This window comes from Comamonas sp. Y33R10-2, from assembly GCF_019355935.1.
In the GTDB taxonomy this organism is placed as follows: domain Bacteria; phylum Pseudomonadota; class Gammaproteobacteria; order Burkholderiales; family Burkholderiaceae_C; genus Comamonas.
This window is the reverse complement of record NZ_CP079925.1, coordinates 2,988,995-3,046,665: the sequence shown is the minus strand read 5'-3', so window position 1 is coordinate 3,046,665 and position 57,671 is coordinate 2,988,995. Positions and strand designations below refer to the sequence as shown.

At 55.5% G+C, this 57,671-nt stretch carries 40 protein-coding genes, 5 tRNA genes, 8 rRNA genes and 2 pseudogenes (2 of these 55 running past the window's edge); 10 read left to right on the top strand and 45 right to left on the bottom strand.

Translation table 11 applies throughout. The features are described from left to right. The 13 genes from KUF54_RS13625 to KUF54_RS13565 all read right to left on the bottom strand — a co-directional run. Positions 1-514, bottom strand: a 23S ribosomal RNA gene (locus KUF54_RS13625); it reaches 2,365 nt to the left of the window's first position. A 416-nt stretch (positions 515-930) separates the two neighbouring features. Further along, positions 931-1,006 (bottom strand) — tRNA-Ala (locus KUF54_RS13620). 40 nt (positions 1,007-1,046) lie between these two features. Then, positions 1,047-1,123 (bottom strand) — tRNA-Ile (locus KUF54_RS13615). A gap of 103 nt (positions 1,124-1,226) precedes the next feature. Then, positions 1,227-2,759, bottom strand: a 16S ribosomal RNA gene (locus KUF54_RS13610). A 352-nt stretch (positions 2,760-3,111) separates the two neighbouring features. Next, positions 3,112-3,224, bottom strand: a 5S ribosomal RNA gene (gene rrf / locus KUF54_RS13605). 182 nt (positions 3,225-3,406) lie between these two features. After that, positions 3,407-6,286 (bottom strand): 23S ribosomal RNA (locus KUF54_RS13600). Positions 6,287-6,817: 531 nt separating this feature from the next. Next, a tRNA-Ile gene (locus KUF54_RS13595) sits at positions 6,818-6,894 on the bottom strand. Between the two features lie 103 nt (positions 6,895-6,997). Then, positions 6,998-8,530 (bottom strand): 16S ribosomal RNA (locus KUF54_RS13590). 352 nt (positions 8,531-8,882) lie between these two features. Continuing rightward, a 5S ribosomal RNA gene (gene rrf / locus KUF54_RS13585) occupies positions 8,883-8,995 on the bottom strand. Between the two features lie 182 nt (positions 8,996-9,177). After that, a 23S ribosomal RNA gene (locus tag KUF54_RS13580) occupies positions 9,178-12,057 on the bottom strand. A gap of 416 nt (positions 12,058-12,473) precedes the next feature. Next, positions 12,474-12,549 (bottom strand) — tRNA-Ala (locus KUF54_RS13575). Positions 12,550-12,589: 40 nt separating this feature from the next. Further along, positions 12,590-12,666, bottom strand: a tRNA-Ile gene (locus tag KUF54_RS13570). A gap of 103 nt (positions 12,667-12,769) precedes the next feature. After that, positions 12,770-14,302: ribosomal RNA gene (locus KUF54_RS13565) — 16S ribosomal RNA — on the bottom strand. The 16S, 23S and 5S rRNA genes sit together here with 5 tRNA genes alongside, the layout of an rRNA operon. A gap of 470 nt (positions 14,303-14,772) precedes the next feature. Here KUF54_RS13565 and KUF54_RS13560 point away from each other — a divergent pair. Next, the gene (locus KUF54_RS13560; protein ID WP_219343321.1) at positions 14,773-16,668 is read left to right on the top strand and encodes an ATP-binding cassette domain-containing protein; all 1,896 of its coding nucleotides are present in this window, start codon (positions 14,773-14,775) and stop codon (positions 16,666-16,668) included. A 135-nt stretch (positions 16,669-16,803) separates the two neighbouring features. Here the strand turns inward: KUF54_RS13560 and KUF54_RS13555 are convergent, their stop codons facing one another. From KUF54_RS13555 to KUF54_RS13525, 7 genes are all read right to left on the bottom strand, one after another. Further along, complete coding sequence (locus KUF54_RS13555) at positions 16,804-17,913, bottom strand: chemotaxis response regulator protein-glutamate methylesterase (protein WP_219343320.1); 1,110 nt, start codon at positions 17,911-17,913, stop codon at positions 16,804-16,806. Between the two features lie 13 nt (positions 17,914-17,926). Then, a complete protein-coding gene (gene cheD / locus KUF54_RS13550; protein WP_219343319.1) occupies positions 17,927-18,661 on the bottom strand; it encodes a chemoreceptor glutamine deamidase CheD in 735 nt (244 codons plus the stop codon). Between the two features lie 24 nt (positions 18,662-18,685). Then, positions 18,686-19,552 (bottom strand): CheR family methyltransferase, encoded by an 867-nt coding sequence (locus tag KUF54_RS13545; RefSeq protein ID WP_219343318.1) that lies wholly within the window; start codon positions 19,550-19,552, stop codon positions 18,686-18,688. A 65-nt stretch (positions 19,553-19,617) separates the two neighbouring features. Further along, positions 19,618-20,106 (bottom strand): chemotaxis protein CheW, encoded by a 489-nt coding sequence (locus KUF54_RS13540; RefSeq protein ID WP_219343317.1) that lies wholly within the window; start codon positions 20,104-20,106, stop codon positions 19,618-19,620. A gap of 62 nt (positions 20,107-20,168) precedes the next feature. After that, entirely contained in the window at positions 20,169-22,343 is a 2,175-nt protein-coding gene (locus KUF54_RS13535) for a chemotaxis protein CheW (protein ID WP_219343316.1), read from the bottom strand. A gap of 32 nt (positions 22,344-22,375) precedes the next feature. Continuing rightward, a complete protein-coding gene (locus KUF54_RS13530) occupies positions 22,376-22,738 on the bottom strand; it encodes a response regulator (protein ID WP_219343315.1) in 363 nt (120 codons plus the stop codon). A 42-nt stretch (positions 22,739-22,780) separates the two neighbouring features. Continuing rightward, positions 22,781-23,230 (bottom strand): hypothetical protein, encoded by a 450-nt coding sequence (locus KUF54_RS13525; protein WP_219343314.1) that lies wholly within the window; start codon positions 23,228-23,230, stop codon positions 22,781-22,783. Between the two features lie 115 nt (positions 23,231-23,345). On the opposite strand from KUF54_RS13525, the gene KUF54_RS13520 reads away from it, so the two are divergent. The 3 genes from KUF54_RS13520 to KUF54_RS13510 all read left to right on the top strand — a co-directional run bounded on the left by KUF54_RS13520 (position 23,346) and on the right by KUF54_RS13510 (position 25,464). Then, positions 23,346-24,467, top strand: coding sequence for a histidine kinase (locus KUF54_RS13520; protein ID WP_370627610.1), 1,122 nt, complete (start codon positions 23,346-23,348; stop codon positions 24,465-24,467). A gap of 55 nt (positions 24,468-24,522) precedes the next feature. Further along, a complete protein-coding gene (locus KUF54_RS13515; protein WP_219343313.1) occupies positions 24,523-25,152 on the top strand; it encodes a response regulator transcription factor in 630 nt (209 codons plus the stop codon). Positions 25,153-25,293: 141 nt separating this feature from the next. Next, entirely contained in the window at positions 25,294-25,464 is a 171-nt protein-coding gene (locus KUF54_RS13510) for a hypothetical protein (RefSeq protein WP_219343312.1), read from the top strand. A gap of 385 nt (positions 25,465-25,849) precedes the next feature. Here the strand turns inward: KUF54_RS13510 and fliR are convergent, their stop codons facing one another. The 13 genes and pseudogenes from fliR to fliF all read right to left on the bottom strand — a co-directional run bounded on the left by fliR (position 25,850) and on the right by fliF (position 37,411). Continuing rightward, on the bottom strand, positions 25,850-26,614 hold the full coding sequence (fliR, locus tag KUF54_RS13505; protein ID WP_219343311.1) for a flagellar biosynthetic protein FliR: 765 nt from the start codon (positions 26,612-26,614) through the stop codon (positions 25,850-25,852). Then, positions 26,611-26,880, bottom strand: coding sequence for a flagellar biosynthesis protein FliQ (fliQ, locus tag KUF54_RS13500; protein WP_219343310.1), 270 nt, complete (start codon positions 26,878-26,880; stop codon positions 26,611-26,613). Before fliQ ends, fliR begins: the two co-directional genes overlap by 4 nt. Before the next feature lie 138 nt (positions 26,881-27,018). Further along, positions 27,019-27,780, bottom strand: a complete 762-nt coding sequence (gene fliP / locus KUF54_RS13495; protein WP_219343309.1) for a flagellar type III secretion system pore protein FliP — start codon at positions 27,778-27,780, stop codon at positions 27,019-27,021. After that, positions 27,773-28,159: a flagellar biosynthetic protein FliO gene (locus tag KUF54_RS13490; protein ID WP_219346407.1), complete on the bottom strand. Its 387-nt coding sequence runs from the start codon at positions 28,157-28,159 to the stop codon at positions 27,773-27,775. The genes fliP and KUF54_RS13490 overlap by 8 nt, the downstream gene beginning before the upstream one ends. Before the next feature lie 37 nt (positions 28,160-28,196). Next, a complete protein-coding gene (gene fliN, locus KUF54_RS13485; protein ID WP_219343308.1) occupies positions 28,197-28,634 on the bottom strand; it encodes a flagellar motor switch protein FliN in 438 nt (145 codons plus the stop codon). Further along, positions 28,624-29,627: pseudogene (gene fliM, locus KUF54_RS13480) on the bottom strand (flagellar motor switch protein FliM). Before fliM ends, fliN begins: the two are co-directional and overlap by 11 nt. A gap of 15 nt (positions 29,628-29,642) precedes the next feature. Then, entirely contained in the window at positions 29,643-30,194 is a 552-nt protein-coding gene (fliL, locus tag KUF54_RS13475) for a flagellar basal body-associated protein FliL (RefSeq protein WP_219343307.1), read from the bottom strand. 213 nt (positions 30,195-30,407) lie between these two features. Next, positions 30,408-31,802, bottom strand: a complete 1,395-nt coding sequence (locus KUF54_RS13470) for a flagellar hook-length control protein FliK (RefSeq protein ID WP_219343306.1) — start codon at positions 31,800-31,802, stop codon at positions 30,408-30,410. A gap of 2 nt (positions 31,803-31,804) precedes the next feature. Next, positions 31,805-32,269 carry a flagellar export protein FliJ gene (locus KUF54_RS13465; RefSeq protein ID WP_219343305.1) on the bottom strand — a complete coding sequence of 155 codons (465 nt, stop codon included), beginning with the start codon at positions 32,267-32,269 and terminating at the stop codon, positions 31,805-31,807. A 34-nt stretch (positions 32,270-32,303) separates the two neighbouring features. Further along, the gene (gene fliI, locus KUF54_RS13460; RefSeq protein WP_219346406.1) at positions 32,304-33,671 is read right to left on the bottom strand and encodes a flagellar protein export ATPase FliI; all 1,368 of its coding nucleotides are present in this window, start codon (positions 33,669-33,671) and stop codon (positions 32,304-32,306) included. Between the two features lie 68 nt (positions 33,672-33,739). After that, complete coding sequence (locus KUF54_RS13455; protein ID WP_219343304.1) at positions 33,740-34,585, bottom strand: FliH/SctL family protein; 846 nt, start codon at positions 34,583-34,585, stop codon at positions 33,740-33,742. Next, entirely contained in the window at positions 34,578-35,573 is a 996-nt protein-coding gene (gene fliG, locus KUF54_RS13450; RefSeq protein WP_219343303.1) for a flagellar motor switch protein FliG, read from the bottom strand. Before fliG ends, KUF54_RS13455 begins: the two co-directional genes overlap by 8 nt. Positions 35,574-35,710: 137 nt before the next feature. Next, positions 35,711-37,411, bottom strand: coding sequence for a flagellar basal-body MS-ring/collar protein FliF (fliF, locus tag KUF54_RS13445; RefSeq protein ID WP_219343302.1), 1,701 nt, complete (start codon positions 37,409-37,411; stop codon positions 35,711-35,713). 174 nt (positions 37,412-37,585) lie between these two features. Here fliF and fliE point away from each other — a divergent pair, with 174 nt between their 5' ends. Beyond that, entirely contained in the window at positions 37,586-37,894 is a 309-nt protein-coding gene (gene fliE / locus KUF54_RS13440) for a flagellar hook-basal body complex protein FliE (RefSeq protein WP_219343301.1), read from the top strand. Between the two features lie 211 nt (positions 37,895-38,105). Here the strand turns inward: fliE and KUF54_RS13435 are convergent, their stop codons facing one another. The 4 genes from KUF54_RS13435 to motA all read right to left on the bottom strand — a co-directional run bounded on the left by KUF54_RS13435 (position 38,106) and on the right by motA (position 41,218). Next, positions 38,106-38,729: a protein phosphatase CheZ gene (locus KUF54_RS13435; protein ID WP_219343300.1), complete on the bottom strand. Its 624-nt coding sequence runs from the start codon at positions 38,727-38,729 to the stop codon at positions 38,106-38,108. 3 nt (positions 38,730-38,732) lie between these two features. After that, complete coding sequence (gene cheY / locus KUF54_RS13430) at positions 38,733-39,119, bottom strand: chemotaxis response regulator CheY (RefSeq protein ID WP_219343299.1); 387 nt, start codon at positions 39,117-39,119, stop codon at positions 38,733-38,735. 89 nt (positions 39,120-39,208) lie between these two features. Then, positions 39,209-40,270, bottom strand: a complete 1,062-nt coding sequence (gene motB, locus KUF54_RS13425) for a flagellar motor protein MotB (protein ID WP_219343298.1) — start codon at positions 40,268-40,270, stop codon at positions 39,209-39,211. A gap of 87 nt (positions 40,271-40,357) precedes the next feature. Continuing rightward, positions 40,358-41,218 (bottom strand): flagellar motor stator protein MotA, encoded by an 861-nt coding sequence (gene motA, locus KUF54_RS13420; protein ID WP_219343297.1) that lies wholly within the window; start codon positions 41,216-41,218, stop codon positions 40,358-40,360. A 374-nt stretch (positions 41,219-41,592) separates the two neighbouring features. Between motA and KUF54_RS13415 the strand changes: the two genes are divergently transcribed. The 5 genes from KUF54_RS13415 (at position 41,593) to KUF54_RS13395 (ending at position 47,427) form a co-directional block, all read left to right on the top strand. Next, positions 41,593-43,092: a flagellin gene (locus KUF54_RS13415; RefSeq protein WP_219343296.1), complete on the top strand. Its 1,500-nt coding sequence runs from the start codon at positions 41,593-41,595 to the stop codon at positions 43,090-43,092. A gap of 302 nt (positions 43,093-43,394) precedes the next feature. Further along, positions 43,395-45,002 carry a flagellin gene (locus tag KUF54_RS13410; protein WP_219343295.1) on the top strand — a complete coding sequence of 536 codons (1,608 nt, stop codon included), beginning with the start codon at positions 43,395-43,397 and terminating at the stop codon, positions 45,000-45,002. 164 nt (positions 45,003-45,166) lie between these two features. After that, a complete protein-coding gene (fliD, locus tag KUF54_RS13405) occupies positions 45,167-46,615 on the top strand; it encodes a flagellar filament capping protein FliD (protein WP_219343294.1) in 1,449 nt (482 codons plus the stop codon). Between the two features lie 93 nt (positions 46,616-46,708). Beyond that, the gene (gene fliS / locus KUF54_RS13400; RefSeq protein ID WP_219343293.1) at positions 46,709-47,122 is read left to right on the top strand and encodes a flagellar export chaperone FliS; all 414 of its coding nucleotides are present in this window, start codon (positions 46,709-46,711) and stop codon (positions 47,120-47,122) included. 5 nt (positions 47,123-47,127) lie between these two features. Beyond that, positions 47,128-47,427, top strand: a complete 300-nt coding sequence (locus KUF54_RS13395) for a flagellar protein FliT (protein ID WP_219343292.1) — start codon at positions 47,128-47,130, stop codon at positions 47,425-47,427. Between the two features lie 209 nt (positions 47,428-47,636). Here the strand turns inward: KUF54_RS13395 and KUF54_RS13390 are convergent, their stop codons facing one another. From KUF54_RS13390 to flgK, 8 genes and pseudogenes are all read right to left on the bottom strand, one after another. Beyond that, entirely contained in the window at positions 47,637-48,353 is a 717-nt protein-coding gene (locus KUF54_RS13390) for an RNA polymerase sigma factor FliA (RefSeq protein ID WP_219343291.1), read from the bottom strand. Positions 48,354-48,358: 5 nt separating this feature from the next. Further along, positions 48,359-49,222 carry a hypothetical protein gene (locus KUF54_RS13385; RefSeq protein ID WP_219343290.1) on the bottom strand — a complete coding sequence of 288 codons (864 nt, stop codon included), beginning with the start codon at positions 49,220-49,222 and terminating at the stop codon, positions 48,359-48,361. Further along, the gene (gene flhF / locus KUF54_RS13380) at positions 49,215-50,897 is read right to left on the bottom strand and encodes a flagellar biosynthesis protein FlhF (RefSeq protein WP_219343289.1); all 1,683 of its coding nucleotides are present in this window, start codon (positions 50,895-50,897) and stop codon (positions 49,215-49,217) included. The genes KUF54_RS13385 and flhF overlap by 8 nt, the downstream gene beginning before the upstream one ends. Continuing rightward, positions 50,894-52,993: a flagellar biosynthesis protein FlhA gene (gene flhA / locus KUF54_RS13375; RefSeq protein WP_219343288.1), complete on the bottom strand. Its 2,100-nt coding sequence runs from the start codon at positions 52,991-52,993 to the stop codon at positions 50,894-50,896. The genes flhF and flhA overlap by 4 nt, the downstream gene beginning before the upstream one ends. A gap of 95 nt (positions 52,994-53,088) precedes the next feature. Then, positions 53,089-54,237, bottom strand: a pseudogene (locus KUF54_RS13370) (flagellar biosynthesis protein FlhB); the annotation flags it as partial. A 304-nt stretch (positions 54,238-54,541) separates the two neighbouring features. Beyond that, positions 54,542-55,831 (bottom strand): HDOD domain-containing protein, encoded by a 1,290-nt coding sequence (locus KUF54_RS13365; RefSeq protein ID WP_219343286.1) that lies wholly within the window; start codon positions 55,829-55,831, stop codon positions 54,542-54,544. A 55-nt stretch (positions 55,832-55,886) separates the two neighbouring features. Then, entirely contained in the window at positions 55,887-57,101 is a 1,215-nt protein-coding gene (flgL, locus tag KUF54_RS13360) for a flagellar hook-associated protein FlgL (RefSeq protein ID WP_219343285.1), read from the bottom strand. 23 nt (positions 57,102-57,124) lie between these two features. Further along, on the bottom strand, positions 57,125-57,671 hold the 3' end of the coding sequence (gene flgK / locus KUF54_RS13355) for a flagellar hook-associated protein FlgK (protein ID WP_219343284.1). 1,406 nt of this gene lie beyond the right edge of the window; only the last 547 of its 1,953 coding nucleotides appear in the window; its start codon lies off the right edge, out of view; it ends in the stop codon at positions 57,125-57,127.

The window sequence follows — 57,671 nt, the reverse complement described above, 5'->3', positions numbered from 1 at the left end:
GGTTTCAGGATCTATTTCACTCCCCTCCCGGGGTTCTTTTCGCCTTTCCCTCACGGTACTGGTTCACTATCGGTCGATGATGAGTATTTAGCCTTAGAGGATGGTCCCCCTATATTCAGACAGGGTTTCTCGTGCCCCGCCCTACTTGTCTGCAGCCTAGTACCACCGATCGGTTTTCACATACGGGACTATCACCCACTATGGTTGGCCTTTCCATGCCATTTTGTTAACCGGTCGACTATCACTGCAAGGCTCTTCCGAATTCGCTCGCCACTACTATCGGAATCTCGGTTGATGTCTTTTCCTCTGGGTACTTAGATGTTTCAGTTCTCCAGGTTCGCTTCGCATACCTATGAATTCAGTATGCGATACCTATTGCTAGGTGGGTTCCCCCATTCAGAAATCTCCGGATCAAAGCTTATTTGCCAGCTCCCCGAAGCTTATCGCAGGCTATCACGTCTTTCGTCGCCTATCATCGCCAAGGCATCCACCATATGCTCTTAGTCACTTGACCCTATAACTTTGACGTCTCTTGCGAAACACAAAGCTCTAGAACTTCAAAGACTGGTGAGGTCTTACACCTCACGCGTTATGCCGTAATGTGAATATCTTTGGCTGTATCTTTCGACACAGCTTTGAGAATATTCGTCATTACTAAATATCTTTGCTTTCGCAAAATATTTGTTTTGACGCAATCAAAAAGTTGCTGATGGCACGGTGCATTAACCTTGGTTAATGCTTTCCACCAGCAACGCTGATTTCGACTCTATGAATTTTTAAAGAACAGCCTATTGATCAAAGATCAATATAAAAGCAGTCTGCTTCAGACTGCTTTTATATTGAATTTCTGTTTTCGCCTTCTCAACCCATGCTTTGTAGCACTTGCTGAGCCCACGATTATAGCATCACTGGACGCTATCATTTTTAACCTGGTGGAGGATGACGGGATCGAACCGACGACCCCCTGCTTGCAAAGCAGGTGCTCTCCCAGCTGAGCTAATCCCCCGGGATTGTCAATCCAGATGTTGGATTCAGTACCGAAGTACTGGTGGGTCTAGTTGGGCTCGAACCAACGACCCCTGCGTTATCAACACAGTGCTCTAACCAGCTGAGCTACAGACCCATTCCAATTTCTTGCTCGCATCGATTTCTCAATACAAACCCGTTTTGGCTTGTTCCAACAACCGATAAGTGTGGACGTTCAACTTAAAGCAGCATTTTTCCAGAAAGGAGGTGATCCAGCCGCACCTTCCGATACGGCTACCTTGTTACGACTTCACCCCAGTCACGAACCCCGCCGTGGTAAGCGCCCTCCTTGCGGTTAGGCTACCTACTTCTGGCGAGACCCGCTCCCATGGTGTGACGGGCGGTGTGTACAAGACCCGGGAACGTATTCACCGTGACATTCTGATCCACGATTACTAGCGATTCCGACTTCACGCAGTCGAGTTGCAGACTGCGATCCGGACTACGACTGGCTTTATGAGATTAGCTCCCCCTCGCGGGTTGGCAACTCTTTGTACCAGCCATTGTATGACGTGTGTAGCCCCACCTATAAGGGCCATGAGGACTTGACGTCATCCCCACCTTCCTCCGGTTTGTCACCGGCAGTCCCATTAGAGTGCTCAACTAAATGTAGCAACTAATGGCAAGGGTTGCGCTCGTTGCGGGACTTAACCCAACATCTCACGACACGAGCTGACGACAGCCATGCAGCACCTGTGTTACGGTTCTCTTTCGAGCACGAAACCATCTCTGGTAACTTCCGTACATGTCAAAGGTGGGTAAGGTTTTTCGCGTTGCATCGAATTAAACCACATCATCCACCGCTTGTGCGGGTCCCCGTCAATTCCTTTGAGTTTCAACCTTGCGGCCGTACTCCCCAGGCGGTCAACTTCACGCGTTAGCTTCGTTACTGAGTCAGTTAAGACCCAACAACCAGTTGACATCGTTTAGGGCGTGGACTACCAGGGTATCTAATCCTGTTTGCTCCCCACGCTTTCGTGCATGAGCGTCAGTACAGGTCCAGGGGATTGCCTTCGCCATCGGTGTTCCTCCGCATATCTACGCATTTCACTGCTACACGCGGAATTCCATCCCCCTCTACCGTACTCTAGCTTTGCAGTCACAATGGCAGTTCCCAGGTTGAGCCCGGGGATTTCACCACTGTCTTACAAAACCGCCTGCGCACGCTTTACGCCCAGTAATTCCGATTAACGCTTGCACCCTACGTATTACCGCGGCTGCTGGCACGTAGTTAGCCGGTGCTTATTCTTACGGTACCGTCATGACTCCGGGGTATTAGCCCAGAGCTTTTCGTTCCGTACAAAAGCAGTTTACAACCCGAAGGCCTTCATCCTGCACGCGGCATTGCTGGATCAGGCTTTCGCCCATTGTCCAAAATTCCCCACTGCTGCCTCCCGTAGGAGTCTGGACCGTGTCTCAGTTCCAGTGTGGCTGGTCGTCCTCTCAGACCAGCTACAGATCGCAGGCTTGGTGAGCCTTTACCCCACCAACTACCTAATCTGCCATCAGCCGCTCTAGTAGCACAAGGCCCGAAGGTCCCCTGCTTTCATCCGTAGATCTCATGCGGTATTAGCTACTCTTTCGAGTAGTTATCCCCCACTACTAGGCACGTTCCGATGTATTACTCACCCGTTCGCCACTCGTCAGCATCCGAAGACCTGTTACCGTTCGACTTGCATGTGTAAAGCATGCCGCCAGCGTTCAATCTGAGCCAGGATCAAACTCTATAGTTCGATCTTGAATTTAAAGTCTTTCGACTGCTCACTCACTTGACGGAATTAAGAAGAATAAATTCTTCCATAATTACTGTTTTCGTGAGCGCTTGATACTCCGAAGAGTTTTGTTCCGAAGAACTGGCTGCTTGCCATCAAACGCCCACACTTATCGGCTGTATTTTTTTAAGGATCTGAGAACTCAAACAGCTTTAAAACCACTTGAATTTCGTTGCTTGCTGTGATCAGCGAAGCCTTAGATTGTAGCACTGTTTTCACAGTACTTTTAAAACGTTTTTGCGTTTTCTTCTCACCCCTCTTGCGAAGAGAGAGAAGAAAACGCCTGGCGTGAGCCAGGCGTTTTGGCGTAAGAGCCTGACGATGACCTACTTTCACACGGGAACCCGCACTATCATCGGCGCTAAGTCGTTTCACGGTCCTGTTCGGGATGGGAAGGAGTGGTACCAACTTGCTATGGTCATCAGGCATAAACTTTTTGTCAGATCGATCGCTTATTTTCTCGATTAACTTCTTAATCGATTGCTTTCAATCCAACGAATTCATAGAGTCTTAATCAGCTTATTCGATTGCGCCTATTTGGCATAACTTGAATGATCGTTTTCACAATTCATTCTGTCTTTTATTTTCTGAGCTAAACCCAAAGTTATAGGGTCAAGCCTCTCGGGCAATTAGTACTGGTTAGCTTAACGCATTACTGCGCTTCCACACCCAGCCTATCAACGTCGTGGTCTACAACGACCCTTCAGGGGGCTCAAGGCCCCGGCAGATCTCATCTTGAAACGAGTTTCCCGCTTAGATGCTTTCAGCGGTTATCTCTTCCACACTTAGCTACCCTGCGATGCCACTGGCGTGACAACAGGTACACCAGAGGTGTGTCCACTCCGGTCCTCTCGTACTAGGAGCAGGCTTCCTCAAATCTGCAGCGCCCACGGAAGATAGGGACCAAACTGTCTCACGACGTTTTAAACCCAGCTCACGTACCTCTTTAAATGGCGAACAGCCATACCCTTGGGACCGACTACAGCCCCAGGATGAGATGAGCCGACATCGAGGTGCCAAACACCGCCGTCGATATGAACTCTTGGGCGGTATCAGCCTGTTATCCCCAGAGTACCTTTTATCCGTTGAGCGATGGCCCTTCCATACAGAACCACCGGATCACTATGTCCTGCTTTCGCATCTGCTCGACTTGTCAGTCTCGCAGTTAAGCACGCTTATGCCATTGCACTATCGTCACGATGTCCGACCGTAACTAGCGTACCTTCGAACTCCTCCGTTACGCTTTGGGAGGAGACCGCCCCAGTCAAACTGCCTACCATGCACTGTCCCCGATCCAGATAATGGACCAAGGTTAGAACCTCAAACGCACCAGGGTGGTATTTCAACGTTGGCTCCATGTGATCTAGCGACCACACTTCAAAGCCTCCCACCTATCCTACACAGATCCGTTCAAAGTCCAATACAAAGCTACAGTAAAGGTTCATGGGGTCTTTCCGTCTTTCCGCGGGGAGATTGCATCATCACAAACATTTCAACTTCGCTGAGTCTCAGGAGGAGACAGTGTGGCCATCGTTACGCCATTCGTGCAGGTCGGAACTTACCCGACAAGGAATTTCGCTACCTTAGGACCGTTATAGTTACGGCCGCCGTTTACTGGGACTTCAATCAAGAGCTTGCACCCCATCATTTAATCTTCCAGCACCGGGCAGGCGTCACACCCTATACGTCCACTTTCGTGTTTGCAGAGTGCTGTGTTTTTATTAAACAGTCGCAGCCACCAATTTTTTGCAGCCCTTTTTAGCTCCGTTTGTTCAACTTCACTGACTTAGGGCACACCTTCTCCCGAAGTTACGGTGTTAATTTGCCGAGTTCCTTCTCCTGAGTTCTCTCAAGCGCCTTAGAATACTCATCTCGCGCACCAGTGTCGGTTTGCGGTACGGTCGTCAATAGCTGAAGCTTAGTGGCTTTTCCTGGAAGCAGGGTATCACTCACTTCGTGTGCAAGCACACTCGTTATCACGCCTCATCTTAGCTCTCCGGATTTGCCTAAAGAGCACGACTACACGCTTGAACCAACATATCCAACAGTTGGCTGAGCTAACCTTCTCCGTCCCCACATCGCACTATTGATCGGTACAGGAATATTGACCTGTTTCCCATCAGCTACGCATCTCTGCCTCGCCTTAGGGGCCGACTCACCCTACGCCGATGAACGTTGCGTAGGAAACCTTGCGCTTACGGCGAGGGGGCTTTTCACCCCCTTTAACGCTACTCATGTCAGCATTCGCACTTCTGATACCTCCAGCATCCGTCTCCAGACACCTTCACAGGCTTACAGAACGCTCTCCTACCACGTGCAATAAATTGCACATCCGCAGCTTCGGTAACTGGCTTAGCCCCGTTACATCTTCCGCGCAGGACGACTCGATCAGTGAGCTATTACGCTTTCTTTAAATGATGGCTGCTTCTAAGCCAACATCCTGACTGTTTTAGCCTTCCCACTTCGTTTCCCACTTAGCCAATTTTAGGGACCTTAGCTGGCGGTCTGGGTTGTTTCCCTCTTGAGTCCGGACGTTAGCACCCGGTGCTCTGTCTCCCAAGCTGTACTCGTCGGTATTCGGAGTTTGCATAGGTTTGGTAAGTCGCCATGACCCCCTAGCCTAAACAGTGCTCTACCCCCGACGGTAATACTTGAGGCACTACCTAAATAGTTTTCGGAGAGAACCAGCTATTTCCAAGTTTGTTTAGCCTTTCACCCCTATCCACAGCTCATCCCCTAATTTTGCAACATTAGTGGGTTCGGACCTCCAGTACCTGTTACGGCACCTTCATCCTGGCCATGGATAGATCACTTGGTTTCGGGTCTACACCCAGCGACTGTTCGCCCTATTCGGACTCGATTTCTCTGCGCCTCCCCTATTCGGTTAAGCTTGCCACTGAATGTAAGTCGCTGACCCATTATACAAAAGGTACGCAGTCACCCCTTACGAGGCTCCTACTTTTTGTAAGCATACGGTTTCAGGATCTATTTCACTCCCCTCCCGGGGTTCTTTTCGCCTTTCCCTCACGGTACTGGTTCACTATCGGTCGATGATGAGTATTTAGCCTTAGAGGATGGTCCCCCTATATTCAGACAGGGTTTCTCGTGCCCCGCCCTACTTGTCTGCAGCCTAGTACCACCGATCGGTTTTCACATACGGGACTATCACCCACTATGGTTGGCCTTTCCATGCCATTTTGTTAACCGGTCGACTATCACTGCAAGGCTCTTCCGAATTCGCTCGCCACTACTATCGGAATCTCGGTTGATGTCTTTTCCTCTGGGTACTTAGATGTTTCAGTTCTCCAGGTTCGCTTCGCATACCTATGAATTCAGTATGCGATACCTATTGCTAGGTGGGTTCCCCCATTCAGAAATCTCCGGATCAAAGCTTATTTGCCAGCTCCCCGAAGCTTATCGCAGGCTATCACGTCTTTCGTCGCCTATCATCGCCAAGGCATCCACCATATGCTCTTAGTCACTTGACCCTATAACTTTGACGTCTCTTGCGAAACACAAAGCTCTAGAACTTCAAAGACTGGTGAGGTCTTACACCTCACGCGTTATGCCGTAATGTGAATATCTTTGGCTGTATCTTTCGACACAGCTTTGAGAATATTCGTCATTACTAAATATCTTTGCTTTCGCAAAATATTTGTTTTGACGCAATCAAAAAGTTGCTGATGGCACGGTGCATTAACCTTGGTTAATGCTTTCCACCAGCAACGCTGATTTCGACTCTATGAATTTTTAAAGAACAGCCTATTGATCAAAGATCAATATAAAAGCAGTCTGCTTCAGACTGCTTTTATATTGAATTTCTGTTTTCGCCTTCTCAACCCATGCTTTGTAGCACTTGCTGAGCCCACGATTATAGCATCACTGGACGCTATCATTTTTAACCTGGTGGAGGATGACGGGATCGAACCGACGACCCCCTGCTTGCAAAGCAGGTGCTCTCCCAGCTGAGCTAATCCCCGGGATTGTCAATCCAGATGTTGGATTCAGTACCGAAGTACTGGTGGGTCTAGTTGGGCTCGAACCAACGACCCCTGCGTTATCAACACAGTGCTCTAACCAGCTGAGCTACAGACCCATTCCAATTTCTTGCTCGCATCGATTTCTCAATACAAACCCGTTTTGGCTTGTTCCAACAACCGATAAGTGTGGACGTTCAACTTAAAGCAGCATTTTTCCAGAAAGGAGGTGATCCAGCCGCACCTTCCGATACGGCTACCTTGTTACGACTTCACCCCAGTCACGAACCCCGCCGTGGTAAGCGCCCTCCTTGCGGTTAGGCTACCTACTTCTGGCGAGACCCGCTCCCATGGTGTGACGGGCGGTGTGTACAAGACCCGGGAACGTATTCACCGTGACATTCTGATCCACGATTACTAGCGATTCCGACTTCACGCAGTCGAGTTGCAGACTGCGATCCGGACTACGACTGGCTTTATGAGATTAGCTCCCCCTCGCGGGTTGGCAACTCTTTGTACCAGCCATTGTATGACGTGTGTAGCCCCACCTATAAGGGCCATGAGGACTTGACGTCATCCCCACCTTCCTCCGGTTTGTCACCGGCAGTCCCATTAGAGTGCTCAACTAAATGTAGCAACTAATGGCAAGGGTTGCGCTCGTTGCGGGACTTAACCCAACATCTCACGACACGAGCTGACGACAGCCATGCAGCACCTGTGTTACGGTTCTCTTTCGAGCACGAAACCATCTCTGGTAACTTCCGTACATGTCAAAGGTGGGTAAGGTTTTTCGCGTTGCATCGAATTAAACCACATCATCCACCGCTTGTGCGGGTCCCCGTCAATTCCTTTGAGTTTCAACCTTGCGGCCGTACTCCCCAGGCGGTCAACTTCACGCGTTAGCTTCGTTACTGAGTCAGTTAAGACCCAACAACCAGTTGACATCGTTTAGGGCGTGGACTACCAGGGTATCTAATCCTGTTTGCTCCCCACGCTTTCGTGCATGAGCGTCAGTACAGGTCCAGGGGATTGCCTTCGCCATCGGTGTTCCTCCGCATATCTACGCATTTCACTGCTACACGCGGAATTCCATCCCCCTCTACCGTACTCTAGCTTTGCAGTCACAATGGCAGTTCCCAGGTTGAGCCCGGGGATTTCACCACTGTCTTACAAAACCGCCTGCGCACGCTTTACGCCCAGTAATTCCGATTAACGCTTGCACCCTACGTATTACCGCGGCTGCTGGCACGTAGTTAGCCGGTGCTTATTCTTACGGTACCGTCATGACTCCGGGGTATTAGCCCAGAGCTTTTCGTTCCGTACAAAAGCAGTTTACAACCCGAAGGCCTTCATCCTGCACGCGGCATTGCTGGATCAGGCTTTCGCCCATTGTCCAAAATTCCCCACTGCTGCCTCCCGTAGGAGTCTGGACCGTGTCTCAGTTCCAGTGTGGCTGGTCGTCCTCTCAGACCAGCTACAGATCGCAGGCTTGGTGAGCCTTTACCCCACCAACTACCTAATCTGCCATCAGCCGCTCTAGTAGCACAAGGCCCGAAGGTCCCCTGCTTTCATCCGTAGATCTCATGCGGTATTAGCTACTCTTTCGAGTAGTTATCCCCCACTACTAGGCACGTTCCGATGTATTACTCACCCGTTCGCCACTCGTCAGCATCCGAAGACCTGTTACCGTTCGACTTGCATGTGTAAAGCATGCCGCCAGCGTTCAATCTGAGCCAGGATCAAACTCTATAGTTCGATCTTGAATTTAAAGTCTTTCGACTGCTCACTCACTTGACGGAATTAAGAAGAATAAATTCTTCCATAATTACTGTTTTCGTGAGCGCTTGATACTCCGAAGAGTTTTGTTCCGAAGAACTGGCTGCTTGCCATCAAACGCCCACACTTATCGGCTGTATTTTTTTAAGGATCTGAGAACTCAAACAGCTTTAAAACCACTTGAATTTCGTTGCTTACTGTGATCAGCGAAGCCTTAGATTGTAGCACTGTTTTCACAGTACTTTTAAAACGTTTTTGCGTTTTCTTCTCACCCCTCTTGCGAAGAGAGAGAAGAAAACGCCTGGCGTGAGCCAGGCGTTTTGGCGTAAGAGCCTGACGATGACCTACTTTCACACGGGAACCCGCACTATCATCGGCGCTAAGTCGTTTCACGGTCCTGTTCGGGATGGGAAGGAGTGGTACCAACTTGCTATGGTCATCAGGCATAAACTTTTTGTCAGATCGATCGCTTATTTTCTCGATTAACTTCTTAATCGATTGCTTTCAATCCAACGAATTCATAGAGTCTTAATCAGCTTATTCGATTGCGCCTATTTGGCATAACTTGAATGATCGTTTTCACAATTCATTCTGTCTTTTATTTTCTGAGCTAAACCCAAAGTTATAGGGTCAAGCCTCTCGGGCAATTAGTACTGGTTAGCTTAACGCATTACTGCGCTTCCACACCCAGCCTATCAACGTCGTGGTCTACAACGACCCTTCAGGGGGCTCAAGGCCCCGGCAGATCTCATCTTGAAACGAGTTTCCCGCTTAGATGCTTTCAGCGGTTATCTCTTCCACACTTAGCTACCCTGCGATGCCACTGGCGTGACAACAGGTACACCAGAGGTGTGTCCACTCCGGTCCTCTCGTACTAGGAGCAGGCTTCCTCAAATCTGCAGCGCCCACGGAAGATAGGGACCAAACTGTCTCACGACGTTTTAAACCCAGCTCACGTACCTCTTTAAATGGCGAACAGCCATACCCTTGGGACCGACTACAGCCCCAGGATGAGATGAGCCGACATCGAGGTGCCAAACACCGCCGTCGATATGAACTCTTGGGCGGTATCAGCCTGTTATCCCCAGAGTACCTTTTATCCGTTGAGCGATGGCCCTTCCATACAGAACCACCGGATCACTATGTCCTGCTTTCGCATCTGCTCGACTTGTCAGTCTCGCAGTTAAGCACGCTTATGCCATTGCACTATCGTCACGATGTCCGACCGTAACTAGCGTACCTTCGAACTCCTCCGTTACGCTTTGGGAGGAGACCGCCCCAGTCAAACTGCCTACCATGCACTGTCCCCGATCCAGATAATGGACCAAGGTTAGAACCTCAAACGCACCAGGGTGGTATTTCAACGTTGGCTCCATGTGATCTAGCGACCACACTTCAAAGCCTCCCACCTATCCTACACAGATCCGTTCAAAGTCCAATACAAAGCTACAGTAAAGGTTCATGGGGTCTTTCCGTCTTTCCGCGGGGAGATTGCATCATCACAAACATTTCAACTTCGCTGAGTCTCAGGAGGAGACAGTGTGGCCATCGTTACGCCATTCGTGCAGGTCGGAACTTACCCGACAAGGAATTTCGCTACCTTAGGACCGTTATAGTTACGGCCGCCGTTTACTGGGACTTCAATCAAGAGCTTGCACCCCATCATTTAATCTTCCAGCACCGGGCAGGCGTCACACCCTATACGTCCACTTTCGTGTTTGCAGAGTGCTGTGTTTTTATTAAACAGTCGCAGCCACCAATTTTTTGCAGCCCTTTTTAGCTCCGTTTGTTCAACTTCACTGACTTAGGGCACACCTTCTCCCGAAGTTACGGTGTTAATTTGCCGAGTTCCTTCTCCTGAGTTCTCTCAAGCGCCTTAGAATACTCATCTCGCGCACCAGTGTCGGTTTGCGGTACGGTCGTCAATAGCTGAAGCTTAGTGGCTTTTCCTGGAAGCAGGGTATCACTCACTTCGTGTGCAAGCACACTCGTTATCACGCCTCATCTTAGCTCTCCGGATTTGCCTAAAGAGCACGACTACACGCTTGAACCAACATATCCAACAGTTGGCTGAGCTAACCTTCTCCGTCCCCACATCGCACTATTGATCGGTACAGGAATATTGACCTGTTTCCCATCAGCTACGCATCTCTGCCTCGCCTTAGGGGCCGACTCACCCTACGCCGATGAACGTTGCGTAGGAAACCTTGCGCTTACGGCGAGGGGGCTTTTCACCCCCTTTAACGCTACTCATGTCAGCATTCGCACTTCTGATACCTCCAGCATCCGTCTCCAGACACCTTCACAGGCTTACAGAACGCTCTCCTACCACGTGCAATAAATTGCACATCCGCAGCTTCGGTAACTGGCTTAGCCCCGTTACATCTTCCGCGCAGGACGACTCGATCAGTGAGCTATTACGCTTTCTTTAAATGATGGCTGCTTCTAAGCCAACATCCTGACTGTTTTAGCCTTCCCACTTCGTTTCCCACTTAGCCAATTTTAGGGACCTTAGCTGGCGGTCTGGGTTGTTTCCCTCTTGAGTCCGGACGTTAGCACCCGGTGCTCTGTCTCCCAAGCTGTACTCGTCGGTATTCGGAGTTTGCATAGGTTTGGTAAGTCGCCATGACCCCCTAGCCTAAACAGTGCTCTACCCCCGACGGTAATACTTGAGGCACTACCTAAATAGTTTTCGGAGAGAACCAGCTATTTCCAAGTTTGTTTAGCCTTTCACCCCTATCCACAGCTCATCCCCTAATTTTGCAACATTAGTGGGTTCGGACCTCCAGTACCTGTTACGGCACCTTCATCCTGGCCATGGATAGATCACTTGGTTTCGGGTCTACACCCAGCGACTGTTCGCCCTATTCGGACTCGATTTCTCTGCGCCTCCCCTATTCGGTTAAGCTTGCCACTGAATGTAAGTCGCTGACCCATTATACAAAAGGTACGCAGTCACCCCTTACGAGGCTCCTACTTTTTGTAAGCATACGGTTTCAGGATCTATTTCACTCCCCTCCCGGGGTTCTTTTCGCCTTTCCCTCACGGTACTGGTTCACTATCGGTCGATGATGAGTATTTAGCCTTAGAGGATGGTCCCCCTATATTCAGACAGGGTTTCTCGTGCCCCGCCCTACTTGTCTGCAGCCTAGTACCACCGATCGGTTTTCACATACGGGACTATCACCCACTATGGTTGGCCTTTCCATGCCATTTTGTTAACCGGTCGACTATCACTGCAAGGCTCTTCCGAATTCGCTCGCCACTACTATCGGAATCTCGGTTGATGTCTTTTCCTCTGGGTACTTAGATGTTTCAGTTCTCCAGGTTCGCTTCGCATACCTATGAATTCAGTATGCGATACCTATTGCTAGGTGGGTTCCCCCATTCAGAAATCTCCGGATCAAAGCTTATTTGCCAGCTCCCCGAAGCTTATCGCAGGCTATCACGTCTTTCGTCGCCTATCATCGCCAAGGCATCCACCATATGCTCTTAGTCACTTGACCCTATAACTTTGACGTCTCTTGCGAAACACAAAGCTCTAGAACTTCAAAGACTGGTGAGGTCTTACACCTCACGCGTTATGCCGTAATGTGAATATCTTTGGCTGTATCTTTCGACACAGCTTTGAGAATATTCGTCATTACTAAATATCTTTGCTTTCGCAAAATATTTGTTTTGACGCAATCAAAAAGTTGCTGATGGCACGGTGCATTAACCTTGGTTAATGCTTTCCACCAGCAACGCTGATTTCGACTCTATGAATTTTTAAAGAACAGCCTATTGATCAAAGATCAATATAAAAGCAGTCTGCTTCAGACTGCTTTTATATTGAATTTCTGTTTTCGCCTTCTCAACCCATGCTTTGTAGCACTTGCTGAGCCCACGATTATAGCATCACTGGACGCTATCATTTTTAACCTGGTGGAGGATGACGGGATCGAACCGACGACCCCCTGCTTGCAAAGCAGGTGCTCTCCCAGCTGAGCTAATCCCCCGGGATTGTCAATCCAGATGTTGGATTCAGTACCGAAGTACTGGTGGGTCTAGTTGGGCTCGAACCAACGACCCCTGCGTTATCAACACAGTGCTCTAACCAGCTGAGCTACAGACCCATTCCAATTTCTTGCTCGCATCGATTTCTCAATACAAACCCGTTTTGGCTTGTTCCAACAACCGATAAGTGTGGACGTTCAACTTAAAGCAGCATTTTTCCAGAAAGGAGGTGATCCAGCCGCACCTTCCGATACGGCTACCTTGTTACGACTTCACCCCAGTCACGAACCCCGCCGTGGTAAGCGCCCTCCTTGCGGTTAGGCTACCTACTTCTGGCGAGACCCGCTCCCATGGTGTGACGGGCGGTGTGTACAAGACCCGGGAACGTATTCACCGTGACATTCTGATCCACGATTACTAGCGATTCCGACTTCACGCAGTCGAGTTGCAGACTGCGATCCGGACTACGACTGGCTTTATGAGATTAGCTCCCCCTCGCGGGTTGGCAACTCTTTGTACCAGCCATTGTATGACGTGTGTAGCCCCACCTATAAGGGCCATGAGGACTTGACGTCATCCCCACCTTCCTCCGGTTTGTCACCGGCAGTCCCATTAGAGTGCTCAACTAAATGTAGCAACTAATGGCAAGGGTTGCGCTCGTTGCGGGACTTAACCCAACATCTCACGACACGAGCTGACGACAGCCATGCAGCACCTGTGTTACGGTTCTCTTTCGAGCACGAAACCATCTCTGGTAACTTCCGTACATGTCAAAGGTGGGTAAGGTTTTTCGCGTTGCATCGAATTAAACCACATCATCCACCGCTTGTGCGGGTCCCCGTCAATTCCTTTGAGTTTCAACCTTGCGGCCGTACTCCCCAGGCGGTCAACTTCACGCGTTAGCTTCGTTACTGAGTCAGTTAAGACCCAACAACCAGTTGACATCGTTTAGGGCGTGGACTACCAGGGTATCTAATCCTGTTTGCTCCCCACGCTTTCGTGCATGAGCGTCAGTACAGGTCCAGGGGATTGCCTTCGCCATCGGTGTTCCTCCGCATATCTACGCATTTCACTGCTACACGCGGAATTCCATCCCCCTCTACCGTACTCTAGCTTTGCAGTCACAATGGCAGTTCCCAGGTTGAGCCCGGGGATTTCACCACTGTCTTACAAAACCGCCTGCGCACGCTTTACGCCCAGTAATTCCGATTAACGCTTGCACCCTACGTATTACCGCGGCTGCTGGCACGTAGTTAGCCGGTGCTTATTCTTACGGTACCGTCATGACTCCGGGGTATTAGCCCAGAGCTTTTCGTTCCGTACAAAAGCAGTTTACAACCCGAAGGCCTTCATCCTGCACGCGGCATTGCTGGATCAGGCTTTCGCCCATTGTCCAAAATTCCCCACTGCTGCCTCCCGTAGGAGTCTGGACCGTGTCTCAGTTCCAGTGTGGCTGGTCGTCCTCTCAGACCAGCTACAGATCGCAGGCTTGGTGAGCCTTTACCCCACCAACTACCTAATCTGCCATCAGCCGCTCTAGTAGCACAAGGCCCGAAGGTCCCCTGCTTTCATCCGTAGATCTCATGCGGTATTAGCTACTCTTTCGAGTAGTTATCCCCCACTACTAGGCACGTTCCGATGTATTACTCACCCGTTCGCCACTCGTCAGCATCCGAAGACCTGTTACCGTTCGACTTGCATGTGTAAAGCATGCCGCCAGCGTTCAATCTGAGCCAGGATCAAACTCTATAGTTCGATCTTGAATTTAAAGTCTTTCGACTGCTCACTCACTTGACGGAATTAAGAAGAATAAATTCTTCCATAATTACTGTTTTCGTGAGCGCTTGATACTCCGAAGAGTTTTGTTCCGAAGAACTGGCTGCTTGCCATCAAACGCCCACACTTATCGGCTGTATTTTTTTAAGGATCTGAGAACTCAAACAGCTTTAAAACCACTTGAATTTCGTTGCTTGCTGTGATCAGCGAAGCCTTATATTTTAGCACAGCTTTTTTGCTTACTTCGCAATGACTTTTTGAAGCTTGCGAGGCAGTTGTTTGCTGCGAATGACTGAACTATAGCATAGGTAAAACCCTAGATTCGCCAAGTTTGAGACAAAGCTTCATGACTTAAAAGGGTCTTCCTTGCTGATGGTGCCCTTATAGACGATAGAGACAGAGGCCTCGCGGCCTCTGTCTCTATGCAGTACATAGATAATGCGCGCACGATGGCACTGATTACTTTGTTGGACGCTCAATTAGCGTTCGGGCACGTGGCCCTTTTGGACCACGCCACTTTCTCCCTGGAAACCGGCGAACGCGTCGGTCTGATCGGCCGCAATGGCGCTGGCAAGTCTTCGCTGCTCAAAATTTTGGGCGGCCTAGCAAAAGCCGACGATGGTCAGGTCCAGGTCCAAAACGGGGTTCGCATTACTTATGTAGCCCAAGAGCCGGATTTGAATCCGGAGCACACAGTGTTTGAGTCCGCATCTGACGGCTTAGCGACTGTGATTGCGGTGCGTGAGCGCTATTTGGCCGGCGGCGAAGGCGAAGATTTGGATGTCTTGCAGACATTGATCGAGTCCTATGACGCTTGGAACTGGGAGCAGCGCGTAGAAGAAACGCTTCAGCGCCTGCACTTAGACCCCAATGCTTTGGTGGGCAGCCTGTCTGGCGGTACCCGCAAGCGCGTGGCTTTGGCTCAGGCACTGGTGGCCCGTCCTGACGTGCTGCTGCTGGACGAACCTACCAATCACTTGGACTTGGACTCTATTGAGTGGCTGGAAGATTTGTTGATTGCTTTTAAGGGAAGCGTCATCACCATCACCCACGACCGTAGCTTTTTGGACCGCATTGCCACGCGCATTGTGGAGCTGGACCGTGGCCACCTGCTGTCTTACCCCGGCAACTTCGCACAATACGTTGTGCAAAAAGAAGAGCAATTGGCTCAAGAGGCAGTTATCAACGCCAAGGCCGACAAGCTGTTGGCCCAAGAAGAAGTGTGGATTCGCAAGGGTGTGGAAGCCCGCCGCACGCGTAGCCAAAGCCGCATTACCCGCCTGCAAGAAATGCGCCTGAACCGCTCCGCTCGCCGGGATGTGCAGGGCACGGTAAATATGGATATTGCATCTGGCAAGGGCGACAGCTACCAGGGCAAGATCGTGGCCGAGCTGACGGATGTCAGCAAGACCTATGGCGAAAAGAAGATTGTTGAAAAGTTCAGTGGCACGATTTTGCGTGGCGACAAGGTAGGCTTGCTCGGCCCCAATGGCGCTGGCAAGACAACGCTGCTGAAGATGATTCTGGGCGAGCTGGCACCCGACAGCGGCGATGTGCGCCTGGGCGGCAATATGCAAGTGGCTTATTTTGACCAGATGCGCCACCAAGTGGATCTGGATGCGACGCTGGAAGACTTCATCAGTCCCGGTAGCGAGTGGATCGAGATTGGCAACCAAAAAAAGCACGTCAAGAGCTATCTGAGCGACTTCTTGTTCTCGCCAGCGCGTGCGCACTCCCCTGTGCGTTCTTTGTCGGGTGGCGAGCGCAACCGCTTGCTGCTGGCTCGTTTGTTTGCCCGCCCTGCCAATGTTTTGGTGCTGGACGAGCCCACCAACGACCTCGACATCGAGACCTTGGACATGCTGGAAGACTTGCTGCAAAGCTATGACGGCACTGTATTCTTGGTCAGCCATGACCGCACCTTCCTCGACAACGTAGTCACCAGCACCATCGCTTGGGAAGGCCCCGGTCACTGGCGTGAGTACGAAGGCGGTGTGACCGACTGGATGGAGCAATCGCGCCGCAGCAAGGCTATTGCTGCAGCGGCTGCTGCAAAACAACCGAACACGCCTCCTAAGGAAGAAGCCAAGCCTGCGGCTGCTACTGCCGAAAGCACAGCCAGCCCTAAAAAGAAGCTGAGCTACAAAGAGCAACGCGAGCTGGAAACTTTGCCCGCCCAGATTGCAGCGCTAGAAGACGAGCAAAAGCAGATTCAGGCAGCGCTGGCTGACGGTAATCTGTTCTCTAGCGACAACGCCAAGGCCGTCGCCATGCACCAACGTGATGCGGAAATTGATGAAGCCTTGATGGAAGCACTGGAGCGCTGGTCGGCGCTGTCTGCATAAGATCTGCACTCATCGTTGCATCGAATAGATGCAACAAATAAAAGAGCGCCTTGCGCTTGTCTAACAAGGACTTTGGCTACTTATGTATCAAAGACTATTGAATGACAAGGACAAGGCGCTCTCTTTTATTCAGCTTTAGATTCGGTGATGAACCTGATCGGAGCCACCACGCAGCTTATTTAAAAGGGCTTGGGCGATGTTTGGCAGAGGCAGCACCTCATCAGCGCCTCCTTGAGCAATGGCTTCACGCGGCATGCCAAAGACGATGCAAGTGGCTTCGTCTTGCACCAAGTTGTAGCTGCCGGCATCACGCATCTCGCGCATGGCGCTTGCACCATCGGCGCCCATTCCGGTCAGCATGATGCCGTAGGCGTTGCGCCCCGCATTGGCCGCTACGGACTTGAACAACACCTCGACTGAAGGCTTGTGGCGATTCACCGGCGGGGCATCGTCAACCACAGCCACATAGTTGGCACCACTGCGGCTGATGGAGAAGTGTTTACCTCCGGGGGCGATGTAGGCATGACCGGGCAACAGGCGCTCGCCATGTATTGCTTCTTTCACCGTCATCTGACACAGGCTATTGAGCCGCGCGGCAAAGCTGGTGGTAAAGCCCGGCGGCATGTGCTGGGTGATCACGATGGCCGGGCAATCTGCAGGCAAACGGGTCAGCACTTCACGAATGGCTTCGGTACCGCCTGTAGACGCCCCAATGGCAATGATTTTCTCTGTGGAGACACGCCCCAGCAGCGTAGGCGCAACAGGTGCACGAGGGGCGACAGGCTTAGATCCTGCCCCAGCCGCAACGCCATGAGGCACAACCGGCAAGCGATGTACTTGAGCCACCGCTGCCACCCGGATTTTTTCCACAATCTGCGTGGCAAGCTCCTGCAAGCCGTTGGCCACGCCAACACGGGGCTTGGCCACAAAATCAATGGCGCCCAACTCCAACGCGCGCATGGTGACATCCGCACCACGCTCAGTCAACGTGGAGATCATCACCACCGGCATAGGACGCAGGCGCATCAGGCGCCCCAAGAAATCAATGCCATCCATTCGTGGCATTTCCACATCCAGCGTGATGACGTCGGGGTTCAGGTCGCGGATCATTTCTCGTGCGATCAGGGGATCATTGGCAGAGCCAATGCATTCCATATCGTGCTGACGATTGATGATCTCAGCCAACAAACTGCGCACCAACGCAGAATCATCCACCACGACTACCCGGATTTTTGGCTTTAGCAAAGCTCAACCTTCCTCAAAACAGATCCACCGAACCACCGGACGTATTGCGCGCAACGACGGCTGCGCTGCCGCGGGTGACTTCCTGCTGCACTAGTGCCTCAGGATGGGCATGGGCCAGTCGCTTGACCATGGCCTTGCCAGTCGATGGGAAAAAGACCACTTTACGCGGGTAAATATCCAGCACGTCTTCAGAGACGATGGGGATGCGCTCCGTCTGCAGATATTCGGTCACAAAATCGGTATTTCGCTCGCCCACATTCATGGTCGTGAAGTTGGCCATAACCTGCGCACCGCCAAAAATCTTGGCCTGCATGGACTCACGCCGCGCCCCCATTTTTAACATCTCGTTAATGAGCAGCTCCATCGCGTACGAACCATAACGGCCCGAGACATCATTAGAGTCACCCTCGGGCAGCATAAAGTGATTCATGCCGCCAATGCCCATGGCGCGATCCCACAGGCAAGCTGCAATGCAAGACCCCAGCACAGTAACAATAGCCATCTCGTCGCGTGAGACGAAATACTCACCCGGCAGCACTTTGGCCGAGTTGAGTTGAAAGTGTGGGTCGTAGTAAAAAAACGAGGCCTCACCCGCCCGACGCGACTGGCGCTTGAGCTGCTCCAGCGATGACACCGGCGCAGCCGCTGGCGAGCCCATATAGGGCTGCCCCATATAAGCCGGAGCGCGCAAATGCCGGCCAACAGCGCCAGCAGCGGGTCTTCCCAGCGGAGAGCTCTGATTCATCATGACTTGCGACCCTGCCCTTCAGACTCATTGACGCTCATAAACGGTCTTACCCTTGAGAGCGAACAGATCACGCGCATCGCTGAAGTTCTCGGCATGCCCCACAAACAGCAGCCCGCCGGGCTTCAGCACCTGATGAATACGCTCCAGCACGCGCCGCTGGGTTGGCGCATCAAAATAAATCATCACATTGCGGCAGAAGACCACATCAAAGGTCTCCCGAAACGGCCAGTCACCGGCAATCAGGTTGACGTTGATGAAGTCCACCATCTTGCGCAGTTCAGGCTTGACGCGAACCATGCCCGAATTGCCTGAGCGCCCACGCAAAAAGAAGCGGTGCAAACGCTCGGTGCTCATGCCCTTGACGCTCTCGCCCTTGTAAACGCCATTCGATGCCGTCTCCAGCACGCGGGAATCAATATCACTGGCCGTGAGATGAAAGTTGCCCGACGCGCCCAGACTTTCCATCGCTGTCATCAAAATGGAATAAGGCTCTTCTCCCGTCGATGCCGCGCTGCACCACACCTTCCAGCCATTGCCACCCGGCTTTTTGGTGCGCAGGTACTGAGACAGGATTTCAAAGTGGTGCTGCTCACGAAAGAAGGCCGTCAAATTAGTGGTGAGCGCGTTGACGAACTCCTGACACTCTGGCCCATCTTTGATCGACTCCAACCAATCCAGATAGCTGGCAAAGCTCTCATGCCCCGTGTCACGCAGACGGCGAGACAGGCGGCTGTAGACCATGGCGTGCTTGCCATCATGCAAGCTGATGCCGGCATATTGGTAGATCAAGGCTTGGACGCGAGAAAAGTCACGGTTAGACCAGACAAACTCGCGGCCTTGCGCCAGCGGGCCAGACAAATGGTCTGTCGACGCATCGTCATCCTGCGCCATGTGGGCAGGAGCTTTGTGAGATGAAGCGGTACGCCCCAGATTTAGCACATAGGCCTTTGGGTGAATCAGGCTTCAGAGGCCACAAGGCCCATATCGACATTGCCCATGAGCTTTTCGATATCCAGCAAGATGAGCATGCGCTCGCCGACCGAACCCAAGCCCAGAATGCAGCCGCTGTCGATAGCGCTTTCGATATCGGGTGCGGGACGCACAGCGTCTGCAGCCAGCGCCATCACATCGCTTACCGAGTCGACCACAATGCCCACAACGCGGCGACCCAGGTTCAAGATGATGACCACAGTAAAGGCGTTGTACTCCACATTGGCGCAGTTAAAGCGCAGGCGCATATCCACGATAGGCACGATGGTGCCGCGCAGGTTGACCACACCCTTGATGAACTCAGGCGCATTGGCAATGCGGGTGGGCGGCTCGTAGCCACGGATTTCTTGCACCTTCAGAATGTCAATGCCGTACTCCTCCTCGCCCAAGCGGAAGGTCAGATATTCGCGGGAACCAGTGGCCAAGCCTTCGGCAGTCTTGTTGAGGATGTTCATGTCAGCTCTCTCGGAGTTATTCGGGTTTATTTAGTAGCAAGGCGGGTCGGCTCAAACTGGCCTCAGTGGCGGGTGCGGCGCACTAATGCACCGGTATCCAGAATCAACGCCACAGACCCATCACCCAAAATAGTGGCCCCCGATACGTTGGGCACCTTGCGGTAATTGCTCTCCAGGTTCTTCACCACCACCTGGTGCTGGCCCAGCAACTCATCAACCAACAGGGCTACGCGGCTGCCGTCAGCTTCGACCACCACCATGATGTTGCTGGTCTCGTTCTCATCCGAGCGCGGTATCTGGAAAGTGCGCTCCAGCGCAATCACCGGCATGTACTCATCACGCACCTTGACCAGCTGCGTGCCATTGGCCACGGTGTTGACCTCATCGCCCTTGACTTGGAAGGATTCCACCACAGAGGACAGCGGCAGGATATAAACCTCATCGCCTACGCCCACCGACATGCCATCCATGATGGCTAGCGTCAGCGGCAAGCGCACTGAAACCTTCATGCCCTGACCGGCAACGGAGTCAATCTCCACCGTGCCGCCCAGCGAGGTGATGTTTCGCTTGACCACATCCATGCCCACGCCGCGGCCTGAGACATCGGTCACCACATCGGCGGTCGAAAAACCAGGCGCAAAGATCAGCTGCCAGACTTCGCCGTCCGGCATGGCGTCAGAGACATCCATGCCGCGTTCGCGGGCTTTGCTCAAAATTCTCTCGCGATTCATGCCTCGGCCGTCATCGCGCACTTCAATAACGATGGAGCCGCCTTGATGCGAGGCCGCCAAGGTCAGCGTGCCGTTTTCGGACTTGCCGGCAGCCAAGCGGTCCGCAGGCAGCTCAATGCCATGGTCCACGCTGTTGCGCACCAAATGGGTCAGCGGGTCGGTGATCTTCTCGACCAGCCCCTTATCAAGCTCAGTGGCTTCGCCTAGCGTGACAAAGTCCACCTTCTTATTGAGCTTACCCGCCAAGTCACGCAACATGCGCGGGAAGCGGCTGAACACGGTGGACATGGGAATCATGCGAATCGACATCACAGACTCTTGCAAGTCTCTTGTGTTGCGATCCAGATCAGCCAGACCCGCCAGCAACTGCTGGCAAACCGCCGGGTCCAGCCCTTGGCTGTTTTGCGCCAGCATGGCTTGGGTAATCACAAGTTCACCCACCAAATTGATGAGCTGGTCAACCTTCTTCACATCCACACGGATGCTGGTGGATTCCATCAGCGCAGCAGCTGCTTTAGGAGCAGCCTTTTGCGCCGCCAGTCCAGATGAATCATGGACTGAGTGCTCTTGATTCGATAGCGAATCAGGACCACCCGGAGCGCCGACGAAAAAGCCATAAGCATCATCTGCAGATAGATGGGTAGAAGGCGTTACCGCCTCTTGCTCCACAGCCTCTGCGAGCAACTCATCCGTAACAATCGCAGACATGGCGGAGCTTTGCTGCGTCTGCTCAGTGATCGTCACCTGGACTTTAGAGACATGGAAGACAAACAAATCACACAACTCATCATCACTCGAGACGGTTTTGACCTCAAAGCGGCGGTAATCAGGCTTGCTGCTGTCCTGATCTTGAATCGTGCCCAGACCGGGAATATCGCGGAATAGCTCCTTGAGCGAATCGCCCAATGCCAGATTGCTCAATGGACCAATATCGATTTGCAGCACGCGCGCGCCTGCGGGCGGCTCGGTGCCAATCACCGCAGCTTGACCAGCAGGCTGAACGGGAGCCGTAGCCTTAGCAGCAGCCGCTTGAGCAGGCGCAGACACCGCTTCGGTGCGATGCACTTGCGGCATTTCCGTCAGGCCCTGCGCCAATGCTTCAATGCGCACCACCAGTTCGGCGGTAGAAATCGGCTCGCCCGTGTCACCGGATTGATGACGCGCTAACAAACTACGGCTAGCGTCGGCAGACTCCAGCAATACATCTACCATGGCAGGCACGGGCGTGATTTCATGGCGACGCAGGCGGTCCAGCAAGGACTCCATGCGGTGGGTCAGCTCGGTAACATCCGAAAAGCCAAAAGTGGCCGCGCCCCCCTTGATGGAGTGGGCGCAGCGAAAAATGCCATTGAGTTCTTCGTCATCTGCGGCCGATAAATCCAGGCTGAGCAGCATCTGCTCCATCTGGTCGAGGTTCTCGCTGGCTTCCTCGAAAAATATTTGATAGAACTGGCTAAGGTCAAAGTCCGCGCCCGAGCCTGCGCCATCCTGGTGTGTATCCGCCATGGTGTTTCCTGCTGTGATTCTGGGTTATCGGCTTAACGGAGCACTTTCTGAATGACTTCAATCAAACGATTGGGGTCAAAAGGCTTCACCAGCCAGCCCGTCGCACCTGCAGCGCGGCCAGCTTGCTTCATCAAATCACTCGATTCTGTGGTCAAAATCAAGATGGGCGTGCTCTTGAACTTGGGGTCTTCGCGCAGCTTGCGGGTCAGGCCAATGCCATCAAGACGCGGCATATTCTGGTCGGCCAGCACCAGATCTATGTTTTCGGCCTGAGCCTTGGCAAGCGCATCTACGCCATCAACGGCCTCAACCACCTTAAAGCCAGCACTACTCAATGTGAAAGCAACCATCTTTCGCATCGAGGGGGAATCATCAACAGCCAGAATCGATCGCATGTACAGCTCCAACAGACGGGCAACGTAAACAGGGTAGGAAAGTCAGAACAGCTCAACAGAGCCAGCGTCCATCTCACTTTGCGTGACGGGATTGGGTTTTTCAGGCAGAGGTGGCAGGCCAATCTCGATCTCAGACTCATCCTCGTCCACGCCCATCACAGCAGCCCCCAACCTGAAAGCACAGGCTTGCAAAGTATGTGCCATATGCGCAATCAATTGCGAGGACATATCGTGGAACTGCAACTCGGTCACCGCTAGCCGCAAAGACTCGCGCGCCGAACCCAGTGCCAGCGTATCAGGCAGGTCGGGGTGAGACAATTGGCCATTGGCCTGCTCAAAGCGTTCCAGCAAGTTATGCGTGGCATGGTCCAGCAGTCCCTCAAGGCGCTGCAAGTCACGCAAGGTGACTAGCAAGGCATCTTGCAGCTCCGCAGCCACCATGACCGGCATGGCAACCGCAGGCACACCCAAAGGGTTTTGCATTGTCTGCATCGTTACTCCAACTGCGAAAAGACTTCATGACGACCTTGCCGCCATGCACCACCACATGAACAACTCCACAGCGATTGCCGCCGCCAATCTATCTGATTCGACGACTACTGCCCCGTTGTTCCAAAATGTATCCAATGATAGCGTTCTTGGCGATATGCAATTACACGATCAAGTAGTGAAAATCCTTCATATTGAAGACTCTGCCGCAGATCAGGCGCTTGCACGGCTCAGTCTCAAGCGAGGGAAACTGCTGTGCAGCCTCACCACGGTAGACACTTTGCCCGCCGTTCAAGAGGCCTTGCAGACCCAAACCTTCGATCTCATTTTGGCGGACTACCACCTGCCGGGCTTTACTGCGCTTGATGTCTGGGACCTGGTTCGCACCCGTGCGGATGCTCCCCCGTTTGTGCTGCTGTCAGGCGCCATTGGCGAATCCGCTGCGGTAGACATCATGCGGCTGGGCATTAGCGACTACCTGCTCAAAGACCAGATAAACAGCCTGCCCCATGTGGTCAAGCGCGCCATCGAGGTGCATGAAGCCAGGCTAGCCCGCCGCCGCGCCATTGATGAGCTAGCCCAGTCTGAAAAGCGCTTGGCCGAGCTGACCGAGCACTTGCACACCAGCATTGAGCAAGAACGCGCCAATATCTCGCGTGAGATTCATGACGACATTGGCGGCTCGCTCACCGCCGTCAAGTTCAATCTGGCGTGGATGAGTCGCAACAGCCCCGAAGGCGCGCTGCGCGAACATACCCAATCGGCGCTTGAAATGCTGGAGCACGCCCTAGGCGCCAGCCAGCGCATCATGCAAAACCTGCGCCCCCCGGTGCTGGACCAAGGGCTAGTCGCTGCCGTGCAATGGCTGACGCAAGACTTTGAGCGCCGCACCGGGACCCCCACCCAGCTGCACACCAGCCGCGAGCACATGAACATTGCACCGGCACTGCAAGTCGTGGTGTACCGGGCGGCGCAAGAATCCTTGACCAATATCAGCAAATACGCCCAAGCCAGCCGCGTGAGCTTGGACTTGTCTGACCAAGAGGGTTTTTTGACACTGGAAGTAACAGATAACGGGGTAGGCTTGGACGAGCAAGCGCGCAACAAGCCTCAATCCTTCGGTCTCAGAGGACTCAGTGAGCGCGCACGCACCGTTCAAGGATGGCTGGATGTGAGCAGTCGCCTCGGCCAAGGAACCTCTATCATCCTCACTATTCCTTTAACTGATATCGAAACCTAAGCAACGCACTGATGCTACTGAAGCCTTTGCGCGCTTTTTCATTGGGAGATCGACCTTGATTCACGTCGTGCTATGCGATGACCATGCCGTTTTGCGACGAGGCATACGCGACACCTTGGCCGAGGCCACGGACATCATCGTCACCGCTGAAGCCAGCTGCTACTCCGAACTGCGCGAGCAACTGCGCACCGCCACTTGTGACGTGCTGCTGCTAGACATCAACATGCCCGGGCGCAGCGGCCTTGAGGTGCTGGCCAGCGTGCGCGAAACCCACCCGCACATTCGCGTCATCATGGTCTCCATGTACCCCGAAGATCAGTACGCCTTGCGCAGCATCAAGGCCGGCGCGGCAGGTTACGCCAACAAAGCAGGCGACCCGGTGCAACTGATCGAAGCCGTGCGCATCGTTCACACCGGCCGCAAGTACCTGACCGCCGAAGTGGCGCAGATGCTGGCCGAAAGCCTGGCCCAGCCCGCCGCCCCCGTGCCCCACGAAACCCTGTCCGAGCGCGAGATGCAGACTTTGCTGAAGATTGCCAGCGGGCAAAAGCAGACCGATATTGCGCAGGAGTTGATGCTCAGCCCCAAGACAGTGAGCGTTTATCGGACCCGGGTGCTGGAGAAGCTGGGGATGAGCAGCAACGCGGAGCTGACGGCTTACGCGATCCATAACAAGTTGATTTAGCTTCACAAGAATATTAGTCAAATCAGCCTCTACCCAAGGTAGTGATTTGATATTTCGCTATCAAATTAACGATAGCGACCCTACTGTCTGCGCCCCTTCGCTGCGCTACGGGTAAACCTGCGTCACGCCATTCAGGCTGCGGTGCCGCCCAACTCGCTGCGCGGCTTGCGCCGCTTCGCTCAGACAAACGGCGGCAAGTCAGATGACGAAGCAAAGCTGTCCTGCGGCAGCGCTGCCCGCAGCCTGAACCGCGTGCCGCAGGCGCTGACACAAGGGGTGGGAGCGGGAGCGGACGACCTGCCTGATTTGTGACGAAATAGGCTTCTACTCCGCAGCCCACCTTGGGTAGCAGCTATCAAAACGATAAAGAAGCTATCCCGTATCCGCTCCCCCGCCCTTTTGCCCGCGCCTGCGACGACGACCTCTTGTTGCGGGCGGCTGCACCGCAGAGTGCAGACGCATTCACCTCAAATTTGCGGCAACCTGTTTGAGCGGAGAGCGAAGCTCGAAGTGAGTTTTGCCGCACAGCAACAAGAGGTTGACGGCGCAGGTTTGCCCCGTAGCGCAGCGAAGGGGACGCGGGCAGCAGGGTCAGGCTCTTTGCTTACTTTCTGGCCACAGAAAGTGAGTTGCCCGCCGGGGCGAAACCCGGCTCTTGCACATGAATCAGGCATGTAGCCCAAAACAGCAACCAACATCAAACCCCAAACACCGCTAAACCCTTAAGCAGCAACTCCACCATAGGCTGCTCCATCAAGGGCAAAGTCGCCGTCAACCCAATCAAGCCCACCGTCAACGTGACCGGGAAACCCACCGCATAAATATTCATCTGCGGCGCAACGCGGGAGATGATGCCCAGCACCAAGTTGACGAACAGCAGCATGGCGACCATGGGCAGCGCAATCCAGAAGGCGCTGGCAAAAACGGCAGTGCCCATTTCGTGAATGCGCATCTGCGAGATGGCCTGCAGAAAATTCCCATCCACCGGGAAGGCCTCAAAACTCTTGAGCACGGCCATCAGCACCAGCAAGTGGCCGTTGATGACAATGAACAGCAGCGTCGCAATCTGCACCATGAAGCGCGCAACGGCGCTGAGTTGGGCGTTGCTCATCGGGTCAAAGAACGAGGCAAAGTTCAGCCCCATTTGCAAGCCCACCACTTCACCGGCCACCTCAATCGCAGCCATCACCAAGCGCACAGCAAAGCCGACGGACAAGCCAATCACCACTTGCTGCACCAAGGTGCCCAAGGCTTGGGGCGAGGCGATGCTGACCACCGTCTGCTCCCCCAGCATGGGCTGGGCGCACAGCGCGATCAAAAAGGCCAGCCCGACCTTGAGCCGCATAGGAATGGCTTTTTGCGAGAACACCGGCGCCGTGGTGAACAGCGCCAGCACGCGCACAAATGGCCAGATCAGGGGCGACAGCCAAGCCGCAATCTGGGCTTCGCTAAAAGTGATCACCCAATTGCTCCGGGAATGCCTTCGATCGTGCGGCGAATAAAGTCCACCAGCGTGGACAGCATCCACGGGCCGGCGACGGCAAACACCGCCACGGCGGCCAGCAGCTTGGGCACAAAGGCCAGCGTGGCTTCATGCACCTGCGTGACGGCCTGAAAGATGCTGACAAGCAAGCCTACGCCCATGACCACGCCCAGCACGGGCATGGAAATCATGAGCAGCAAAGTCAATGCCTCGCGGCCAAAGGTCAAAACAAATTGAGATGTCATGGCTTCCTCTTCAATGGGCAAGAAGCGCTTGCGATTGAATCTGGCGCGACGTATCAAAGAGGCAGCCAGCAAGGGCCGCCCCGCAGCAAAGGCAGCCGTCCCCCTTGGGGGAAGACGCGCAGCGGCTCAGGGGGTATCTCATGTGGCGAAGCTCGCGGCCAGCGAACCAATGATGAGATTCCAGCCATCGGCCAACACAAACAGCATGAGCTTGAAGGGAAGCGCGACCAGCACGGGCGACAGCATCATCATGCCCAGCGACATGAGGATGGAGGAGACCACCATGTCGATGACCAGAAACGGAATAAAGATCATGAAGCCGATCTGAAAGGCCGTCTTCAGCTCACTAATCACGAAGGCAGGCACCAGCACGCGCAGCGGCGCGGTTTCGGCGGTGACGCTGGCATCCAGCTTGGCCAGGCGCTTGAACAGCGAAAAATCGGACTGGCGCGTTTGCTTGAGCATGAAGCTGCGCATGGGCGCTTCGGCCTTGTCAATCGCTTGCTCAAAGCTGATGCTGTTTTGCGTATAGGGCAGGTAGGCGTCTTGGTAGACCTTGTCCAGCGTTGGGCCCATCACAAACATGGTGAGAAACAGCGACAGGCCAATCACTACCTGATTGGGCGGCGCGGACTGCGTGCCCAGCGCTTGACGAAGCAAACTGAGGACGATGACGATGCGGGTAAAACCCGTCATCAGCAGCAAAATGGCTGGCAAAAACGACAGCGCCGTAAAAAACAGCAGCGTCTGAATGGGAACTGAGTAACTGGCGCCACCAGCGCCCTGCCCCACCAACAAGGGCAGGCTGGCCGTTGCACCCTGTGTAGCACCCTGTGCGGCGGCCATTAGTGGCAGCGACAGCAGAGCAGCAGCGCCAGCGCGAGAGATGAACTTAGACATTTCCAGAATCCCGACCAGAGCCCGCCGCCTGTGCACGCACCAGAGAGTCGGTGAATGAAGGCATTTTTGCTACATATTCACTAGCAGCTTGTGCTTTTACTGTCTGGACTTGAAGCACATGCAGGCATTGAATCTGCTGCGCAGTCACGCCCAGCACCAAGCGCACGGCCTCATCGCCCTCGCCCACCTGAACGGTCACCACCCGCTGCTGCGGGCCGATGGACAGTGTGCCCAGCACCTGCTGCTGCAGCGGGGCAGCGCCGCGCGCCATGCCCATGCCACGCGGAAGCAAGTTTTTTTGCTGCAAGCGGCGCACCAACCAAGGCAAGGCCAACATGGCCGCCACAAACAAGGCGACCAAAATCAGCGTCGGCCACATGGATGGGGCTGCGGTGACAGCAGCGCTGGCTGCGTTATCAACCACGGCTAACCCGGCGCAGACGCTCAGACGGGGTCACCACGTCCGTGAGGCGAATACCAAACTTATCGTTGACCACCACCACTTCGCCTTGGGCAATGAGGTAGCCGTTGACCAGCACATCCATAGGCTCACCGGCCAGTGCATCAAGCTCGACCACCGAGCCCTGCGCCAGCTGCAAGATGTATTTGATTGGTACCTTGGTGCGGCCCAACTCCACGGACAGCTGAACCGGAATGTCCAGCACCATGTTGATGTCGTGCACCGGCACATCGCCAAAGCTGGCGCGCGCTGCATCACCGCTGAGCGGGCCGCCCTGCTCGGACACCGTGGCGCCACCGCTAGGCTCGTCGTGCTGGCGCTGCTCTTGCAGCGCTTCAGCCCAGCCAGAAAATGGATCATCGCCCTCGGGCTTGTTGTTGTCTTCAATTGCCATGCTTATCTCCCATCCAACCGGCATCGCCGCCGCGCAGGCTGCGTTCTACGCGGATTGCATATTTGTCGTTGTGTGTGCCGTATTGGCACTCGAAAACTGGCACCTCACCAATGGAGGCGCGAATCAGTGGCTCGCGGTCTAGCTCGATAAAGTCACCGGGGCGCATAGCCAGCAACTGCTCCACCGTCGCGTCAGCTCGGGCCAACTCAGCGACCAAGGTCACCTCGGCGGACTGAATTTCACGGGTCAATACCTTGACCCAGCGGCGATCGACCTCAATCGCATCGCCCTGTGTGGACGAATACAGCACATCCCGAATCGGCTCCAACGCGGCATAAGGCATGCAAACATGGATGGAACCGGTGATGTCGCCAATCTCCAGCTGAAAAGCGGTAGAGACTACGATTTCACTGGGCGTGGCGATATTGGCAAACTGGGGCTGCATTTCCGAGCGCTGATAGGCCAGATCGAGCGGATAAATGCCATGCCAGGCTTTTTTGTATTCCTCGCAGATCACGTTGACCAAGCGGTTAATCACGCGCTGCTCAGTCGTCGAGAAGTCTCGCCCTTCAATACGGGTTTGCAAACGGCCTGTGCCGCCGTACAAGGTGTCAATCACCCCAAAAATCAGCGAAGGCTCGCAAACAATCAAACCATTTCCGCGCAGCGGACGAATGGCCATGATATTGAAATTGGTGGGCACTGACAGCTCGCGCAAAAAGGCGCTGTAGCGCTGCACCGTCACCGTGCCCACGGAGACTTCGGGCTGCGGCGAATGAAGTTGAACAGGCCAATGCGGAAATTGCGGGCAAAGCGCTCGTTGACAATTTCCATGGTGGGCATACGCCCACGCACGATACGTTCCTGACTGGAGATGTCGTAGTTGCGGATCTGGCCGAGATCGACCTCCTCCACTTCGGAACGCTGGCTCTCGCCGGTAACGCCTTCAAGAAGGGCGTCAACTTCTTCTTGGGAGAGAAAAGAATCGCTCATGCATGTCCTCCCGGCTTACTGAATGATGAAGCTGGAAAACAGCACGCGGCGCACAGGGCTCTTGCGGCTGGCTCTTGGGCTGTCTTCGTCGGCATCTTCATCACGCGAGCGCTTTTTGGCATTGCTGCCATAGCCCAGCGGTGCTGAGACCTCGTCCAAAATATCGGCGGCCAGCTTTTCCTTGCCTTCACGCGCCAGCAGCTCATCGGCCGTGCGCTGAGATACCAGCAGCAAAATACCGTTGCGAATGCTGGGCAGGTATTGTTTGACGGTGGAAGCGGTCTTCTCGTCGTTCAGCTCAAGCGTAATGCCAAGCTGCACAAAACGGTCACCGCCCGGGTCCGCCAGGTTGGCAACCATATTGTCCAAAGGCAAGAAAGTGGGCACCGTTGTTTGGGTGCTGACTTCTTCATCGCCATCGCCTGCGCGGTGCGAGTTTTTCATCATCAGCACATAAGCGGCAGCAGCCACAATGGCCAACAAGGCAACGATGGCCACGATGACGATCAGCTTCTTGCTTTTCGCAGGAGCAGGTACAACAGAGGCGGCATTGGGGTTGGCTGACACGGCGGGAATTCCTCAAAAGTGAGGGACTGCATCCACCCCGCAGCCATTGCTGCGACACGGAAGGTCCACGCCTGAATTATTCGCCGCCCGCTGTATGCGCTATTGCCTGAATAAAACTGCGAAACCCGGTTTGATCCGGGCTTCGCTATCGCCTGAGCACCGCACGCGGGCTGTAGACATGGGGAGTCATTAGGGTTTTAGTTTGTCTGTTTCTCAAACAAACAAGTCCACGCCAGAAGGCCCTGCACGCATGGCTTGACGCGTATTGAGCGCATCAACCGGCAGCTCGGCGGCATTTGCCGCATTCACCGCAACCCTCGCGCTTTTAGGCTGTGCGCGTTGAGCATCGTCAGAGCGCCCGCCAGCGCCTTGCTGATGCGCGCCACCGGCATCCACGCTCACGCCACTGAGGCTCAAGCCCTGCGCCTCTAGCAACTCACGCAGCTGAGACTGGCCATCAGCCAGCAACTGGCGCGCCTGCTCATCATTGGCGGCAAAGCGCACATGCGCCTCTTGACCATTGAGCTGCACCTGAACTTGAATGGGCTTGCCCTCATGCTGAATCGACAACGAGGCATTCTGTGATTTCTGGTGTACCCAAAAGGCCACTTGCTCAGACACTTCTTGCTCACGCTCGGCGGGCTGCTGACCACTGGAGTTCTGCCCCAAATCAGACGAGGTCTGATTGCCGCCCTGCATACCTGCGCCAGCCCCGCCCACCATTGCGCCCATTGCCCCGCCGATGGCTGCGCCCAGCAAATCCTGCGCTCCATTGCCAGAGCCTGACTTGCTTGCTGCCTTGCCTGCGCCATTACTTTCATCAAGCGCCGATGAGCGCGCGCCGCGCAGCAAATCTTTGAGGCCTTCTAGCGTCTGCGGCTGCACTGCCGTCATACCTTGCAAGCTAATGCTCTGATGCCCTGCCGCATGCAGCTTAGCCGCAGCCAACTCGCCACGCGCAGACATAGGCGCAATAGGCTCATCAACGACATCGGAGGCTGCCGTGAGCAGTGCACTGTGACTTTGCTCTCCTTGATCAGGCTTCAAGTCCAAGGCTTCACCATCAAAATTAGTAGCTGCAAGCGCTTGATTTGATTGGACTTGCAGCTGATTTGACTGAGTTTTATGGTCTAAAAAGGCGGTATGTGCCCCGGCACCATTCGCGCCAGCCACACCATTAAAGCCACTAGTTTGCAAGCCTTGGCGGTGCGCCAGCTGGGTCAGGTTACCGCGGCCTGAGAGGAAGTCAGTGGCAGCACCTTGGCGCAAGTCCACATCGCCCTGCGTATCAAGACGCGTGGTCTGCCCCACCAAACTCATCCACGGGGCGTGGCCCTGTGCCTGTAGCAGGGCATCTTGCTGCGCCAGCGCAGACAAATGAGGCAATGCAGGCAAGTCACCCGCATCTTGCGGCGTCTGGCCTGACTGCAAGCTCAGCGGTGGCTGTGCTGGGTCCGCAAACTGCTCCAACGCAGCCAGCAGCGATGAAAAAGCAGGCGCTTCATCATCCACAGGCAAGGTGCTTTTCACCGAACTCATCGCTTGACCAGTGACTTTGCTCGCACGCGGCTCTGGGCTACGTGGGGTATCAATCTTGTTTTCCGCCATCGTCAAGCCTCCTGAAGCTGCAAGCCGAAGCTGCGCCGAAAAAATGCCATGGCGGCACGCTCGTCGGTGTCTTTTTGCTCGCGCCTCGTTTGCATCAGCGCCATATCACGCTTACGCACCTGTACCACTTTTTGCAAACTGGTCACGCGCAGCTCGGTCGTCAGCAAGGCTTGGCGTGCGGTTTCCAGTCGAATATCTTGGTCGGCGACCATGCGGGCCTGCAAACCAATAGCGTGCTGCAGCCGCTCCATGAACTGATATTGGTGGTGCATGACTTCAGGTTGCACGGCCAGACCTTCTTGCGCGCCCCAGCGGGCTTGCATCTCCTGCACATAGCCTTGCAGCTGGTCCATCTGGGCCTGCGCCGCCTGCTGGGCACGTTGGCGCTCTTGCATCACGGTGCGGGCAGCGTCACGTTTGCGCTGCGCAGCTTCAATGGCGACGTTCAATGCATTCAAGGACGACATTTAGGGCAACTCCTTTGACTCAATGACTTCAGGCTCAGCCCTGCTGCAAGGCCTGCGCCATACCGCTGAGGCTTTGCTCCATGCTGGAGCTTTCAAACATGCTTTGCTGCAAAAAACCAGCCATAGACTGCTGCAGTGCAATCGCTTCATCCAACTGCGGATCAGAGCCGGGCACATAAGCGCCCACCTGAATCAGATCGCGCCCCTTTTGGTAGCGCGAATACACGGCGCGAAAGCGGCGGGCCATCTCAAAGTGCTCACGCGAGACCACGTTGTGCATCACGCGAGAAGCTGACTGCTCAATGTCGATAGCAGGGTAATGTCCAGTCTCAGCCAGCGCCCGTGAGAGCACAACGTGCCCATCCAAAATAGCGCGCGCGGCATCAGCAATCGGGTCCTGCTGGTCGTCACCCTCAGACAGCACGGTGTAGAAGGCGGTGATCGAGCCCACGCCATGCAAGCCATTGCCGCTGCGCTCCACCAGTGCGGGCAGTTTGGCAAAGCACGATGGCGGGTAGCCCTTGGTGGCCGGTGGCTCGCCAATGGCCAGCGCAATTTCACGCTGGGCCATGGCGTAGCGGGTGAGCGAATCCATGAGCAGCAGCACATGCTTACCCTTGTCGCGGAAATGCTCGGCAATTGCCGTGGCGTAGCTCGCACCCTGCATGCGCAGCAGCGGCGGTGCATCGGCAGGGGCAGCCACCACCACGGCGCGGCTGCGGTCTTGCGCGCCCAAAATGTCTTCGACGAACTCTTTGACCTCTCGACCGCGCTCGCCAATCAGGCCCACCACAATCACATCGGCCTGCGTGTAGCGCGCCATCATGCCCAGCAGCACGGACTTTCCCACGCCCGAGCCTGCAAACAAACCCAGACGCTGGCCGCGCCCCACGGTGAGCAGCGAGTTCAGCGCCTTGACGCCGGTGTCGAGCGTCTCGCGCACTGGGTCGCGGTCCATGGCGTTGATGGGGTTGCGGTCTAGCACCTCGGGCACCACGCCCTCCAGCGCTGGACCGCGATCCAAAGGAATGCCTTGTGAATCCACCACACGGCCCAACAAGCCATCGCCCATGGGCAGGCGCAGCACGCCCACGGTTTGGCTCACGACTTCAGCCTCGGCCACTCCCAGTTGAGGCACAGGAATAAAAGGCGCAGCCGGCACGACCATGGCCCCGCTGGAGAGGCCTTGAATATCGCCCGCAGGCATCAAGAAAGCTTTCTCGCCCGCAAAACCCACCACTTCGGCCAGCACAGGGGCTTGCCCTTGCTGGTGAATATGGCACTGCGCGCCCACAGGCACGCGCAGGCCAGAAGCCTCAAGCACCATGCCTGTCAATCGCGTCAGGCGACCATGGCACTCCAGCGGCACAGGCTGCGCATAACGCGCCCGTGCCTGGCTCATGAATTGCGACCAGGAGTTATCAGAGGCGTCGCTGGTATCGTTGATATGGGTCGCATCGGGCACATCACTCATGCCTTATCTCCGTCATACCAGGTCGATACCAAGCCCAGCGCAGCGACAGCACGGCGCCAGCGTTTGTCCAAGCTGCCATCAATCTCGGAGCCACCAGACTCCACCTTCACATCGCCGGCAGCGATAGAGGCATCGCCCACCCACTGAATACGGCTGTGCGCGCCATGCTCAGCGCGCAAAGGCGCATCAAGCACTTCTAAATCCGCAGGGTTTAAGCGCAAGGTGACGGGGCGGCTTTCATCGACCAGCATGTCCAGTGCTTCACGAATCACGGGCAGCAAAGCCTGCGGCTGGCTGCGCAGCTCTTGGCGCACCACTTGGCGGGCAATGTCGCAGGCCAAATTCAATAGCTCTTGCGCCGTGGCCGCTTGCATCTGCTTGAAGTTGCCCTCCAAGCTTTGCAAGACGCTGTTGAGGCGGCGCATGTTCTCACGGCCTTCGCCGCTGATATGGTCATCCATGCGCTGCTGCCACTGCTGCTGGGTCTGGCTGCGGCCTTCGGCAAGGCCTTGTTCATGACCTTGCGCATGGCCTTCGGCGCGGACTTGCTCCAGCATTTGCTGCAGCTGCACTTCATCAAAAGCGGGCTCTGCAGGCTCTATGTCCAGCACTTGCGCGTCAGGCAAGGCCTGATTTTTCGCTTGCGGTTGATGCCCTATCGAGGGTGAAAAGCCATTGAAATGGTCTGCGCCCGCCGGAATAAAAGCCGCTTGCTGCATGGGCTTGAATGCACCGACAGGCGAATCTACCGCGCCAAATTGCCACTGCACCACGGTGCTGTCGTCAATCTCTTCTTGCGGAATAAAGCGCGAATTCGAACGTGTAGAGGCTGCGTTAGACATAACTGTCCTCCGGGCCTGAGCCTATGGTGACTTGACCTTCTTCGACCAGGCGGCGCACAACCTTGAGGATTTCCTTTTGCTGCGCTTCCACCTCGGACAGGCGCATGGGGCCACGACCTTCCAAGTCTTCGCGCAGCGACTCGGCGGCACGCATGGACATATTGGCCAAAATCTTGTCGCGCACTTCCATCGAACCACCTTTGAGCGCCACGATCAGCGTCTCGGACACCACTTCGCGCAGCACCATCTGCACCGAGCGGTCGTCCAGCTTGATCAGATCGTCAAAGACAAACATCTTGTCCATGATCTTCTGCGCCAGCTCAGGGTCGTAGTTGCGAATCGTGTCCAGCACGGCCACATCAGCATTGCCCGCCATCTGGTTGAGCATTTCAGCGGCAGTCTTGACGCCGCCCAGTGAGGTCTTGCGAATCTTGTCGCCACCCGCCAGCACCTTGAACAGCACCTCGTTGAGATCCTTGAGCGCTGTGGGCTGAATGCCTTCCAGCGTGGCCACGCGCAGCATGACTTCGCTGCGAAAACGCTCATGAAACTGCATCAGCACCGCAGCGGCTTGCTCATACTCCAGATGCACCAAAATCGCCGCCACAATCTGCGGGTGCTCAGCACGCATCAACTCAGCCACCGACAGCGGGTCCATCCACTTGAGGCTTTCAATGCCCGAGATATCACCGCCTTGCATGATGCGATCAATCAGCAACGCGGCTTTGTCATCACCCAGTGCGCGCTTTAAAACCGAGCGCACATAGTCGCTGGCGTCGTCCACTAACAAGCTTTGCGAAGCGGCATCGCTGGTGAAGCGTTCGATCACAAAATCAACCTTCTCCCGCGTCACGCCGCGCATACGGGCAATCGTCTCGCCCAGCTTCTGCACTTCCTTGGGCGAGAGATGCTTGAACACCTCAGCCGCCTCTTCCTCACCGAGGGAGACCAGCAAGATGGCAGCGTCGTTCAAACCTCTTTCGTCCATATTCAAAACTCTCTCTTTAATTTCTTAACTGCGGCACACGAAGGATGCCAAGCAAGCGCCCCTTAAGCCATGGCATCGCCCCCGCTTAAGGGGGAAGGCGCTTTGCGACTCAGACTCAGGCTCAGGGGCTGACTGCGTCACCCCTCACCGTTAATCCACGTCTTCACAATATTCGCCACTGCAATCGGGTTTTGCTTGGCCAAGCCGCGCGCCTGGTTCATGCGCTCTTGCTCCTTGGTCGGCGACAAGTCCGTCACAGGCGCGGCCAAAGCGGGTCGCTCCAGCGCCTCGCCTTCAATGGCATTGAGCTGCGTGCCCGGCACGGCCTTGCTCGCCTTAATCAAAGGACGCACCAAGCCCAACAACACAAGCGCACCAAACAGCGCCAGCGCAATGGGCACGCCAAGGCTCTTGGCCATGGCTTGAATTTCTGGGTCTTTCCATACCGGCAGATCAGCCGGTGCTGCGCCGCCATCCATAAACGGCGCGCTAACCAGGTTGACCGAGTCACCGCGATCAGCGCTGTAACCCACGGTCTCGCGCACCAGCATCAGCAATTGCTCTTGCTGCTGGGCCGAGAGCGCGCGCAGCCCCGAGCTGACTGCAGCAGCCGTCGCCGCATCTCCAGCAGCAGCAGGAACAGTCAGCGGTGCATTCACCACCACAGCGGCCGTCAAACGCTTGATATTGCCGGAGCTGCCACGCGTGACCTTGACTGTCTTGTCCACTTCGTAATTGGTAATCGACTCGCGTTTGCCGCTGGCCTGTGCACCACCTTGCCCCGCACCGGCCGCACCCGCGGCTTGAGGCGCGGGGTTAGCACCGTTGATAGGCGCTGTGGCGTTGCTTGGCGGCTGGTTGCTGGTAGCACCGGGCACACCGGTAGGCAGCGCAGACTTGGCTTCTCCGCCCGTCTCCATCACCTGCTGGCTGCGCACCGCGCCGCTGTCACCTGTTTGGTTGGGGCGGTGCTGCTCTGAGGTCGATTCGGTCTGACTAAAGTCCAGCTCGGCCGAGACCTGCGCCTTCACATTGTTCTTACCAACCACGGGCTCCAAAATATCCAGAATGCGGCGCACATATTGCTGCTCAATTTGCTGGGTGTAGAGGAACTGCTGCATGTCCACGCCACCGGCATTGCCGTCTGGCGACTGCGACAGCAGCTTGCCCGTATCGTCGAGCACACTCACGGAGCCAGGCTCCATCTCTGGCACGCTCGATGCCACCAGATGCACGATGCCAGCGATCTGCGCACGGTCCAGCACACGGCCCGGGTGTACGCTCAGCAGCACCGAGGCTGAAGGCTTTTGCTGCTCGCGGAAAAAACCATTTTGGTTGGGCAGTGCCAGATGCACACGCCCGCTTTGCACGGCGTTCAAGGCGAGGATGGAGCGGGTCAGCTCCCCTTCCAGCCCGCGCTGAAAATTCAGGCGCTCCTGAAACTGGGTGATGCCGAACTTGCTGTTCTCCATCAGCTCAAAACCCGTCACCGAGCCTTTGGGCAAGCCCTGAGTGGCCAGCTTCAGACGTACGTCGTGCACACGGTCCGCAGGAATCAGGATAGAGCCGCCGCCCTCGCTGTACTTATAAGGCACGTTCAGCTGGGTCAGCTGCGCCACGATGGCGCCGCCATCTTTGTCGCTGACGTTAGCAAACAGCATCTTGTAATCAGGCTGGCGATAGAACACTGCTGCGGCCACGAGCCCGACTGCGACCAGGGCTGCCAATGCACCCCAGCGAAGACGTTGACCACGGTCGAGCGCATTCCAGCGCTGCGTCATCGCAGGGCGGGAAAGTGGCACAGCATTGGGGACAGGTACTTCAGCTACAGCAGACATCTTGGTTCCATGGTGTCCAGACCCCACACGAGGTCTAGCGTCCAGTGGATTATTCGGACTCTGCGCTGCCCCGTTCCCCTGAAAAGAGCTCCGATTCACCCATTTATTACCCGTCTGGCGTGCGCAGAAAAAACTACGATCACCTCCAACTCATCAAGCCTATTGGATATTGATATGGACCTGAAGATCCCAGCCCTCTCCCCTGCCCAGCTTGGCACTCAGCTCACCAAAGTCGGCGGCGCTGGCACTGCGCCCGTCGCTAGCGGTTTCGGCCAAGCCCTGCAAAGCGCGCTGCAATCCGTCAGCGCTGCGCAAAATCATTCCAGCCAGCTGCAGCGCGAAGTGCAGCTGGAAAACCCAGCAGTGAGTCTTGAGCAAACAATGCTGGCCATGCAAAAGTCGCAAATCGGTTTTCAGGCCACGCTGCAAGTGCGCAACCGTCTGGTGCAGGCTTACTCGGATGTGATGAATATGCAGGTGTGATGTTCCAGCGACTACACACTGGAGGCATGCTGGAGACATGCTGGAGACAAGGCAAGTTTCCATTCAATGCTTAGCCGCATGTTTTGCGACATGCGGTTTTTTTGCGCCCCGCTTTGAGCCCGCAATCGCCCATAAAAAACAGCCTGATTCATAAGAACCAGACTGTTTTGAGGCTCAAGTCCTTATATCAAAAGGACATGCAGCTATTGTTTTAGAAGCCTAGGCTCGCCAGCAAATCATCGACCTGCAATTGCGAGGTCACTACATCGACCGTGTTTTCAGGGTCTACCACCGGGCCTGCCAGCTTGGGTTGAGACGCTGCTTCCACAGGAGCTAAAACCGGAGCGTGCTCGCCTTCAGGTGATGTTTGAATCAACAATTCCAGCAGCTGTGACTCTAAATCTGCCGCCAGCGCCACCACGCGGGCAATGACTTGGCCGGTCAAATCATGAAAGTCCTGCGCCATCATCACTTCGGTCAGGTGGCTGCCGGTCTGCTGGGTGCGCTCTTCTACTTCTTGCAAAAAGTTCATCACCCCGCCTTTGGCCACAGCCGCTACGGGGTCCTTGATGAGTTCGGCTCGTATGGCACGGGTGCGCTCAATCAGCAAATCTTGCTGGCTTTGCATCACCTCGACCTGACCTAGCACCTTGTCTGCCGCTTCACCCGTCAGGCGGGCGATATAGGACAGGCGGCTTTGCGCATCGGGCAACTCACCCATGCTGCTGCGCAAGCGATCCGCATAACCCAGCTCATTGAGAGAGTTGTGCAATTGGCGCGTGAGCACGCCAATCTTGTAATGGACGTTGGCTGAAGCCTCTGGGTCGCTGCTCATTGCTTACAGCTCGAGCTTCTTGATGATGAGGTTCACCTTCTCTTCCAGCGTCGCTTTGGTGAAGGGTTTGACGATATAGCCCGCCGCGCCACCTTGGGCAGCGGCGACGATATCTTCCTTGCGAGCTTCAGCCGTCACCATCAGCACGGGAAGATGCTTGAGCTTCTCGTCTTGCTTGATTTCAGTCAGCAACTGAAAGCCGTTCATGTTCGGCATGTTGATGTCCGTCACCACAAAGTCGAACTTGCTGGCGCGCAGCTTATTCAGGGCAGCAACACCATCTTCAGCCTCATCAGCATCAGTAAAGCCACTCTCCTTAAGCAGGTTGCGCACGATACGGCGCATGGTGGAGAAGTCGTCAACAATCAAAAAACGCAGGGCAGTAGCCACGAGAGGCCCTTTCGGTCGGTTCGGTCGGTACAGTCGGAATGGGTGCTTGCAAACAAGTCGTCAGCCGCGATGGTAACAATTTGTCATCATCATGGCGATGCGCGTGCATTGTCATGCTTTTCGACAGCTTTGGAGCCAACTTCAGTGCTTGTCGCAACAAACTCTTCTTTAGCCCCCAAAGACTGAGCATCAAGCGCGCTGGGCAGCGCCGGCTTGGCTGTGGAATTGTGAATGACGTTTGCCGCCTCTTGGGCATTACCCACTTGCTCCATGCTGCGGACTTTGTCTTGACCCAGTACGCGGCGCTCTGCCTCTTTGGTCAAAACAGTAATCGTGATGCGGCGGTTTTGCGCAGCGCGCGGCTCCTCGGGCAGCAAAGGGTCACTACTGGCCATGCCCACCACGCGCGCTAACTTTTCCAAAGGCATACCCGCGGCCACCAACTCGCGGCGCGATGCGTTGGCGCGGTCTGCCGACAGCTCCCAGTTGCTATAACCTCGGTCGGCATTGCCATAAGGCGCTGCATCCGTGTGGCCCGAGAGGCTGATCAAATTTTCAGCCCCGCCTAGTGCTGCCCCAATTTCACGAAGAATGTCCCGCATATAGGGTTTGACCAAGGCGCTGCCGCTGTCAAACATGGGGCGGTTTTGCTCGTCGATGATTTGAATCATCAGTCCATCATGCGTAATTTCTGTGCGAATCTGCGAGCGAAATTCTTTCAAACGCGCACTATTGGCAATCAGGCCATCAACCTTGGCCTTGAGCCCCTTCAGCCGCTGCGCGTCACGCGCCGATTCCTCAGCCCGCCCTGCGGCCTGACTGCTGCGGCGGTTGGCATTTTCATCCGCCTCAGAGCGGCGCACCTGGCCATGCACCTTAGAAAGATCATTGCCGCCACCGGGCACGACGCTGGAGCTATTGCCTGCTCCCGAGCCGCCCGACATGGCCACCTTCAGCGGTGAGTTGAAATACGCAGCAATGCCCTGCAGCTCGCCCTGTGCGGTGGAGCCCAGCAGCCACATCAGCAAGAAAAAAGCCATCATTGCCGTCACAAAGTCGGCATAAGCAATCTTCCAAGCGCCGCCATGATGCACATGGGCGGCCTTCTTGACGCGCTTGATGATGATGGGCTGCAGCTTCTTATCCGCCATGGCTGCGCTCCAGTTCAGCCGTAGCCTCAGCCGTAGCAGCCGTACCCGTAGCAGCGGCACCCGCCCAACTCAGCCAATGGCGGCTCATCATTTCTTGCCCTTCACGTGGCCTTCCAGCTCAGAAAAGCTGGGGCGCTCGCTAGAGAACAGCACCTTGCGGCCAAACTCAATGGCAGTGCCGGGGTTGTAGCCCTGCATGCTGGCCAGCAAGGTGGCCTTGATGCACTCAAACTCCTTGGCCCCATCTTGCACGCGCTGCTCTAGCAACGCGGCAATGGGCTCGACCAGCGCATAGGCCAGCAAAATGCCCAAGAACGTACCCACCAGCGCCGATGCAATCATGCCGCCCAGCACCGCAGGCGGCTGGCCCACAAACGCCATGGTGTTCACAATGCCCAGAACGGCCGCAATAATGCCGAAGGCGGGCAGCGCACCCGCCAAGCGATTCAGCGCCATCACCGGGGCATGTGCCTCGTCGTGATGGGCTTCAATTTCACTGTCCATCAACGATTCAATCTCGTGAGAGTTCAGATTGCCCGACACCATCATGCGCAGATAGTCGGTCAAAAACTCCATCACATGGTGGTCCGCCATCAGCTGTGGGTAATTCTGAAACACGGTCGATGTCTGCGGGTCTTCCACATCGGCCTCAATCGACATCAAACCTTCTTTGCGGGCCTTTTGTAGCAGCTCATATAAGAGCGCCATGATCTCCAGATACCGCGCCTTGGTGTAGCGCGAAGGCTTGAGCACTGAAGGAATGGCCTTCATCGTGGCTTTGAGCACCTTGGGCTGATTGCTAACGATGAACGCTCCTAAAGCGCCGCCACCAATGGTCACCAGCTCAAACGGCAGTGCCTTAACCAAAACACTGACGCTGCCGCCATGCAGCACATACATGCCAAAGATGCAGCCGAAGGCGACGATATATCCAATAAGAACAAGCATAGGTGCCGATTGTGGTGTTGCAAGCGAGCCGGCATTGGCGCGAAAAGCCGGGCGTTTAGCATATAGATCGGCAGGTAAGCAAAGTTATGTAGGCCAAATCTGGCGCATACCGTTTCTGATACGCAGCCGCACTAAAGTCAGAAGCACAAACTCGTTACATTCAGAAAAATATTTGCAGAACTTTCTAAAGTTTTTGCGGGACGACTCCGATAAGCATCTCAACAGGGAAAAAAGCCCTGTAACCAGCGAGCCACAGCAGCAAAACATAGGACTGCCGGCTGGGGTGCTGGATTGGGCTGCCGCCGCCGCCCACCCTGAGAGGGTCTCAGGTCACTGTGGCGGCGTCGTTTTGATCTCACCAAGGAGTCTGCATCATGGCAATGACCATCAACACCAACATCCAGTCACTCAACGCACAACGCAACCTGACATCGTCGCAAGCCTCGCTGGCAACGTCCATGCAGCGCCTGTCTTCCGGGCTGCGCATTAACAGCGCCAAGGATGATGCTGCAGGCATGGCCATTGCATCACGTATGCAAACTCAGATCACCGGCCTGAACCAAGCCCAGCGCAATGCCAATGACGGCGTGTCTCTGGCGCAAACGGCTGAAGGCGCTTTGGGCACGATTGGCGGCAACCTGCAGCGTATTCGTGAATTGGCAGTGCAGTCACGTAATGCAACCAACTCCACTGAAGATCGCGCAGCGCTACAAAAAGAAGTTGATCAGCTCAAAAGCGAAATTGATCGTGTCGCGACAGATACATCCTTTAATGGAACCAAATTACTGGACGGTTCGTTTACTGCCAAAGATTTTCAAGTTGGAGCAAATCAAGGACAGCGAATTGCAATTGATAGCATCCAAAATGCAAAAATTTCTACTCTTGGAGAGTGGAATAGTGTTGATCAGCCTGCAAAGCTAGTGTCAGCAGCGATGGGCGGAACAGCAGCACCAGGAACTACAGGAGCGGTAACCGTTGCTTCGACCTATACCGCCGTCGAAGCAGCTGGAAAAATTGAAGGTTTCTCCATGACTTTCGGCGGAAAACTGCTGCAGGTAAAAGGGCTAGAAGCATCAGCAGCACGCACTACAGCTGCAGCGGTAAATACAGCAATGGCGGACAATATCAAATCAGCGATTGACGGAGCTGGTTTTTCAGGTTTGACTGTCACTAGCGCTACAGGCGCGTTGAGTTTTTCCAATGCGTCATTGAATTCGTACACGATCCAGACAGCCAGCGATGCCAAACTGGCGATTACAAACACCACAGTTGTAGCTGGCTCTAAGCATGCCGCAATTACAGGTAGCGATCTGCAAATTAATGGCAAGAACATCACAGTCGATGCAGCCTATACAGACTCAGATCGTGCAACTCAGTTGTCTAAGGCAATCAACAATACATTCAGCGATGGTTCCGTAAAAGCATCCGTTGAGAATGGTCGTTTGATATTGCAGTCAAATGCAGACATTTTGGTTCAGGCAAACCCTGCTACTGGAACAGGCTTGGGTACTGCTAGCAGCACAGTACCTGCAGCGAAGGTAACAGCAGGATCGGCTCAAGTAGGCTTTAAAAATATCTCTGTCTCTACGGCTGAAGGAGCTGACGACACAATCGTTGCAATGGATGCGGCCCTGAAAGCGGTGAACTCGGCCCGTGCCGACTTGGGTGCCATCCAGAACCGCTTTGAATCCGTGGTCTCGAATCTGAGCGTGAACAGCGAAAACTTGTCTGCTTCCAAGAGCCGGATCATGGACGCTGACTTCGCTTCGGAAACCGCCAACCTTAGCCGCTCGCAAATTCTGCAGCAAGCCGGTACAGCCATGGTTGCCCAGGCCAACCAACTGCCACAAGGCGTGCTGTCTTTGCTGCGTTAATTGCAGTCAGCAATGTGCCTGCCCTGTGCAGGTACAGCAAACCCCAAAAAGCCTCTTTCGAGAGGCTTTTTTCATGCCCTTTTACATGCACACCAACCTCAAAGGCCAGCGTCAATTTTAAAAATAGCAGGACTTTAGGCCTCTTATCGGTCTTATGTCTGCCGCCTCTTGCTTCAACAATCCTCGTACCCGGAATACCAGACTTCGTCCGCTTTTCCGGTCACGTGGGCCAGCGCCGTCGCTGGTCGTGAAAACGGCTAACTACGTCGCCGGTTTACTGGCTTGAAACAGGAGCAATTGCCATGGCAGCCATCATTAATACGAATATCCAGTCGCTCAATGCACAGCGCAATCTGAGCTCTTCCCAAAGCCAGCTGGCTACCTCCATGCAGCGCCTGTCTTCCGGGTTGCGCATCAACAGCGCCAAAGACGATGCAGCGGGCTTGGCCATTTCGGAGCGCATGACCACGCAAGTTCGCGGCCTGACGGTGGCGATGCGCAATGCCAATGACGGTATTTCGCTGGCGCAAACCGCCGAAGGGGCGCTGGGCTCTCTGGGCAATAACTTGCAGCGCATTCGCGAGCTGGCAGTGCAAGCGCGCAATGCCACCAACTCGCCCGAAGACCGTGCAGCACTGGATACTGAAGTGCAGCAGCTCAAGGCTGAAGTGACCCGCGTGGCGCAGCAAACAAGTTTTAACGGCACAAAACTGCTGGATGGCTCGTTTACCAATATGGCGTTTCAGGTGGGGGCCAATCAAGGCCAGACCATTGATATCTCGTCCATCGTGAATGCGAACGTGGATGCACTGGGCAACTGGAACAGCGTGCCCGTGCCATCCAAGTTAACAGGCAATACCATCGTGGGCAGTGACACGCCGGTCACCGTCCCCGCCAAGACCACGTGGAGTCTTTCAGGGCCTAAACCAGACGGCTCTTATGACACCTTTAATTTGTCTATCAATGGTGGCGCGAATGTGGCAGTTACTGCGGTGCCGGCTTCCGCTACGAATCCAGCGACACAAACGGAAATTATTGCTGCTAAAGCTGCGTTAGCCACTAACATCCAAGCCGCACTCAATAACGTAGCCAATGGTATGGGCGCTGGTGCGGTCAGCGTGAAAGTGGTTGACGACAAGATTGAAATTACCAACAACTCAACGAGCAGTGCGGTGGTGACGCCTACGGTCACGGCTCCAGCTACCTCTGCCATTGGCACGGCGGCACTGAGTGTGAGCAGCGCCAAAAACGTCACTTCTGGCGGTATGCCTGCGGCCAGTGTGCAAATCAATGGCGTGACATTCACCCTGCCTGCACAAGAAAGCGCCAACAACCGCATCAATGATTTGGTCACCCAGATCAATGCAGGCAGCACCGTGCCGAAGGTGCAGGCATCGATTGTGAACGGCGCGCTGTCTTTGACATCGTCCAACGGCGATGTGGTGGTGGGCTTGCCAGCGCCTCAACCCACGCCCGCCATGACGCCTGACACCATTGCCAGCGCCACCGGTTTGACATTGGGCACAACCAATGAATCCAATCCTGGCTATGTGAGCGGAACGCGCGGCTTTATTGGCGCTGAAGCGGGTAAAACCGGCTTTGGCGATTTGAATGTGCTGGATGCGGAATTTGCCGATAACGCGATTTTGGCGATGGATGCGGCACTAACGGCCGTCAACGGCGCACGCGCCACGCTGGGTGCGGTGCAAAGCCGCTTTGAGACGACGATTCAAAATCTGAGTGTCAATACCGAGAATCTCTCGGCCTCACGCAGCCGCATCATGGATGCTGACTTTGCCGCAGAAACCGCCAACCTCAGCCGCACGCAGATTCTGCAGCAAGCTGGTACGGCCATGGTGGCGCAGGCTAACCAGTTGCCTCAGCAAGTGCTCAAGCTGCTTCAGGGTTAACGCCTAATCGTTACAGACGTTCTGTGCTCAAGTGGGCCGGTTATTGGTCGATATACCGGGTGCAGCACTGTCTATCGGTGGTGGGGATCTTGATTTCTTGCCATCCATTGAATGTCGTCAAGGGTGCGTGCTGCGCGCGCGAATTGACGCATCGGGAGATTTGAATGGCAATTAGCTCTATCGGTCTGGGCAGCGGTCTAGAGGTGGAAAGCATCGTCAGCCAATTGGTGGCGCTGGAGTCCAAACCTATCGCCAGCTTGCAGACCAAGGCGGCGGGCATTAACACCCAGATTTCGGCATTCAGCCAGTTGAAATCGCAAATTTCGAACCTGCAAGATCAGGCGGCCAAGCTCACCCAAAAAAGCACCTGGCTGGGCAATACGCTCACGTCCTCTAACGCATCAACCGTCAGTGGTACGGCCTCATCCAAAGCGGTGCAGGCCACCTATGACGTGGCGGTCTCGCAAATGGCGTCAGGCCAAACCGTGGGCTCCGGGCTGGTGACGGCCGGTGCAGCGCTGGGTGAGGGAAAACTGACCATCTCTATGGGCCAGTGGGGCACTACCACGGAGCAAGGCGTCTCCAGCGGTTTTGTTCCCGGTACGGGGGCCAACGCAAGTTTTGAGGTGACGATTACGGCAGAAGAAAATTCGCTGTCCAAAATTGCCGCCAAAATCAATGCAGCCAAAGGCGATGTGACGGCCACGGTGCTCAAAGATCACACGGGTGAGCGTCTGGTGCTGCAATCCAAAACCACGGGGGAGCCTTCGGCTTTTCAAGTGCAAGTGGAACAAACACAAGGCTCGGGCCTGCAGCAGCTGGCCTATGACGGCAGCAATGCAGCGGGCACCATGAGCCGCTCCGTGAAGGCGCAAGATACGCTGGCCACCATCAACGGCATTCAAATGGCATCACACACCAGCACTTTCACGGAAGTGGCCGAGGGTGTGACGCTGACGGTGTCGCAAAAAATGGCCAACGATGCAGTGCCAGTGCGCATCACCATCGCCAACGATACGGGCACAGCCAAATCGGCACTCAAAAATTTTGTGGAGTCGTATAACGCGCTGACCAGTGCGATATCGACCATGACGGCCTACGACAAAGACAGCAAATCTGCGGGCTCGTTGCAGGGCGATTCCACCGCGGTGAATCTGCAATCGGCTTTGCGCCGCATTTTGTCGGGCCCGGGCGGCTCAGGCGGTGCGTTTGGCAGCTTGTCTCAAGTGGGTGTTGCCTTCCAAAAAGACGGAACGCTCAGCATTGATGACGCCAAGCTAGATACGGCGCTAAAAGACAACGTAAGCATGTCGCAGTTTTTTGCGGCCGATGTGGACGATGCCAGCCAAGACGGTTTTGCCGTGCGCTTGAAGGACTTCACGGCAGGGCTGCTGGCTGCAGACGGCACGTTTGCCACCAAAGATGCGACGCTCAAAGCGTCGATCAAACGCAATACGGCTGACCAAGAACGCCAGAGCGCGCGCGTCAGTGCGTATGAAACGCGGCTGCGTGCGCAGTACACGCGGCTCGATACAACCATGGCCAGTTTGTCGGCTTTGGATACCTATATTTCGCAGCAAGTGACAGCGTGGAATAACCAGTCCAAAAATTAAGCATTTGAAGCCAGCAGATGGGACTTAATTCCCCCCTGAGTCTGCCGATAATAAAAGCAGTAATTTGAGAAACTGCTTCTAAGGAGTGTTGTGATGTTTTCCCCAGCTAATGCGCGCGCAATGTCGGCTTACCGCCAGGTGGGTGTGCAATCCATGGTGGACAGTGCATCGCCTCAGCAGTTAATCAAGATGCTGTTTGATGGCCTGCTCGCGTCCGTCAATGCAGCCAGAGGCGCGATGGAGCGCGGTGATATCAATGAAAAAGTGCGTCACATTGGCAAAGCCGTGCGTATTTTGCAAGAAGGTTTGCTCAGTGCTCTGGACCGCGAAAAAGGCGGCGAGCTGGCTGCTAATCTGGCCTCGCTTTACGACTACTGCACGACACGACTGACTTTGGCCAATGCCCGCAACGATGTGAGCATGGTCGATGAGGTGGCAAGCCTGTTGGGCACAGTGGCCCAGGGCTGGACAGAAATAACAAATGCGCCGGCGACTGCTGGTGCTTAAAAAATATGGAGCACACTTTGATCGACTTCTACCGCGCCATTGAGGAAAGCAGTGCCAAGATGCTGCGAGCCGCACAGGACAAAGACTGGGATGGCGTTGCGCGCTACGAGGGCACTTGCGCTGTGTTGATTGAGCAGCTGCGCTTTCGCGCTAACGATGAAAAGCTGGCACCCGATCTGCGCAAAGAAAAGGCGCGCATCATGCAGCGCATCTTGCGCAACGATGCCCAAATTCGTGTGTTGGCCGAGCCTTGGCTAGCAAGCTTTGAGCACATGTTTGACGGCCAACCGCATGTGATGCACTGAGCATCAAGCACCACATCAAAAAGCCCTGCAGCAGCGATGCTTCAGGGCTTTTAGTTTGGCTAAGAATTTACAAGAAAAACGCCTCTAGTCAAATGGCCACCTTGACTTGTAGCTATCAAATTTAAATAATGCCTAAACAGCAGCCCATGAAAAAACCGCCTAGTTGCAGATCCGCATCTGCAACTGAGGCGGCTTCGTTTTGATGCGATTTAATGCGCGCGCATCTTGGTGCGCAGGCGGGCGATAGCTTGGCTGTGCAGCTGGCAAACGCGAGACTCGGTTACACCCAGCACAGCAGCAATTTCTTTGAGATTCATGTCCTGCTCGTAGTACATGCCCATCACATACTGCTCACGCTCGGGCAAATTCTTGATGGCATCGACCAGCGCCAAGCGCAGGCGCTGATCGCGCAGCAGCGCAAATGGATCAGCCGCTTCATCGGCCACATGCCGCTCCAAGTAGTCGTCGCCATCCGCATCACTGCCGCCAATGTCTTCTAAGTAAACCAACTGCGTGCCGCGCACTTTGCCCAGCAGGGATTGGTAGTCATCCAGCGCCATGCCAAGCTCGGCGGCGATTTCAGACTCTTGTGGCGAGCGGCCCAGGCGCTGCTCCAGACGGCGCAGCGCCTGCTCAATGTCTTTTTGGCTTTTGCGGGAACTGCGGCTCATCCAGTCGCCTTCGCGCAGCTCATCGAGCATGGCGCCGCGAATGCGTTGGCTGGCGAAAGTGTCGAATTGCACGCCTTGCTCGCTCTCAAAGCGCGATAGCGCTTCGGCCAGACCGATCATGCCGACCTGGATCAAATCATCGAGCTCTACATTTGGCGGCAGTTTGGCGATCATGTGCAGGGCAATCCGACGCACAAGCGGCACGTGCTGACGAATCAGCGCATCGCGGTCGAGTTGGCCTTTGGCGGTGTACATATCAGTCAATGGCTCCAGGCAAGAGATTCAGGCTCTGCAAGCCCAGTGGACTGGGAGTGCATGGGCAAGATACAGGCTGTCTTGAGCATGTGCAGTGTGAGCTGATGCAAGTCACTGGCTTGACGCCAGCGCAGGCGCATAAGCACCGGTGCATCGCCCAGGTGGCGCTGCGAACACTGTAGCAGAGCATTCAGACGCTGTAAGCGTGTCTGAGCATTTTGCTGAGCCGTGAGCACGCTGCTTTGCTGGCGGCTCCAGTCGTATTTTTGCGGGCCTTCTGCGGCAAGCGGTGACTCTAGCGCGGCAATCGTGCACTCCGCGCCCGCAAACACGGAAAGGTGTTTGAGTTGGCGATAGCTGTCGATCAAATGATCGGCATCAGGCGGCACGACCAGCAGGGGTTGCAGGCCTTGGCCCTTGCCTTGAAACAGCGGCGTTAGCGCATCACTGCTGGCGTAGAGGATGACCGTGGTGTAGTCACGCACATAGGCTTGCAGCGTGCTCAATAAATCCATCCCCATTTCATCGGCCGTAAGCTTGAGCTGTTTGAGCCCTTGGCGTGCCGGCAAACTGGCAACTGAATGGTTATCGCTGAGCGACGAACGTAGCCCTGCTTGCGCCTGCCACGCGTGCTGCACCAGCAGTTGTGCAAGACCGGGCTGGTGCAGAGATTCGGTCTGACTGCCATCGAGCAGCAGCACTTTTTGGCCCAAGCGCTGTAACTGAGCGCATAGCGGCCAAAGCACCGCCTGCTCTGCCGCCGCACCCGATGCACTGTGCAGCACAGCCAGCACGCGCAGACCTGAGGTGCTGGTATCACTGACATGCAAAGCCATGCCTTGATGCAGGGGTGAGCGTTGCTCAAGCATAGGCGGCCTCTGCACCATGAGCCGATGCGGGGGTGAAGAAAAAGTCCATATCCAGCGACTGCGGATCAAACGCAGTCTTGGTCGCCGAGCGCATGGAAGCCGACACCAGCAACTGGGCGTTGGCACGTTCAAAATCTTCTGGTACGCGCTGGCCGTTGGTTACGCCGCGCAACTGCATTTGGTGGCGAATCAGGGTGTCGACCGAGGGGCCGACCTTAACCGCTTCATCCACCTTGGTGAGGATGGCTTGATGGGAGCCACGGGCCTTGAAGGCCTGCATGACATCGTCTTGCGCATCGCCTTGGGCCGAGGCATTGATGGCCAGCAACTGCTGCACGCCCGCAATGTCCAGCACATCCATGATTTCGTCTTTACGCGGGTCACGTGGGGCGACGCCGGTGGTGTCGATCAGCACCATTTTTTTGTTTTGCAGCAGACCCAGCAAGTCTTTGAGTGCTGCCTTGTCATGGGCTTGATGGGCCACCATGCCCAGCATGCGCGCATAGGTGCGCAGCTGGTCATGGCCACCGATGCGGTAGGTGTCCAGGGTAATCAAGCCCACCGATGATGCGCCATGCTTGGCGGCGCACAGCGCGGCTAACTTTGCGGTGGTGGTGGTCTTGCCCACACCTGTTGCGCCCACTAAAGCGAATACGCCGCCTTGGTCGTGAATGGCGGGCTGCGCGGCATCGGTGCGCAAATTGCGCTCCAGCACCTGCATAAGCCAGCGCACCGCATCAGCTGCCGACAAAGATGCAGGCAGGCGCTCAATCAAGGTGCGCGAAAGTACAGGCGAATAGCCAGCGCGGATGAGCTTGTGCATCAGGCTGGACTGAATCGGGTTTTGGCGCGTTTGACCCAGCCAAGTCAGCGTGTTGAAGCGCTCTTCAATCAAGTCTTTCATGGACTGCATCTCAGCCATGAAATTTTGAGGTGCGGCTGCGGATGCCATTGCTGGCTTGGCGCTTTGGGGCGTGGTCACGCTTTGCGGGGTCTGAATCAGCTCAGGGCGCAACGGGTTGTGCCGCGCCACACCTGCGTTAGCAGGTGCAGCCTTGGCGGCCATCGCTGGGCGATCGTCGTTACGGGCTTGCACGCGCTGGGCAAACGAAGGGAGTGCCTCGCTGTGATCTAGCGACGACTCATGGCGGCGGCGCAGCATGCGTTCACGCACATAGTCCTGAAAGGTCAGCGTGCTCATGGACAGCTGCTCTACATCGTCTTGCACTGAATGCTGGGCCAGCTCATTGATGGGCTTGATGGACTTGACTGACGCGGCCAAGCTGTCGGCTTGGCTTTGCATTTTTGCTTCGCGAGCCTGCTCCTCTTTGGCACTCTGGCGGGCCAGCACATGGTCTAGCGTGCTCATGCCTTCGCCGCGTGCTTGATCACGCACTTCAACGCGCTTGGGCGCAGCCTGCGTAGCTTGCATAGGACTCTCTTTGCGCAAACCCATGCTTTCATCGGCCAAGCGGCGCTCCAGCGCTTGCTCCAAGGATGAGCTGGTCTGTATACCGGCATCGAGGTCCTTGAGCGTTTCTTCGGCTGTGGCCATGACTTCCACCCCATCAGGCGTTTGACGGTTGGACAAAATCAGGGTGCTGTCGCCAAAGATCATGCGCGCCTTGGCCAGTGCCTCACGGGCGGTCGGGGCGTAAAAGCGTTTGATATTCATGCGGATGCACCTTTAAGAATCGGGCCGATGCGGATGGTGTGCGTCTCAGGGATTTCGCTGTGCGCGAGCACCTGCAAACGCGGCGCCACACGGCGCAGCAGCTTGGAAAGAGAGTTGCGAATCACGTCCGGCACCAGCAGGCAAGCGGGCAGGCCCAGCTCTTCCTGTTGATTGACGACGTCGACCGCTTTTTGTGTGAGGATTTCCGCCACGCCGGGGTCCAGCGATGGGGCATTCGGGTTCGATAGTGCTTGCACCAGCAGACGTTCCAACCCCGGCTCAATGGCAATCACATTAAGCTCTCGGGTGGGGCCATAAATCTGCTGAACGATGGCAGGCGACAGTGCAATGCGCACGCGCCGGGCCAGCTCAATGGGGTCAGTGGTCTGCGTGGCGTTCTCGGCCAGCGTCTCGATGATGGTGCGGATATCACGAATGTGCACAGAGTCTTCCAGCAGCAGCTGGAGCACTTTCTGGAACGTTGTGATGGGCACCATTTTCGGGATGACTTCTTCAATGAGTTTGGGAGCCAGCTTGGCCACGTGGTCCACTAGCTGCTGCGTCTCCGTACGAGACAGCAGCTTGGCCGCGTGCACTTGCATCAAGTGTGACAAATGCGTGGCCATCACGGTTTCCGAATCAACGACGGTAAAACCAGCCATTTGTGCCGCTTCCTTTTGCCGCTCGTCAATCCAGTGAGCGGGCAGGCCGAAAGCTGGGTCGGTCGTAGCAGTGCCAATCAGCGGCGTGGTGATGCCGCCGGGGTTGATGGCCAAGAACATGCCGGGGAAGGCCTCACCCTCACCCACCATCACGCCGCGAAGCGTCATGCGGTAAGCACTGGGCTTGAGTTCGAGGTTGTCGCGCACATGCACAGCAGGGGGCAAAAAGCCGACCTCTTGTGCGAACTTGCGGCGCACGCCCTTGATGCGGGTGAGCAAATCACCCTGACGACTTTTATCGACCAGCGCAATCAGGCGGTAGCCCAGCTCCAGCCCCAGCAAGTCCACGGGCTGCAAATCGTCCCAAGTGGCTTCGCCATCACTTTGCACCTGCTGCTGCGGCGCAGGGGTGCTGCTTTTAGCGGCGATGCGGGCTTTTTCTTTTTTATCCAACTTCCAAGCACCCCAACCAAGCAGGGCCGCCATAAGCAAAAACACCGTGTGCGGCATGCCGGGAATCAGGCCCAGCATGAGCATCACGCCGGCCGTAATGCCCAGCACCTTAGGCGACATAAACAGCTGCTGCACGATCTGGCGACCCATATCAGCATCTTTGCCCACGCGCGAAATCACCATGGCCGATGCCACTGAGATCAACAGACCCGGAATCTGCGCCACCAGCGCATCACCCACGGCCAGCAAAATATAGCTATCTGCCGCCTGGCTGGCTGACAGGTCGTGCTGCACCATGCCGATGATCAGACCGCCAATGACGTTAATCACCAAAATCAAAATACCGGCAATCGCATCGCCACGAACAAACTTGCTGGCACCGTCCATTGAGCCGAAGAAGTTCGCCTCTTCACCCACCTCAGCGCGGCGACGCTTGGCTTCTTTTTCGTCGATCAGGCCGGCGTTCAAGTCCGCATCTACGGCCATCTGCTTGCCCGGCATCGCATCCAACGTAAAGCGGGCCGAGACTTCGGCGATACGTTCGGCGCCCTTGGTAATTACCACAAAGTTGATGACCACCAAAATGCTGAACACGATCAGACCCACGGCAAAGTTGCCGCCAATCAGAAAGTGACCAAAGGCCTCAATCACCGCGCCCGCAGCGCCGGGGCCGGTGTGGCCTTCCATCAACACCACGCGAGTCGATGCCACGTTCAGCGACAAACGCATCAGCGTTGTCAGCAGCAGCACCGAGGGGAAGGCCGCAAAGTCCAGCGGCTTAATCATGTAAGCCGCCACCATCATCACCATCAGCGCAATGGCGATGTTGAGGGTGAAGAAGGTGTCCAGCAACCAAGGCGGAACCGGCAGCACCATCAGGCCCAAAATGGCCACGATCAAAAGCGGAGTCGTCAGCCCTTGCAAAGCAGCCGCATCAATGCCTGACCACTTCTGAAAATTTTGCACAGGATTGGACTTCATCACACATTACCTTTTTGCGCTGCAACAGTGCTGACGACTGCCTCAGTGTTCGCGTCATTGTTCGCACCCGCTGATTGCTCAGACACAGCATCGAGTGCTGCTTCGGCCTGAGTTCGACCGCGCTGCGGGTCTAGTTCCACAGGCACCGGCGGCTCGCCCATCTCTTCGGGCATAGGACCTTGGCCGCTGAGCGCCGCTTTGAGGCGATACACATAGGCCAGCACCTGCGCCACGGCCGTGTATAGGCCTGAGGGAATGGCCTGATCGAGATCGGCATGGGCGTAGAGCGCACGCGCCAGCATGGGTGACTCCAGCACCGGAATCTTGTGCATACCGGCCACTTCCCGAATCTTGAGAGCGACCAAGTCTGTGCCCTTGGCAATGACCTGCGGTGCCGCCATCGTTGCCTCGTCATATCGCAGCGCCACGGCGTAATGCGTGGGGTTGGTCACCACAAAGTCGGCACGCGGCACGGCGGAGACGCTCGCACGGTCAGCAATTTCGCGCTGCTTTTGGCGCAGCTTGCCTTTGAGTTGGGGGTTGCCGTCAGATTCTTTGTGCTCTTGCTTGACTTCCTCATGGCTCATCTTCAGGCGCGACTTGAACAAAAACGCCTGCAGCGGCACGTCAATCACGGCCACCATCAGCACCACCACCAAGAGCAGCGTGACGCCGGTGCTCAGCCACGCGCCCACCATAGACAAAGCCATGGCCGAGGGCTGGGCCGCCACCGAAGCAATCTCGGCAATGTGGGCGCTCATGTATTTCCAAGCGACAAAGCTCAGAATAATGGTCATCAGCACCATCTTGACCACCGTGGTCAGCTGCTGCTTAGAAAACAGATTTTTCAAACCCGACAAAGGGCTGAGCTTGCCGAAATTGGGCTGAATTGGCTTAAAGCTAAAAATCCAGCCCCCCGCTGCCACGCCCGAGAGCACCGAAGCTCCCGTCGTCACCAGCGCAAAAATGACGGCCACACCCAAGCCCAATACCAGCATGGGCTGCAGGCGCTCGAGCATCATGGCCGGCGTTTTGGCCGCTGCTGCGTTAAAGATCAGTTGCTGGGCCATCGCTTCACGCATGTGATGGATCAGCGGCTGCGTGCCCATCAGCACCAGCACAGCACCGGCGCCCAAAATCGCCAAGTGCGAAAGATCGCGAGAGCGCGCACCCTGACCGTCTGCTCGCGTTTTTTGCAGTTTTCGCTCGGTAGCAGGTAGATCTTTGTCTTGGGATTCGGACATGGCGCACACACGGATGGGATAGCTAGATTGTCCGAATCTAGCGCCCGTGCAATACGCGGATAAGCGGCAGTCAAGCCCTGTTTATGCGCGACTAGAGATTGTTGAGGCTTGTTTGAAGGCCGCGTTGCAATGACAAAGGCGAGGAGACAGTTCTACCTTCTTCGCGACTGTGAGCGAGTCTCCACAGACCTAGGCCAAGATAAGTCCAACCAAGCCAACTCATCAAATTTGATAGCTGTCTGTCTTTAGATCTAAACGGCTAGAGCCTGTTTTTATTCAAGCCCTTCGCGTTTTTAGCACTGTCTCAGGCTTGGGCTTGCAGCTGGGGCATACCCAGCTTGAGCGAGCTGAGCATACGCAGCAGCATGCGGTTGAGCTCTTCGGCCTCCCAGCCTTCTTGCGCACGCAGCTTACGGATAGGCTCAGCTTCGCGACTCTCCAGCGCCTGACTCATTTGCAGCACCGCGGCATAAGGGCCTGTGCGACTGACGATGGCGTCAAAGATGCGCTCACTCAGCGGCGTGCGGCGCAAAATGTTCGCCACCGGCTCGTGCAGCAGCAAATCTAACTGCGAGAAAAGGCTGCACAAATACATCTCGCGCTGCAAGTCCAGACTCACGCCCGCTTCAATCAGCTCCTCAGCCAGCTTGGCGCGCAGCACGACTTGGGTGCGCAGCGGCACCATGTCTTGCTCTACGCAAGCATGGGGCAACTGATCCGCCAGCCAGCGCTCCAGCGTGCCCAGCCCCAACATGACCAGACCACGGCGCAGCGAATCCACACCGCGGCGCAGGCCCAAGGCGGCCGAATTGGTGTAGAGCAAAAAGCGATAGGCCAGCACCGGGTCTGAGCCCAGGATCTCTTCCATCGCATCCAGCGACTGCTCTTTGTCAATGGCCTTCATCAGCCTGAACAGCGCATCGCGCGAAGGCTGAGGCTGCTGCAAGCGGTAAGCCTGCATGGTGTCTGCCACCGGCCAGCCCGCAATGGCCGCGCCTTCATAGGTATCAAGGCAGGCTTGGGTCAACTCAAGGCTGTGCAAGCCTTCGTACATCTGGCCATTGAGCAAATTCAACGTCGGTGCGGCCAAAGGCTTGATGGCTTGCGGCTTGTCGGCGGCTTTAAGAAACGAAGCTTCCTTAAGGGCAGCGGCTCGCACGCTATTGCGAATGCCGCTTGCGCCTTCAGGGGGCAAGTTCAGCAAGCTGCTGGCAAAGCCACGAGCGGCATCGGCTTCTGGCACATCCGCCAAGTTACCACCCCAGACCAGCATCAGCCCACGGGCCTTGGCCTTTTGTACTAACTGGTCAATCGCATCATCCTGCTGCAGCCAGTCACCACGCACCTCAATCCAAGGGCTGCCTTGCGGGGCGTGCTCGAGCAAATTGCACAGCACCTGACGGGACTGCGGCGAGATCAAAAGCGGCGCTGCCTGTCGGCTCCACACCTCATCCACGCTGCGCAAAAAATGCGCCATGTCGGTTGACGTGCCGGGGTCTTCATGGACGTAAAGCTGAATGCCCGCCAAACGGCGCGTGCGGCCCCAAAGCGGCCTGTAGCCAAAAGTCAAAGAACTGAGTGCAGACTGAACCATGAAAGGCGTGGACTGGTGACATACAAACCATCAAGACGGGCAAAGCCCGCCGCGATCAGCCGATGTAGTTGAAAAGAGAGAGCTTTTGCATCTGCGCATAAGACTGCAAGGCCGCTTGCAGGCCGACCTTTTGTGTCTCCACTTCGGACAGCGCTTTGATCATATCGATATCTTCAGCACGTGAGCGGGCACCCTCTTGCGTTAAAGCGCGATCTTGCATGTCAGATTCAAGGCGATCCGCACGATTGAGCTGATCGCCCGCATAGCTGCGCATCGCTTGCACACGGTTCATGCCCGCATCTATCTCACTCATGGCACGCCCCAAGCCCTGCTGCAGCGCAGTGGCGCCCGTCGTGCCGCTTTTAACGGTGCTGATCGCCTGATCGAGCACGGTAAAGAGATCGGTGCGCGAACTCGGCGTCATGGTGAAGCTGTCGCCATCTGCAGGGTTGCCTTTGATACTGATTTGCTGGCCATTAAGGCTAATCGCTTGGCCGTCTACATACGGCGTAGCGGCCACCACAGGGTTGGTGGCTGCTGCATCGCTGGAGTTAATGATGTAGGTGACATCACCGGTGACCGCATCTTTGCTAAAGGCAAGCGTGTAGGTAGCGCCTGTGACCGCGCTGGGGTCGGTGACTGAACCCACATCCGCCCACGCTTTGCCAGAGTTGGATACGCCGCTGCCCACTTCAAAAACGCCGTTGCCGGTGGGCACGTTCAACCAGGCAGCATGGCCATCGAGCGAGACCGGCAGGCCGTTATCACCGCCCGTGTTTTGACCTGCGTTCAGCGAGTTTTGCACACCCGGTGGAACGCTTTGCAAAGGGTTTTCAGAGCTGCCCAAGCCCCGAAAGATAGGCAGGCCATTGGAGTCCTTGGCATTGGCGTAGCCCAAAATCTGCTCACGCAGACTTTCCATCTGCTGCGCCAGCGCACCTCGTGCGACCAGGTCATAAGAGCCGTTGCCTGCCTGAATCAGCAGATCACGAAAATCCTGCAAAGCACCATGGGCCTTGCCCAACTCGGACTCGCCCTGTGCAATCACGTCGCGCTGCCCACCCAGCACACGCTGATCGCTTTCAGAGCGGCTAATGCGCGTACGCGCTCGCTCTGCCTGCGCAGCAGCCACCGGGTCATCACTGGCGCGCAGCACACGCTTGCCTGCCGTCGTCTTTTCCATCAAATCCACCAGACTGCTCTGACGCGAGCCCAGGTTGGTGATGGTACTTTCATACATATTGGCCGTGCCAATGCGGTTGATGCTCATCGCTTTTCTCCAGCAGTCACGGGTTAACGGCCAACGGCCTGAATCACGCTGTCAAAAATGGCTTGCGCCACTTGCAGCATCTTGGCTGAGGCCTGATAGGCCTGCTGGTACTGCAGCAGCTTGGCCGCTTCTTCATCGAGGTTGACGCCCGAAACCGCCGTGCGTTGGCCTTCTAAATTTTGTGAAATGGTGTCCGACAACTTGGCCGCATAGGCAGCGCTTTGCGTGCGTGTCCCAATCTGCGCCATGGCAGTCGAGAAGCCATCGCTGAGCGTGGTTGTGCCATCAAAAATCACGGCATCGCGCAAACTCAGAAATGAGCTGGCGTTTCCTGTATCCGAGCCATAAAAGGCATTGGGTGCAAAGCTCACGCTGTCACTAGTGGCGCCATCAATCGCTGGCGTGCCGCTGAGAGTCACCATGAGGCCTTTAGCCAGCTCAATCGCTTGACCTGAGATAAAGACGCCTGTGGCGGCAACCCCTGAAGCCACTGCAGGAGCCGGCGTAATGGAGTAAATCACCTCACCACCCGCGCCGTTGGCAAAGGACAGGCTGGTACCTGCAGGCAAA

Coding starts and splice junctions, on each gene's coding strand:
- KUF54_RS13560 (WP_219343321.1), top strand. CDS start 14,773: ATGGCACTGATTACTTTGTTGGACGCTCAATTAGCGTTCGGGCACGTG.
- cheD (WP_219343319.1), bottom strand. CDS start 18,661: ATGATGAATCAGAGCTCTCCGCTGGGAAGACCCGCTGCTGGCGCTGTT.
- KUF54_RS13545 (WP_219343318.1), bottom strand. CDS start 19,552: ATGGCGCAGGATGACGATGCGTCGACAGACCATTTGTCTGGCCCGCTG.
- KUF54_RS13540 (WP_219343317.1), bottom strand. CDS start 20,106: ATGAACATCCTCAACAAGACTGCCGAAGGCTTGGCCACTGGTTCCCGC.
- KUF54_RS13535 (WP_219343316.1), bottom strand. CDS start 22,343: ATGGCGGATACACACCAGGATGGCGCAGGCTCGGGCGCGGACTTTGAC.
- KUF54_RS13530 (WP_219343315.1), bottom strand. CDS start 22,738: ATGCGATCGATTCTGGCTGTTGATGATTCCCCCTCGATGCGAAAGATG.
- KUF54_RS13525 (WP_219343314.1), bottom strand. CDS start 23,230: ATGCAGACAATGCAAAACCCTTTGGGTGTGCCTGCGGTTGCCATGCCG.
- fliQ (WP_219343310.1), bottom strand. CDS start 26,880: ATGACATCTCAATTTGTTTTGACCTTTGGCCGCGAGGCATTGACTTTG.
- fliP (WP_219343309.1), bottom strand. CDS start 27,780: ATGTCTAAGTTCATCTCTCGCGCTGGCGCTGCTGCTCTGCTGTCGCTG.
- KUF54_RS13490 (WP_219346407.1), bottom strand. CDS start 28,159: ATGTGGCCGACGCTGATTTTGGTCGCCTTGTTTGTGGCGGCCATGTTG.
- fliN (WP_219343308.1), bottom strand. CDS start 28,634: ATGGCAATTGAAGACAACAACAAGCCCGAGGGCGATGATCCATTTTCT.
- KUF54_RS13470 (WP_219343306.1), bottom strand. CDS start 31,802: ATGGCGGAAAACAAGATTGATACCCCACGTAGCCCAGAGCCGCGTGCG.
- KUF54_RS13465 (WP_219343305.1), bottom strand. CDS start 32,269: ATGTCGTCCTTGAATGCATTGAACGTCGCCATTGAAGCTGCGCAGCGC.
- fliI (WP_219346406.1), bottom strand. CDS start 33,671: ATGAGCCAGGCACGGGCGCGTTATGCGCAGCCTGTGCCGCTGGAGTGC.
- KUF54_RS13455 (WP_219343304.1), bottom strand. CDS start 34,585: ATGTCTAACGCAGCCTCTACACGTTCGAATTCGCGCTTTATTCCGCAA.
- fliG (WP_219343303.1), bottom strand. CDS start 35,573: ATGGACGAAAGAGGTTTGAACGACGCTGCCATCTTGCTGGTCTCCCTC.
- fliF (WP_219343302.1), bottom strand. CDS start 37,411: ATGTCTGCTGTAGCTGAAGTACCTGTCCCCAATGCTGTGCCACTTTCC.
- fliE (WP_219343301.1), top strand. CDS start 37,586: ATGGACCTGAAGATCCCAGCCCTCTCCCCTGCCCAGCTTGGCACTCAG.
- KUF54_RS13435 (WP_219343300.1), bottom strand. CDS start 38,729: ATGAGCAGCGACCCAGAGGCTTCAGCCAACGTCCATTACAAGATTGGC.
- motB (WP_219343298.1), bottom strand. CDS start 40,270: ATGGCGGATAAGAAGCTGCAGCCCATCATCATCAAGCGCGTCAAGAAG.
- motA (WP_219343297.1), bottom strand. CDS start 41,218: ATGCTTGTTCTTATTGGATATATCGTCGCCTTCGGCTGCATCTTTGGC.
- KUF54_RS13415 (WP_219343296.1), top strand. CDS start 41,593: ATGGCAATGACCATCAACACCAACATCCAGTCACTCAACGCACAACGC.
- KUF54_RS13410 (WP_219343295.1), top strand. CDS start 43,395: ATGGCAGCCATCATTAATACGAATATCCAGTCGCTCAATGCACAGCGC.
- fliD (WP_219343294.1), top strand. CDS start 45,167: ATGGCAATTAGCTCTATCGGTCTGGGCAGCGGTCTAGAGGTGGAAAGC.
- fliS (WP_219343293.1), top strand. CDS start 46,709: ATGTTTTCCCCAGCTAATGCGCGCGCAATGTCGGCTTACCGCCAGGTG.
- KUF54_RS13395 (WP_219343292.1), top strand. CDS start 47,128: ATGGAGCACACTTTGATCGACTTCTACCGCGCCATTGAGGAAAGCAGT.
- KUF54_RS13390 (WP_219343291.1), bottom strand. CDS start 48,353: ATGTACACCGCCAAAGGCCAACTCGACCGCGATGCGCTGATTCGTCAG.
- KUF54_RS13385 (WP_219343290.1), bottom strand. CDS start 49,222: ATGCTTGAGCAACGCTCACCCCTGCATCAAGGCATGGCTTTGCATGTC.
- flhF (WP_219343289.1), bottom strand. CDS start 50,897: ATGAATATCAAACGCTTTTACGCCCCGACCGCCCGTGAGGCACTGGCC.
- flhA (WP_219343288.1), bottom strand. CDS start 52,993: ATGAAGTCCAATCCTGTGCAAAATTTTCAGAAGTGGTCAGGCATTGAT.
- KUF54_RS13365 (WP_219343286.1), bottom strand. CDS start 55,831: ATGGTTCAGTCTGCACTCAGTTCTTTGACTTTTGGCTACAGGCCGCTT.
- flgL (WP_219343285.1), bottom strand. CDS start 57,101: ATGAGCATCAACCGCATTGGCACGGCCAATATGTATGAAAGTACCATC.